The 57671-nt window shown below is 49.8% G+C and carries 44 protein-coding genes, 1 tRNA gene and 1 riboswitch (1 of these 46 running past the window's edge); of the genes, 4 read left to right on the top strand and 41 right to left on the bottom strand.

Annotated features, from left to right (window positions below; translation table 11 throughout):
* The 4 genes from ACMP1L_RS01030 to ACMP1L_RS01015 all read right to left on the bottom strand — a co-directional run.
* On the bottom strand, window positions 1-1726 hold the start of the coding sequence (locus ACMP1L_RS01030) for an MSCRAMM family protein (protein ID WP_418451741.1). Its footprint begins 8834 nt before the window's first position; only the first 1726 of its 10560 coding nucleotides appear in the window; its start codon is at window positions 1724-1726; its stop codon lies beyond the left edge, outside the window.
* A gap of 7 nt (window positions 1727-1733) precedes the next feature.
* On the bottom strand, window positions 1734-5279 hold the full coding sequence (locus ACMP1L_RS01025; RefSeq protein ID WP_418451740.1) for a M26 family metallopeptidase: 3546 nt from the start codon (window positions 5277-5279) through the stop codon (window positions 1734-1736).
* Between the two features lie 14 nt (window positions 5280-5293).
* Window positions 5294-6199 (bottom strand): DUF6273 domain-containing protein, encoded by a 906-nt coding sequence (locus ACMP1L_RS01020; protein WP_418451739.1) that lies wholly within the window; start codon window positions 6197-6199, stop codon window positions 5294-5296.
* A 336-nt stretch (window positions 6200-6535) separates the two neighbouring features.
* Window positions 6536-8089, bottom strand: a complete 1554-nt coding sequence (locus ACMP1L_RS01015; RefSeq protein WP_118731934.1) for an ABC-F family ATP-binding cassette domain-containing protein — start codon at window positions 8087-8089, stop codon at window positions 6536-6538.
* A 224-nt stretch (window positions 8090-8313) separates the two neighbouring features.
* Between ACMP1L_RS01015 and ACMP1L_RS01010 the strand changes: the two genes are divergently transcribed.
* Entirely contained in the window at window positions 8314-8547 is a 234-nt protein-coding gene (locus ACMP1L_RS01010; protein ID WP_418451737.1) for a FeoA domain-containing protein, read from the top strand.
* A gap of 78 nt (window positions 8548-8625) precedes the next feature.
* Window positions 8626-9207: a hydrolase gene (locus ACMP1L_RS01005; RefSeq protein WP_177291884.1), complete on the top strand. Its 582-nt coding sequence runs from the start codon at window positions 8626-8628 to the stop codon at window positions 9205-9207.
* Window positions 9208-9243: 36 nt separating this feature from the next.
* On the opposite strand, the gene ACMP1L_RS01000 is transcribed toward ACMP1L_RS01005, so the two are convergent.
* From ACMP1L_RS01000 to ACMP1L_RS00930, 15 genes are all read right to left on the bottom strand, one after another.
* Window positions 9244-9314 (bottom strand) — tRNA-Gly (locus ACMP1L_RS01000).
* Between the two features lie 97 nt (window positions 9315-9411).
* Window positions 9412-10815, bottom strand: a complete 1404-nt coding sequence (locus ACMP1L_RS00995) for a serine hydrolase domain-containing protein (RefSeq protein ID WP_418451735.1) — start codon at window positions 10813-10815, stop codon at window positions 9412-9414.
* On the bottom strand, window positions 10812-11897 hold the full coding sequence (locus ACMP1L_RS00990) for a mandelate racemase/muconate lactonizing enzyme family protein (RefSeq protein ID WP_418451734.1): 1086 nt from the start codon (window positions 11895-11897) through the stop codon (window positions 10812-10814). The genes ACMP1L_RS00995 and ACMP1L_RS00990 overlap by 4 nt, the downstream gene beginning before the upstream one ends.
* A 21-nt stretch (window positions 11898-11918) precedes the next feature.
* Window positions 11919-12941, bottom strand: coding sequence for an ABC transporter ATP-binding protein (locus ACMP1L_RS00985; RefSeq protein ID WP_118731939.1), 1023 nt, complete (start codon window positions 12939-12941; stop codon window positions 11919-11921).
* Window positions 12941-13927, bottom strand: a complete 987-nt coding sequence (locus ACMP1L_RS00980; RefSeq protein ID WP_118731940.1) for an ABC transporter ATP-binding protein — start codon at window positions 13925-13927, stop codon at window positions 12941-12943. Before ACMP1L_RS00980 ends, ACMP1L_RS00985 begins: the two co-directional genes overlap by 1 nt.
* A gap of 12 nt (window positions 13928-13939) precedes the next feature.
* The gene (locus ACMP1L_RS00975) at window positions 13940-14857 is read right to left on the bottom strand and encodes an ABC transporter permease (RefSeq protein WP_118731941.1); all 918 of its coding nucleotides are present in this window, start codon (window positions 14855-14857) and stop codon (window positions 13940-13942) included.
* 3 nt (window positions 14858-14860) lie between these two features.
* Entirely contained in the window at window positions 14861-15793 is a 933-nt protein-coding gene (locus ACMP1L_RS00970) for an ABC transporter permease (protein WP_118531229.1), read from the bottom strand.
* A gap of 88 nt (window positions 15794-15881) precedes the next feature.
* Complete coding sequence (locus ACMP1L_RS00965) at window positions 15882-17501, bottom strand: ABC transporter substrate-binding protein (RefSeq protein ID WP_418451733.1); 1620 nt, start codon at window positions 17499-17501, stop codon at window positions 15882-15884.
* A gap of 442 nt (window positions 17502-17943) precedes the next feature.
* A complete protein-coding gene (locus ACMP1L_RS00960) occupies window positions 17944-18066 on the bottom strand; it encodes a hypothetical protein (RefSeq protein ID WP_279220306.1) in 123 nt (40 codons plus the stop codon).
* 118 nt (window positions 18067-18184) lie between these two features.
* Complete coding sequence (locus ACMP1L_RS00955; RefSeq protein ID WP_418451731.1) at window positions 18185-19360, bottom strand: PP-loop family protein; 1176 nt, start codon at window positions 19358-19360, stop codon at window positions 18185-18187.
* A gap of 196 nt (window positions 19361-19556) precedes the next feature.
* Window positions 19557-20372, bottom strand: coding sequence for a VOC family protein (locus ACMP1L_RS00950; RefSeq protein WP_418451730.1), 816 nt, complete (start codon window positions 20370-20372; stop codon window positions 19557-19559).
* A complete protein-coding gene (locus ACMP1L_RS00945) occupies window positions 20369-20998 on the bottom strand; it encodes a cytidylate kinase-like family protein (RefSeq protein ID WP_418451729.1) in 630 nt (209 codons plus the stop codon). Before ACMP1L_RS00945 ends, ACMP1L_RS00950 begins: the two co-directional genes overlap by 4 nt.
* A 46-nt stretch (window positions 20999-21044) precedes the next feature.
* Complete coding sequence (locus ACMP1L_RS00940; RefSeq protein ID WP_418451728.1) at window positions 21045-23105, bottom strand: hypothetical protein; 2061 nt, start codon at window positions 23103-23105, stop codon at window positions 21045-21047.
* 21 nt (window positions 23106-23126) lie between these two features.
* On the bottom strand, window positions 23127-25385 hold the full coding sequence (locus ACMP1L_RS00935) for an efflux RND transporter permease subunit (protein WP_177304621.1): 2259 nt from the start codon (window positions 25383-25385) through the stop codon (window positions 23127-23129).
* A 39-nt stretch (window positions 25386-25424) separates the two neighbouring features.
* A complete protein-coding gene (locus ACMP1L_RS00930; protein ID WP_118731949.1) occupies window positions 25425-26282 on the bottom strand; it encodes a hypothetical protein in 858 nt (285 codons plus the stop codon).
* 182 nt (window positions 26283-26464) lie between these two features.
* Between ACMP1L_RS00930 and ACMP1L_RS00925 the strand changes: the two genes are divergently transcribed.
* The gene (locus tag ACMP1L_RS00925) at window positions 26465-27058 is read left to right on the top strand and encodes a TetR family transcriptional regulator (RefSeq protein ID WP_118731950.1); all 594 of its coding nucleotides are present in this window, start codon (window positions 26465-26467) and stop codon (window positions 27056-27058) included.
* A 72-nt stretch (window positions 27059-27130) separates the two neighbouring features.
* Here the strand turns inward: ACMP1L_RS00925 and glpK are convergent, their stop codons facing one another.
* Entirely contained in the window at window positions 27131-28627 is a 1497-nt protein-coding gene (gene glpK / locus ACMP1L_RS00920; protein ID WP_118731951.1) for a glycerol kinase GlpK, read from the bottom strand.
* Window positions 28628-28838: 211 nt separating this feature from the next.
* Between glpK and ACMP1L_RS00915 the strand changes: the two genes are divergently transcribed.
* Window positions 28839-29066, top strand: coding sequence for a hypothetical protein (locus tag ACMP1L_RS00915; protein WP_418451726.1), 228 nt, complete (start codon window positions 28839-28841; stop codon window positions 29064-29066).
* A gap of 63 nt (window positions 29067-29129) precedes the next feature.
* Here ACMP1L_RS00915 and ACMP1L_RS00910 read toward each other — a convergent pair whose 3' ends face one another.
* From ACMP1L_RS00910 to ACMP1L_RS00810, 21 genes are all read right to left on the bottom strand, one after another.
* Window positions 29130-29561 (bottom strand): hypothetical protein, encoded by a 432-nt coding sequence (locus ACMP1L_RS00910; RefSeq protein ID WP_418451725.1) that lies wholly within the window; start codon window positions 29559-29561, stop codon window positions 29130-29132.
* A gap of 348 nt (window positions 29562-29909) precedes the next feature.
* Window positions 29910-30374 carry an Hsp20/alpha crystallin family protein gene (locus ACMP1L_RS00905; RefSeq protein WP_118725561.1) on the bottom strand — a complete coding sequence of 155 codons (465 nt, stop codon included), beginning with the start codon at window positions 30372-30374 and terminating at the stop codon, window positions 29910-29912.
* A gap of 126 nt (window positions 30375-30500) precedes the next feature.
* Window positions 30501-30965 (bottom strand): Hsp20/alpha crystallin family protein, encoded by a 465-nt coding sequence (locus ACMP1L_RS00900; RefSeq protein WP_118725562.1) that lies wholly within the window; start codon window positions 30963-30965, stop codon window positions 30501-30503.
* 287 nt (window positions 30966-31252) lie between these two features.
* A complete protein-coding gene (locus tag ACMP1L_RS00895) occupies window positions 31253-33304 on the bottom strand; it encodes an ABC transporter permease subunit (protein WP_418451723.1) in 2052 nt (683 codons plus the stop codon).
* Window positions 33267-35171: a dipeptide ABC transporter ATP-binding protein gene (locus ACMP1L_RS00890; RefSeq protein WP_418451722.1), complete on the bottom strand. Its 1905-nt coding sequence runs from the start codon at window positions 35169-35171 to the stop codon at window positions 33267-33269. The genes ACMP1L_RS00895 and ACMP1L_RS00890 overlap by 38 nt, the downstream gene beginning before the upstream one ends.
* A 7-nt stretch (window positions 35172-35178) precedes the next feature.
* Window positions 35179-36810, bottom strand: coding sequence for an ABC transporter substrate-binding protein (locus ACMP1L_RS00885; protein ID WP_418451721.1), 1632 nt, complete (start codon window positions 36808-36810; stop codon window positions 35179-35181).
* A gap of 41 nt (window positions 36811-36851) precedes the next feature.
* On the bottom strand, window positions 36852-38183 hold the full coding sequence (gene larC, locus ACMP1L_RS00880; RefSeq protein ID WP_418451720.1) for a nickel pincer cofactor biosynthesis protein LarC: 1332 nt from the start codon (window positions 38181-38183) through the stop codon (window positions 36852-36854).
* 60 nt (window positions 38184-38243) lie between these two features.
* Window positions 38244-39011, bottom strand: a complete 768-nt coding sequence (gene larB / locus ACMP1L_RS00875) for a nickel pincer cofactor biosynthesis protein LarB (RefSeq protein ID WP_373244085.1) — start codon at window positions 39009-39011, stop codon at window positions 38244-38246.
* Window positions 39008-39757, bottom strand: a complete 750-nt coding sequence (larE, locus tag ACMP1L_RS00870) for an ATP-dependent sacrificial sulfur transferase LarE (protein ID WP_418451719.1) — start codon at window positions 39755-39757, stop codon at window positions 39008-39010. Before larE ends, larB begins: the two co-directional genes overlap by 4 nt.
* A gap of 342 nt (window positions 39758-40099) precedes the next feature.
* A complete protein-coding gene (locus tag ACMP1L_RS00865) occupies window positions 40100-40507 on the bottom strand; it encodes a DUF3842 family protein (RefSeq protein ID WP_418451718.1) in 408 nt (135 codons plus the stop codon).
* A 4-nt stretch (window positions 40508-40511) separates the two neighbouring features.
* Complete coding sequence (gene pap, locus ACMP1L_RS00860) at window positions 40512-41990, bottom strand: polyphosphate:AMP phosphotransferase (protein ID WP_418451717.1); 1479 nt, start codon at window positions 41988-41990, stop codon at window positions 40512-40514.
* 246 nt (window positions 41991-42236) lie between these two features.
* A complete protein-coding gene (locus tag ACMP1L_RS00855) occupies window positions 42237-42845 on the bottom strand; it encodes a hypothetical protein (RefSeq protein WP_418451716.1) in 609 nt (202 codons plus the stop codon).
* A 49-nt stretch (window positions 42846-42894) separates the two neighbouring features.
* Window positions 42895-43449, bottom strand: coding sequence for a hypothetical protein (locus ACMP1L_RS00850; protein WP_418451715.1), 555 nt, complete (start codon window positions 43447-43449; stop codon window positions 42895-42897).
* A gap of 27 nt (window positions 43450-43476) precedes the next feature.
* Entirely contained in the window at window positions 43477-44121 is a 645-nt protein-coding gene (locus ACMP1L_RS00845) for a hypothetical protein (RefSeq protein WP_418451714.1), read from the bottom strand.
* Window positions 44122-44570: 449 nt separating this feature from the next.
* Window positions 44571-47519, bottom strand: a complete 2949-nt coding sequence (locus ACMP1L_RS00840) for a response regulator (protein WP_418451713.1) — start codon at window positions 47517-47519, stop codon at window positions 44571-44573.
* A gap of 5 nt (window positions 47520-47524) precedes the next feature.
* Window positions 47525-49375 carry an extracellular solute-binding protein gene (locus ACMP1L_RS00835; RefSeq protein WP_418451711.1) on the bottom strand — a complete coding sequence of 617 codons (1851 nt, stop codon included), beginning with the start codon at window positions 49373-49375 and terminating at the stop codon, window positions 47525-47527.
* The gene (locus ACMP1L_RS00830; RefSeq protein WP_418451710.1) at window positions 49353-51557 is read right to left on the bottom strand and encodes an ATP-binding response regulator; all 2205 of its coding nucleotides are present in this window, start codon (window positions 51555-51557) and stop codon (window positions 49353-49355) included. The genes ACMP1L_RS00835 and ACMP1L_RS00830 overlap by 23 nt, the downstream gene beginning before the upstream one ends.
* Complete coding sequence (locus ACMP1L_RS00825; protein WP_418451708.1) at window positions 51541-52356, bottom strand: substrate-binding periplasmic protein; 816 nt, start codon at window positions 52354-52356, stop codon at window positions 51541-51543. The genes ACMP1L_RS00830 and ACMP1L_RS00825 overlap by 17 nt, the downstream gene beginning before the upstream one ends.
* 303 nt (window positions 52357-52659) lie before the next feature.
* The gene (locus ACMP1L_RS00820; protein ID WP_243025520.1) at window positions 52660-52878 is read right to left on the bottom strand and encodes a hypothetical protein; all 219 of its coding nucleotides are present in this window, start codon (window positions 52876-52878) and stop codon (window positions 52660-52662) included.
* Between the two features lie 92 nt (window positions 52879-52970).
* Window positions 52971-53046: riboswitch (cyclic di-GMP riboswitch) on the bottom strand.
* 224 nt (window positions 53047-53270) lie between these two features.
* Entirely contained in the window at window positions 53271-54266 is a 996-nt protein-coding gene (locus ACMP1L_RS00815; RefSeq protein WP_418451706.1) for an ATP-binding protein, read from the bottom strand.
* Between the two features lie 261 nt (window positions 54267-54527).
* Window positions 54528-57671, bottom strand: a 3144-nt coding sequence (locus ACMP1L_RS00810; RefSeq protein WP_475544498.1) for a hybrid sensor histidine kinase/response regulator, incomplete at its 5' end; no start/stop codon positions are given.

The following is a 57671-nucleotide window of genomic DNA, read 5'->3' as shown; positions in this document are numbered from 1 at the left end:
TAAAATGATCATACGTTTCCTGTGTATCCTCACCACATCCAGAATCGCGAAACGCCCGGTCTGCTTCAGCAGAAACCGTGGTGCCCGCCGAAGGCGTCTCTCCTTCTTCTCCGCCGGAAGATGCGATGCTCCTGATTTCCCCTGGATCTGTTTCCGGCATGTACCAGTGAAAATGAACACCGGAAAACTCTCCCGAAGCCCAGGTTTCACAGGAAGCGCAAGTGTTCAGCCAAAGTGCTGCCAGACGGCGGTTTTCTTCTTTTGCCGCATCAATTTCCGCCTGATTCTCAATCTCTCCGGTTTCCTCATCCTCTTCCTCCTCCGGTACCGGAACAAAAACCGGTGCCGGGTGCCCGTCACAGAACGTCTTATCATAATGATATCCATGTTCTATTGTTTTCTCTGCTTCTCCATTCGTATCCGTCACCATAGCTGATACAAACTGGAAATCATCCCATAGCACCGGATTATCCCGGTGATAACTCTGATAAGGTGCTCCACCGGCATAAATATAAGCAGCTCCATCCCGGTCCGTATGAATCTCATCCTTGTCATCAAATCTTTCATATAAGGAAAATACAGCACTCTCCAGAGGCGCGCCAGTTTCATGGTCCTGCTTTTTCAGGCGGACGTTATAGGAAGAAGTCCAATCCTCTTCATGGCGGTAAATTTCAAATGCCATGCTGCCATCTTCCCCGGCTGGCGTACTTCCTCCAACGCCTGCATAATAGCAAAGCTGCGGTGCCTGTACCTCCACAAAGACCAGCCTCTGATGAGCCGCCAGCGGTGCCGCGCCATTGTACATCTGGCGGTGAGTCCCCGCGCAGCGGCTGCACCTCCAAATCTGCAGGCACTGCTCATACACCTCTTCCGGAGAAGCAAAGGTTCCGCCCCCGGTCCCATACCTGGTGCCCCGCACATCAAACATCAGATATAAAAGTCCGCCAGCTCCGGTGCTGGTCAGACGGATATCCGTATCCGTCTTCTGGCAAATCCAGCCGCCCGGAATCTGCTCACTGAATGACCCTTCTTCACCGGTAGCGGAAAATTTCAGCGGAACACTACGAATAAATTCTGAGTCCGCGCCGGAAGGATCAAATGACAGGATATATTCCCCCGGCCGCTCCACGCTCTGGGAAGGAGCCAGGAGTGCCGGACTGCCGGTATTGGTATGCCCCTGTAGCACAGCAGGCACATCTCCTCCCAATGCAGCATTTCCGCTTCCAAGCAGCCCAGCCATCTGCAGATACGTCTCCTCCCGGGCAAGCACTGCTTTCAGCCAGGGATATTTTCCGCGTACTGCCGACGAATGAATCAGCAATTTCAGATCCGCTTCTGTAACAAAGCCGGTAATCGCCGGAACGCCTTGCGCGGCAGCTCCCGCATTGATATTCCGGATTACTGCATTGATCTGCGGCACATTACCAAAACTGGCCTGCAGCGTCAGCATCCCCCAGAATATCAGCGCTGTTTCCTCCCGGCTTAATGTCTCCGAAGGAAGAATATACTCATACTCGTCTCCATCGATCAACGCCCGGTTTGCTCCGGCTCCGTCAATACAGTAATGATGGAAACCAGCCCCGTAGGCCGTGATGGTATCTCCTTTCTGGGCCGCTTCCGCCTTCCACGGCAGCATCGTTATGGCTGGAAGCAGTTTTCCACTGATCATAATGACCGCCAGAATCCACGCCGCAGTCTGTCTCACGGTTTTTCTCTTTTGATTCATTCTTTTTTCATACTCCTGTTTCCTGTCTCTGCACGATGCCATTCACAATCCATGCGCCATGTTCATTGGTCTGCTTTCCATCCGGCAAAACTGCATTGCAGCGAAGCGCGCCGCGTGTTCCATTCGATTCCTCCTCAAAATACAGGCACTGTCCATCGATCCAGTTCCATCCCGTCAGCATGCGCCCCTGAGTTCCGTCCGGGGACGGATTCAGGTAATAGCGGTTGCCGTCGGTATCCTGATACCATCCTGTTACCAGGAAACCATTTTCATCAAACCGGAACCAGTCATACGCACTCTGCCCGTCTGCTGTGCTGGCATACGGATTATGCACTGCTGCCCATTCCTTCGCGTAAGTGCGCTCTTTGTCCGCAAACATCCACTGTCCGGCCGCATTCTGCATCCAGGTTCCTGTCACAACATAGGACGGCATTGACGGACCGGCGGCTCTGGTTACCCCGCCGGAAGTAATCCCTGTGGAAGAACCGCCTCCACCGCCCCCGGAGCCTTTGGATGAGCCGCCTCCGCCCCCAGACCCGCCTGTGCTGACTCTCGGCACAGTCTCATCTACCGTAACAAATACGATCTTCACGCGGCACACGGCCTGAATATGACCATGTGTCTGGTCTTCACTGACCGCAGTCACAAGTTCTTCCAGAATGCCAGTTCCACTTACCTTTTCCAGCGGTTTTTCCTTTTTCAGAGTACGGTCCCGGTTGATCAGATTCTGGATCCAGGCCGGATTGGTCTGTCCCTGCGGATCCCACACCGGGGTAAGCCTGCAGTTTTGCCGGTTCGCCCCGGACGGTTCTAAAAGAAGGTTCTTTCCGCTCTCCGTATCCTTCCAGCTTACCTGCTCATAAAACGGATGCTCCGGCTCCAGACCGGCTGTCAGCACCACCGGCTCTGAAACCGTGATTGATTCTGTCGGCTGATAACAGCTTCCGGTCAGCCGTCTGGTGACTGTGAACTGTACCTCATCCTGATTTAAGCTCAGAGTTTCCACACGTACGGTTGTCAGATCTACAATCTGAAACTCTACAGTCACACGGCAGTTTGCGTAAAGTGCCTGGTGATTCACCGTTGTTTCCGGATTGGTCACCGCGGAAACCACTCCATATCGTGTATACACCGTATCGCGGATTGGCTCCCGGTACTGGTTTTGCGCCTGTGCCTTCACTTCACGGTTTACAATGTTCGTAATAAAAGCAGAATTCATATTGGGCATGACCAGTCCGTCTTTCATGGTATAACCGGCCTCAGAACGATTTTCCAGAAGATCGGTATCATCGACCAGCCAGCGCACTGTCCGGTCCGCCGTCTGCCCGTTTCCGTTATGCTCCGAATGGATCAGGACCGGCTGCACTTCTACGCTGTGATCCTGTTTTCCGTCCACATAGCGGGCGATCAGGATTCCTTCCGCATTTTTTACCTCTGTCACGATCTGTGGGCTTTTGCGGTCTCCGCTGCGAGTCTGCACAACCGAAATCCGCGTTTCGGCCGGATCTGCCGTCAGCCTTGTCGTCACCTTTTCATATTCCGCGCGAAGCTCTGTATCACACTCCGGCATGATAAACGAATAAGCACCTCCGCTCACATACTGCATCGGCCGTTCCTGTTCGTCCTCATCCAGATAAGTTGGCGGTTTTACGCCTCCTGTCTCATTGAGATCCACCACCATCTGGTAACGGTCCTCTGCCGTATTCTTCGGTGCGGTAGCCACTGTCACCACACCCCCTGCCCTGATCGCAGACGGGTGATCTTTATCAATATCCCGGTAGTATGAGCTGCCTGTAGATGAGATCGCAGACAGCACTGCCACATCGGTATCGTAGGTACCGTTTGCATTTCTGGCATCAATTCGCGGAATATAGACCAGATAGCCTCTGGTCGGCTCCCCCATAAAGCCCGGTGCAAAATGATCCATGGTAAACGGCAGATCCTTTTTATAGCCTTCCATGGTAAATTCACGCCCCAGCTTCTGAGTAACAATATAGCGGATGCCATCTTCCAGTTCTTCATAGAAGAATCGGTCCCCACAGTCATATTCAATCTGTCCCGCCACTGTTTTATACTTGCGTTCCAGATCGGACCAGTAACCGATGTGCGCATCCTCCGCAAACCGGTTATCCCCGTCAATGGTACTGCCAAACACCTGCTTTGCCTTCGCCAGCGTATTGGTAAACAGATAAGAAACTCGGCTGTCACGCTCTGTTCCGTAAGTAAACCGTGCGCTGCTGTCACGAGTTCCCACAAAGGTTCCCTCCCGGGATGCACTGCCGTTGTTGGTTCTGGAAACAGCTCCTGCCATGCGGGCCAGTATCAGATTCCCGCTCTCATATTTTCCGACAATACCTCCCACGGCACAGCTTCCGTTTCCACCGATCGTACCGTTCACGTAGGAATTATAAATACCGCTTAAAGTCATGACTCCTGCGATCCCGCCTACATATCCTTTCCCCTGGATCCGGTCCGACACCCCGTTCTGGGTGATCACTGCATTATCGATCAGGTAAGCCTTCTTTGCACATCCTGCAATACCTCCCACAGCACCATCCTTCTCTGCGCCATTCATGGAAATCCCCTCTGCCCGGCAATTCTCCACAATGACCGATCCATCCGACTCCTGAAGCTGCGTTCCCGCCAAAGTACCTTTTCCGCTTCCGCAGAGCATTGCCGCAATACCTCCCGCATTATGTCCGGAATACACATAACCGGATACTCTCACATTCCGGATCACAGCGCCGTTCTTCACAGCTCCTGCCAGAATTCCGACTTGATCCATCCCCCGCACCTGGTCACACTGAATTTCCAGATTTTCTACGCTGCCTCCATCGATCACGCCAAACAGACCCAGATTTGTTTTTCCGTCAAGCTCTCCGGCAATTTTCAATCCGGTTATGGTATTTCCGCATCCGTCAAAATACCCGCGAAATGGCGTTGGAACCTCTCCGCTCATTTCCGCGCGGCTGCGATACCAGCCGATCGGATTCCAGTCCCCGCGGTTGATGGCAATTCCTCCAAGATCCAGGCTTTGCGTCAGTTCGAAATAACAGCCCTTATAATCATTCCCGGCCGCAACGGACTCGGCCAGCCCCATCAGATGAGAAAGCGTCTCAAGCTGATAGGGAGACTCTCTTGTTCCTTCTCCCGGAAAATTCACATTGCCGTTCCAGTCCTCCCACAGATCTCCAGTTACCGGAATCTGTGCCGCCAACAGCAAAAGATTGGATGGCGTTGCAGGCTCTGACCACTGTACCGCATCGGATGGCGTTGCAGGCTCTGACCACAGGATCGCGTCAGAGGCCGTTGCCAGATTCTCTTCCGGCTCTTCCTCATCCCACACTTCCTCCAATATTTCGGAAGAATCTACACTCCCATTACTCTCGGTTACTCTTGCATGACCGGCTCTTCCTTCCGGAATCCATCCGCCGGCATTTTCCGCCATGGCAATCCCGGCCGGAAAAACTCCCGGTGAAAGCACGGTAAGCAATACTGCCATCGCAGACGCTGTCTGACGTTTCCTGTAAAATTTCTTTTTGCTGGTTCTCATACATCCCCCTTATCCTACATCTGCGGCAGCACAAAAGCCGGCCGCACCCCTGTTGTTCCTGTTACACGCAATTCCTCATCCGCTTCTGGTTTCTGATCTGCTGTTGTCCGCACATCTCTTCCTGCCTCCTGCATGTCATTCCGCACACCGCTTTCTGCCGTCTGCACATCAGTCCGTACCTTTTCCGGCCGGATATTGCCCTGCACCAGATCCACAATATAGACCTGAGTACCCTCTGCGCTTTTGCATGGTGTGCGGAGCCAGTAGCCTTTACAGAATTCACTGATCTGCGTCTCCGGATTCCGCTTTCTGACCGGGCCAAACCGCCACAGCCAGTTCCGGTAGCGATATGCCTCGTCCACTGAAAGAATGAACAGCTGATCCACCAGCTTCTGGCTGCCCAGATATCTGGCAGTCAGCTCATCTCCGGAAAACTGCTCCCACAATTCTCTTCCCGTCTGCCCCTGATAAGCTCGTTCCACGCCGATATTCACCATTTCCGCATCTGAAAATTGTTCTGCAGAGCCGGAAAGCCATGCACGTATCGCGGAATATTTATAATCCGCGGTTTCTCCAAAGCGTACGATCGGTCCCGAAGCATACACATAACCATGAGAAGCGTCCTCCGGCGTCTCAAACTGATAATGGGAACCGGTGTTGGCCGGTATTACCTCATCACACAAAAATAAGGCTCCCTTTCTGTGGTAATCCATATGGTCTGCATAATTCTGATCAATGCAGCGGAAACGGTATGCTGTTCCCCCGATATTCCGTATAACAGTATCCCCGATATTCCAGTGCCGGATCTGAGTCTCCGTCCCGGTCCCGGCTCCATAAACCGTCAGTCCCGGTCCCGCTGTCAGAATCGTCCATGCGCAGACGATCAGAAGCAGACCTTTGCGTCCTCGTTCTGAATGCATCGCATTCCCCCTCTCCCTTTTTGCGATCCTGTTTTTTGTATTCTGATCCTATGTGAAAATGCGCGAACTGCGCCTGAGCTGCACGTAACAGACAGCCTGATGATAAAACTGCCCTGTTTCAAGCTGAAGCGGCAAAACATTGCCATAAAGCCCAACAGGAACATAGAAACATAAATATAAAAGTGAAAATAAATGAAATGTGAAAATAAAACTAAGATAACAGAAAAACAGAATCTCAGATAAATCGTTACTGTGCCATCATCATAGCACAGTAACGATACCAGTACAAGAAAAGTTCATCGACAAAAGCTGACACCAGACGACATAAGCCGGCTCTTAACCGCGCAGGCAGAATTCGCTGCAGTCTACCACGCGAGTGGCAAAGCCCTCGTAAAATTCCGGCTCATGGCAGATCAGAAGGATGCTGCCTTTGTATGCCTTCAGGGCACGGGCCAGCTCCTCCTTGGCGTCCACATCCAGATGGTTAGTCGGCTCATCCAGAAGAAGAACATTGGTCTCGCGGTTGATCAGTTTACATAATCTTACCTTTGCCTGCTCACCGCCGGACAAGACACGTACCTGGCTCTCGATGTGTTTGGTCGTCAGGCCGCATTTTGCCAGGGCAGAACGTACCTGATACTGGGTGTAGGACGGAAATTCCTTCCAGATTTCCTCAATGCAGGTGGTGGTATTTCCCGGTGCCATCTCCTGCTCAAAATAGCCAAGATACAGATAATCACCTAACTCCACGCTGCCGGAAAGTGCCGGGATCAGGCCCAGGATACTCTTTAACAGGGTAGTCTTTCCGATTCCGTTGGAGCCCTTTAAGACGACCTTCTCACCGCGTTCCATGCTGATGTCAAACGGGCGGGTCAGCGGCTCGTCGTAGCCGATCACCAGGTCCTTCGCCTCAAAGATCATTTTGCCGGCAGCACGGGCTTCCATAAAATTAAACTCCGGCTTCGGCTTCTCCTTCGCCAGCTCAATGACCTCCATCTTATCCAGCTTTTTCTGGCGGGACATGGCCATATTTCGGGTGGAAACTCTTGCCTTATTGCGGGCCACAAAATCCTCAAGCTCTGCGATCTCCTGCTGCTGACGCTTATAAGCGGCCTCAAGCTGTGCTTTCTTCACTGCGTAAACTTCCTGGAAATGATCGTAATCGCCCACATAACGGTCCAGCTTCTGGTTCTCCATGTGGTAGATCAGGTTGATGACGCTGTTTAAGAAGGGAATATCATGGGAGATCAGAATAAAGGCATTCTCATACTCCTGCAGATAACGCTTCAGCCATTCAATATGCTGCTCATCCAGATAATTGGTCGGCTCATCCAAAAGCAGGATGTCCGGCTTTTCCAGAAGCAGCTTTCCCAGAAGCACCTTGGTACGCTGGCCACCGGAAAGTTCGGAAACATCCTTATCCATGCCAATCTCCTGCAGGCCCAGCGCGCGGCCTACCTCTTCTACCTTGCTGTCAATGATATAAAAGTCATGGGCCATCAGAAGGTCCTGAATCGTGCCAAGCTCCTCCATCATGGCATTCATCTCGTCCTCGGATGCCTCGCCCATCTTATCGCAGATGGCATTCATCTGCTCTTCCATCTCAAACAGATACGCAAACGCGCTCTTTAACACATCGCGGATGGTCATGCCCTTTTCCAGTACGGTGTGCTGGTCCAGATAACCGGCGCGCACATGCTTTGCCCACTCAACCTTGCCCTCATCCGGCTGCAGTTTTCCGGTGATAATGCTCATGAAGGTAGATTTACCCTCGCCGTTGGCGCCCACCAGACCGATATGCTCACCCTTTAACAGACGGAACGAAACGTCCTGGAAAATAGCTCGGTCACCAAATCCGTGACTTAAATGCTCTACATTTAAAATACTCATGAAAACTCCTCTCAAAACCTCTCAGACACAAACAATCTCTGCAAAATGTTGAAATCTGCGGCTATACCGCATTTTGCGAATGCTACTATTTTACCTAACAAATTCTGCGGTGGCAAGCTCTTTTCCCGGAATTTGCGCATATCTTATGGTAATTACACACCGGTTCATGTGAACCAGGCGCTCTGCCTGTCACATGGCCCCGGCAAACATGACCAGGTGATTCCATGGTACTTCCGCTCAGCCACATTCCCCCTGCCTCCGATGCCCGCATCATCTGGATCGCCAGTGAACCGGCACGCCGGGAGAAGCTTGCCCGGCAGGGCTTTATTCCCGATGAAGCCGTACACTGCGTGTGCCGTTCCCTCCGAAGGCGGCTCTTTTTATTCCGGGTGCGCGGCCGTCTGATTTTACTGCCGCGAAAGCTTGCAGGCGAAATTTTTGCCGAAATCCAACACTGATCGTTCAAAAACAAATGCTTAACAATTTTTATCAGACGCAGTATAATGGAAAAAATTTCCAGCAGGAGGAGACATGAAATGATAAGTCAGATCACTAGAGATGAAGCATTGAACTTACTGAAAACCTACAACAAGGAGCCATTCCACATTCTGCACGGTCTCACCGTAGAAGGCGTCATGCGCTGGTACGCGAGGGAGCTTGGTTATGGAGATGAGGAGGATTTCTGGGGAATCTGCGGACTGCTCCACGATATTGATTTTGAGCTTTACCCGGAGCAGCACTGCACAAAAGCGCCGGAGCTGTTAAAGGCCGGCGGTGTCGGCGATGACATGATCCATGCCATCTGCTCCCATGGCTATGGCATCTGCTGCGATGTAGAGCCGGTCCATGAGATGGAGAAGGTGCTGTTCGCCGCAGATGAGCTGACCGGTCTGATCGGAGCCGCAGCCCGCATGCGCCCATCCAAAAGCACCAGGGATATGGAGGTTTCCAGCTTAAAGAAAAAATTCAAGGATAAAAAATTTGCTGCAGGCTGCTCCCGCGACATCATCCGCACCGGTGCCGAACGCCTGGGATGGGAGCTGGATGAGCTCTTTGCAAAGACCATCGAGGCAATGCGCTCCTGCGAGGACGCCGTGAATGCGGAGATGGAGGCCTGAAAATACAAAAACCGCGTAGCTACGCGGTTTTAAGGAAGCAGGCGACGGGAATCGAACCCGCCTCCTCAGCTTGGGAAGCTGATGTTCTACCAATGAACTACGCCTGCGTTTTCTATGGAAACACTGTTTATTATAAATCGTATTTTTCAAAAAGTAAAGAGATTCCTGTTTTTTGAAAAAAGCAGGAATCTCTTTTCAAAATGATTATGCTTCCTTCGGGAAGATCCGGCTGCCATAGCGCGCCGCAAATACATGACCATCTTCGTCACGGATCGCAGTCAGGTAAATGTCGGAATAGGTTTTCCGTACCATACCCTGCCACGGATATACGGCCTGAAGTGCGGTCGGATTTCCGTTTACCTTCATGCTCAGGGTTCCGTTTTCTACAGTCAGCGTAAATGCATCACCCTCACCGGATACATAGCTTCCGGCTAACTCTTCCAGTTCTTCGGCGCTCCAGCTGCGTTCTGCGTGGATCTGCCGTTCTTCCTCGACCTCAAGACCGCAGTAGGCATTCAGGGCTGCGTCTGCGATGGCTGCCACGGAAACATCCATGGTATTGCACAGCACCACAATACCAACCTCTTCCTGCGGACAGAAGGAGAAGTTGGAGGATACGCCCGGAAGGCTTCCGCCGTGCTCATAAACAGCACGATCACCTACCTGCTTCGTCTCCAGACCGTAGCCATAGTATATGCCCGGCTTCATGAACTGTCTCGGCTTTTCCATTTCCTGAACAGCATAGCGCTCTACGATGCGGTTTCCGTTTCCTGCCACACCTTCATTCAGATACATAACAGCATACTTCAGCATATCACCCAGAGTGGACTTCATACCGCCGCCGCCGTGCAGGACGAATGCATCATTCTGGTAGTCGCGGTCAGCTCTCCAGGTTCCGTTCTCCAGAGAATACAGGATTGCCGCATTCTCGTCCTGGCTATTGCGGATAAAGCTGATGTTGCTGCGGTCCATACCGATCGGCTTCAGGATCTTCTTATCCAGATACTCTGCAAAGGAGCCATAACCGGAATGACGGCGCACAATATCAGAAAGCAGACCAAAACCGTCGTTGCAGTAGCTCATGCGCTGTCCCGGACGTCCGGTGAAACGGGTCTGGGAATCCAGGCGGCCTGCCACACGGCGGATGCCTTCCTCTGCAAAGTCTTCCCGGTAAATGAGCTCTGCATCCAGGGAATCCTCAATCCTCATCTCCTGCGCGGTCTTATCCACTACAATACGCGGAAGCGGGAAATAGCCGCCGCTGTGGCACATCAAATGCCACAGCTTAACCGGCTCAGACTGATTCTTGTTGGTGAACTCCGGAATGTATCTGGAAACCGGATCATCTACCTTTAAAAGGCCGTCCTGCTGCATCTGCATGATGGACAGTGCCGTAAAGGATTTGGTCACAGATGCCATACCGAAGATGGTGTCTCTGGTGATCGGGAGCTTGTTCTCCGCGTCACGGTAACCGAAGTAATTTTCGTACTGGATCTCTCCGGCTGCATTGACGATGCCGACCGCGATACCGCGGGCCTGGCCATCCTTCATTACGCGGGCAACCAGCTCTTCCAGCTTTGCCTTGCCCTCCTGTGTCATACGGTTCATGCCAGCATCTCCTTTTTCAGACGTTTGATGCCAAGGCCCGGATCAGAAGAAAGGATCAGGTGTCTGGTATCTTTTACGGTAAAGCCGCCCTCGTACGGAAGCTCTTTTAAGGAGAAGGTTGCGTCCAGATCCGCACGTGTAATGTTCTTTAATGCCGCACCCAGGGAAGCAGCCGCGGTTACACCGATACCGCTCTCCTCTGCCATACAGCCCAGCATGACCTCCACACCTGCTGCCTCTGCGATCGCGGTGATCTTCTTTGCCTCATACAGGCCGCCGCACTTCATCAGCTTGATGTTGATGAGATCTACAGCACGCTGGGATACTAACCGCAGGGCATCCTTGGAGTCCCAGCAACTTTCATCTGCCATGATCGGCACAGAGCTGTGGGCGGTCACGAATTTCAGTCCCTCAAAATCAAATCGCGGAACCGGCTGCTCTACCAGCTCGATATCGTACTCGTTCAGGCGGTTGATGAGTTCAACAGCCTCCTTGGCTTTCCAGCCCTGGTTTGCGTCCAGACGGATCTTCACCTGGTCACCGACTGCCTCACGGATCGCGCGGACTCTTGCCAGATCGGAAGCAAAGTCTACGCCGACCTTGGTCTTGATCACGTTAAAGCCTGCCTGTACATGTGCCTTTGCATGCTCTGCCATGACTGCCGGATCGTCGATGCCAACGGTCATATCTGTCTCGATCTCGCCGGAAAGTCCGCCCAGAACCTTATACAGCGGAAGATTGGTGCTCTTGCCGATGATGTCATGGCATGCCAGGTCGATGGCTGCCTTTGCAGTACCTGCATACGCTACGGTACGGTTCATCACGGTATAGATTGCCTCCATGTCACGCGGGTCCATGCCGATAAGCTTCTCCTTCAGACGCTCTACGGTAGCGATGGTTCCATCGAGGTTTTCACCGGTGATCAGCGGTCCCGGAGAGCCCTCACCATAACCGGTGATGCCGGCATCGGTCTCAATCTCAACCAGGCAGCTGACTGCGTGAGTGATGAGACCCAGCGCAATGCGGAACGGACGCACCAGCGGCACCTGCATTCTGTAGGTCTTAATGTTGGTAATTTTCATGATACTTCTATACCTCCCCAATTATTTTTCTTCTGTAGTTTCGTTCTGCGCGCAGGCTCCATTGCAGAAATGACAGGCGCACAGATGACCTCCTCCAATATCTCTAAGCTCCGGCTTCTGCGTGGAACAGATTTCCTGAGCCATGAAGCAGCGGGTGTGGAAGATACATCCGGACGGCGGGTTTGCCGGGCTCGGCAGATCGCCCTGGAGAATGATCTTCTTCCTCTTGGAATGGCGCTCCGGTACCGGAATTGCGGACAGCAGCGCCTGGGTGTACGGATGGGACGGGTTCGCAAACAGCTCTTTCTTGTCCGCCAGCTCTACCACATGTCCCAGATACATAACCATGACACGGTCTGAAATATGCTTGATAACGCTTAAGTTGTGGGAAATGAAGATATATGCCATTCCCATGGATTCCTGCAGCTGGCGCAGCAGATTCAGTACCTGAGACTGGATGGAAACATCCAGTGCGGATACCGGCTCATCGCAGACTACCAGAGACGGGTTAAGCACGATCGCGCGGGCAATACCGATTCTCTGACGCTGTCCGCCGGAGAACTCGTGAGGATAGCGGTTGTAGTATTTGGTGTTCAGTCCTACGACCTCCATCACCTTTAACACCTGTGCCCGGGTCTCCTCCTGGGTCTTATAGCGTTTCTGAATATTTAACGGCTCGGCAATGATCTCGCCGATGGTCATTCTCGGATTTAAGGATGCGTACGGATCCTGGAAAATGATCTGCATATCTGCGCGCATTTTCCGCAGCTCCTGGCCGCTTGCCTTGGTGAAATCCTTTCCCTTGTAGAAGATCTCGCCGGAGGTCGGCTCGATCAGACGAAGCACAGAGCGGCCCATGGTAGATTTACCGCAGCCGGACTCACCAACCACACCCAGGGTTTCTTTCGGATTCAGGGTAAAGGATACATCGTCCACCGCCTTGATCCATGACTTATCTTTCTGGAAGAAGGAAGATTTTCCCGCGAACAGTTTCCGCAGGTTCCGGACCTCCAGAAGCGGGGTCTTTTCATTTACTTCACTCATCAGATGTTCTCCTCCCACTCCTTCGTATATTTAAAGCAGCGCACTTTGCGGCCCTCGGCTTCGACTAACTCCGGCATCTTCTGACGGCAGATCTCGCGGGCCTGCGGACATCTCGGGCAGAACGCGCAGCCTGCCGGCATATCATCAAAGCTTGGCACCATGCCCTTGATAACGCTCAGCTCTTTGGTGTCGTCATCATCCAGCTTCGGAATGCACTTCATCAGTCCGTCCGTATACGGATGCATCGGCTTGTCAAAGATCTGGTCGCAGCTTGCGTGCTCAACGACCTTGCCTGCGTACATAACCATAACATCATCCGCAACCTCTGCGATGACACCCAGGTCGTGGGTAATCATCATAACGGAGGTTCCGGTCTTTTCTTTTAACTCATTGATGAGGTCCAGGATCTGCGCCTGAATGGTTACGTCCAGCGCAGTAGTCGGCTCATCACAGATCAGCATAGCCGGATTACAGCAGAGTGCCATGGCAATCATGACACGCTGACGCATACCGCCGGAAAGCTGATGCGGGTACTCGTCGAAGCGGCGCTCCGCAAGCGGGATCTTAACCAGCTTTAACATCTCGATGGCGCGGGCTTTTGCTTCCTGCTTGGTCATTTTCTCATGAAGGAGCAGGGCCTCGATCAGCTGCTGTCCGATGGTATAAACCGGATTCAAGGATGTCATCGGCTCCTGGAAGATCATGGCAATCTTCTTGCCGCGGATGTTGCGCATCTGAGCCTCCGTCATCTTTAAGAGGTCTTCCCCCTCAAACAGGATCTCACCGCCCTCGATCTTACCAGGACGCTCTACCAGACCCATGATCGATAAGGAAGTGATACTTTTTCCGCAGCCGGACTCACCTACAATGCCGAGGGTCTTACCCTTTTCCACATTGAAGGAAACATCGTTAACCGCTTTCACAAGTCCGGCCTCAGTATGAAAGTAGGTTTTTAAATTTTTTACCTGTAAAATATTCTCTGCCATCTCTCATACCTCCTAACTTCTCAGCTTCGGATCCAGTGCATCTCGTAAACCGTCACCGAAGATATTGAATGCGATAACTGTGATCATGATCGCCACACCAGGCATGATGCTGTATACCGGGCGGTAGCTGATAAAGGTCTGTGCCGCACTGATCATATTGCCCCATGACGGAGTCGGCGGCTGGATACCGATGCCCAAAAAGCTTAAGGATGCCTCGTACATGATTGCGTTCGGGATACCAAGGGTAACCAGGACGATAATGGTGGACAGGCAGTTCGGAACCAGTTCCTTCATGATGATCCAGTAGGTAGATGCTCCGCAGGCGCGGGCTGCCTCTACGTATTCTTTTTCTTTTAACTGCATGACAGAACCGCGGATCATACGCGCGGTGCGGACCCAGGTCAGAAGGCCCAGGGCGATAAACAGGTTCAGGACACCCTTACCCATGAAGGTCATGATCGCCATGGCGAAGATCAGATCCGGGAATGCCTGGAAGATCTCCATGACACGGGAGATCAGGCTGTCGATCCAGCCGCCGTAGTAACCGGCCAGGGAACCTAAGGTTACGCCTACGATAGAAGCGATGATCTGTGCCACGATACCGATACTGATGGATACTCTGGAACCGTAGATGATACGGGATAAGATGTCACGGCCGAATTCATCGGTTCCGAACGGATGTGCCTTGCACGGTCCGCCAAGCACAGCGCTGTAATCCTGATAGGTCGGATCATACGGTGCGAGGAGCGGAGCGAAGATTGCCATCAGTGCCAGCAGGATCAGTACACATGCGCAGAACATTGCCATTTTGTTCTTCTTTAAACGGCGCAGGCTATCTCCGTAGAAGCTGGAATACTGCATGCCGTTTTCCATAACATCCTGCTCAAACTGTTTCTGTTTATTAAAAAATCCAAGTAATTTCTTAGCCATCTCTTATGCTGCTCCTTTCCCGTAGCGGATTCGCGGATCCAGAAATGCATAGGAAACATCAACGATCAGGTTTACGACAACGAATACAAATGCGATGTACATAACGGTGCCCTCCAGAAGCGGGAGATCACGGTTGGACATGGCATCTACTGCCAGCTTACCGATTCCCGGAATGGAGAATACCTTTTCGATCAGCATGGATCCTGTCAGCATGTAACCAAAATCAGTACCTACGAGAGTTACGATCGGGATCATGGCATTTTTCAGGGCGTGCTTCAAGATAACGGCCCAGCGCATGGCACCCTTTGCCTTCGCGGTACGGATGTAATCCTGTCCCAGTACTTCCAGCATACTGGTTCTGGTGATTCGCGCAATATTTCCTGCGTAACGCGCACCCAGCGCAAGACTCGGAAGTATGTAAGATGCCGGCGTATCGAATCCTGAGATCGGCAGAACGTTCAGCTTTAAGCCGAAAAGGATCTGCAGAATGATCGCTACCCAGAATGCCGGTGCAGATACACCGACGATAGAGAGTACCATAACAACGGTATCGATGCCTTTTCCTCTCTTGACTGCTGCAAAGATTCCGCACGGAATACCAATAACAGAAGCGAAGATAAAGGACATGCATGCCAGCTTTACGGTTACCTTAAAGCAGCGGAACAGCGCATCGGTAACAACCTCCTTGGTGAAATAGGAGGTACCGAAATCCAGATGGATGGCGCCTTTTATAAAATTCAGATACTGTACATAGTATGGCAGATCCAAACCGAGCTCCTTACGCACTTTGGCGATAGTCTCCGGATCTGCACGTTTCTCTAACATCAGGGCAACCGGGTCACCCGGTACTACCTGAAGCAGAACAAACGTGATCAAGCTGATGCCCAGAAGAACAAAGATCGTCTGGAGCAGACGTTTTCCTGTGTATGAAAGCATTTTATTTTCTCCTACATGCGAACAGAGGAACTGCCAAAATGCGCAGCCCCCCTGTTTCTCTAAACATTTTTAATTGTTGCCGCAATAATTACTGAATATCAGCATTCTTCCAGAACATACGGAAGGTCGCATCCATCTCAAATCCGGTGATACGCGGATTTAACAGATAGAACTTGGTCTCATTGTAGAGAGGAGTGGTTGCCCAGTCTTCTCTGGTCATGATGTGCTCTGCTTTTTTGTAGATTTCCTGACGCTCTGCCTCATCGGTGGTTGCGATACCCTCATCCATGAGTTTATCGAACTCGGCATTGTGCCAGAAGCTGGAGTTGGTGTCGGTCTTGGTCATCGGGTACAGCATGCTCTCCGGATCAGAGTAATCTACATACCAGTTGGAGATACCGCAGTCAACGCCGCCGTTCTTCTTCATATCGGACCATGCCGCAGAGTCAACCTGCTCAACCTCTACGTTGATGCCTGCTGCCTTTGCCTGCTGCTGGAATGCGGTTGCGATTGCTACGTTGCCCTGATATTTGGTGTTTACGGTTACGCGAAGGTCAATGCCATTCGGATATCCTGCCTCAGCAAGAAGGGATTTTGCCTTCTCCGGATCATACTCAAACTCCGGAAGGCTGTCATCATGACCGATGATACCAGCCGGGATATAGGAATTCGGAACGGTTGCGGTACCGTGAAGGATGCTCTCGCAGATGGCCTTACGGTCGATGGAAAGAGCAATTGCCTCTCTTACCTTCGGATCAGAATAGGTCTTGCTGTTTACGTTCAGGCTGTAGCAGCCAGTCGGCTGGAAGCCATGCATCTGATCTTTCAGATCCGGATTGCTAGAGTATACCGGGTAGATGGACGGGTCAACATCTACATAGTCTACATTGCCCTTCTGATACTCAAGAACCTGAGTGTTAACATCCTCGATGAACTTGTAGTCCAGACCGGACAGCGCTACTGCGCCGCCATGGTAATCATCGAAACGGGAAAGGGTTGCGCCAACACCGGTCTGATAGCTGTCAAGCTTGAATGCGCCGGTACCGATCAGGGTGGTCATACCCCAGTTGTTGCCAGCTGCCTCACATGCCTCCTGCGGATAGATTGCGCAGTATGCGGTAGACAGAACGGAAAGGAACGGTGCGTACGGTTTCTTTAACTGAATGGTGAAGTGGGTATCGTCCTGAACCTCGATACCGGACAGCTCATCTGCTGTACCTGCGCTCATCTCGTCGTAACCAACCACATTCTCAAGCAGGGTTGCCATCTTTGCCATTTTGATCAGACGCTCGTAAGAATACTTAACATCGGAAGCCTTCAGAGTCGTTCCATCATGGAATTTTACATCCGGAAGCAGCTCGAAGCTGTAGGTCATGTTGTCATCGGAAATGGTCGGCATAGCTGCCAGAAGAGTCGGAGCCAGTCCATCGGATGTGGTAGTCAGCAGGGACTCGGTAATGTTATCGGTAATTTTCATTACGATGCTGTAGGTAAACTGCTGCGGATCCAGTGCTACCTGCGGATCTACTGCTGCGACACGTATAACCTTGTCGCCGCTCTCAGTGGTTGCTGCTGCGGATGTGCTGCCGCCAGCTGCTGCAGAAGTCTCTGCTGCGGATGTGCTTGTAGAATTTCCGGAACCGCCGCATGCAGTGAGGGACGCTGCAAGCACACAGCTCAGGACAATTCCTGCCAGTGTCTTTTTCATGTTTGTTTCCTTCCTTCCTCGTTTTCGCTTTATGCTTCTTTTGTGATACCGAATTCTATGATGAGTTTCAGATTTCCCAGCCGAAACCGCTGTCCGGACACCGTGACAAAAAAGGGACGTATACCGAGACCAATCTTTCTCCGATAATACGTCCCTGATTTTTTGCAATATCCGGTTTGACAATTTTTTGTATCATCTGCCACATTAATTCAGTAAAATCTTAAAGCTATGGTCATTATAACGATGTGTTTATGTAAATGCAAGAGGGAATTTTAATTTCCAATCATTTCTTATATGTTTTCCGTGTGATACGGTCGTTTTCTCTTTTTGTCCGTATGTCACGGTCATTCTTCCATCGTTGATAGACAGTTTGTCAGGATCACTTTGGGTCATGGCAGAAAAAAAGAATCCGAAATAGTCCGGATTCTTTTCTCTGTACAGCTTATTCTTCGTCATCTTCCTCTGCCACAATGGCACCGATGGTGCCTAACATACTGGTTACCACTGCTACAACAACAAACAATACCAGCAGCAGAATACAGCCAAGAAAAATCATGATATCCATTTGCAAACGCCTCCCGTTCTTTATTTTACCTTCCTGCACAATGCTTTTGTAATAACCTGCCCACACTCATAATTATCCCAAGTATAACACAGGTCATACCGCAAGTAAAGAGGACCGTTTAATCGTCTGCAGCGTCTGAGCAGCACGGTTTTGCAGTCTCCGTTTCCCGGTCATAGGTATCCAGAAAATGATGGCGCACGCCGCCCTGCTTGTACGCTACCACGGTATCCAGATTGACATTCTCCACGCTTTTAAAGATATTGCTCTCCACGAACGGATTCTTCTCTTTTAAGGTTCGGATCAGCTCCTTGACTTCCACGCGTTTGGACTGGTTTTCCTCATTATTGCAGGTGGTGCAGGTGTCGGTGAACTTGCAGGCACACTGGATAAAATGCAGGTTGTTATAATCTCTCCACGCCTTGATATCATCCTCGCGTACCAGATACAGCGGGCGGATGAGCTCCATGCCCTCGAAGTTGGTACTGTGGAGCTTCGGCATCATGGTCTGAACCTGGGCGCCGTAGAGCATGCCCATGAGGATGGTCTCGATCACATCATCATAATGATGGCCCAGGGCGATTTTGTTACAGCCCAGCTGCTTCGCGAAGGTGTAAAGATGTCCGCGGCGCATGCGGGCACAGAGATAGCACGGGGATTTCTCGATAGTGTATACCGCATCGAAAATGTCGGACTCAAAAATCTGAATCGGAATTTTTAACTTCCGGGCATTCTCCTCGATGACCTGGCGATTCTCCGGACTGTAGCCCGGATCCATAACCAGGAACTTCACCTCAAACGGGAATTTGTTGTGCTTCTTTAACTCCTGAAACAGCTTGGCCATCAGCATGGAATCTTTGCCGCCGGAGATGCAGACCGCAATGCGGTCGCCTTCCTTCACCAGTTCGTACTGATTGATGGCTTTCGCGAATTTGCTGAAAATGTTCTTGTGGAATTTCTTGCGCAGGCTTTTTTCCACGGAATCGCAGATCTCGTCTGCCTCCTGCTTTTTGATCTCGGCCATGAGCCAGGCAATGTAGCCGCCCTTTAAGCTGACTGCGTCATAGCCCTGCTCGCAGAGATTCTCTGCCACATCGCGGCTCACGCGGCCGCGGCTGCAGCAGATGATGATTTTTTTGCCTTTCTCTTCCGGCGGATTTTCTTCCAGTTCTTCCGCGGAACTGGCGATAGCTCCCTTGATGGCACCATGATTGATCTCATCCGTGCTTCGGATATCATAAAGCACATAGGTGTCCGTGGAAAGGGCGTCAAATTCTTCTATGGTTAATTCATTCATATGATTCACTCCTGTAGCGTGTCAAATCCTGTCCATGCCGCATCTTCCCGCGTTCCATGGACAAAATATTTTCCGTTTCCTGCTTCTGCATCGAAAAAACAGACGGCCACATCTACAGCCGTCTGTTTTCTTCGCTGCGCACATCCATCATACAGGAAACGCACGCAAAACTCAATATCCTATTTGCAATCTGGTTTTACTCTGTCCCGGCATTGACCACATCCGATCTGTTTTCCTCGTTTTCCGCTGCGGCCACTGTCCATATCTCTGAGGTCACCCACTCACTCTTGTTGTGGCTACTCTGGCGCACGGTACGGACACGGAAGCAGTACTCCCCCGGCTCTGTCATCTGGGATGAAAAATCATAATGGTTTTTGTATACCGAACGCATGATGCCGGTATCAATGCCGTTTCTGACCAGCTGGATCTGGTAATAGCGTGCGGATTCCTCCGCATTCCAGGATGCGGTTCCCGGATGTGCGCTGTCCCAGCCAAAACCGGCCGGGGAAGCGACATCATTCTGCGCAAGGGAAATGGCGGAACGATTATCAAGCTTTGACTTCTTATCATAGATCAGCTTTACCCGCAGTGTCAGCATCGCGTTTTTTTCCGAGCGTTTTGCGCTGATAAACTGAACCTTGTCGTAGCGGTTCTTTGACGAAGCTGCCAGGTTTAAGCGGAACGCATCGGAAGAAGCACCGGCAAAATACCACCGGTCCTCATCTGCCACCACCAGAGTCACCTCGATCTCCGGCGGATTGCTGTCGCTGAAATCATCCGGATCTTCATTTACCACCTCTGTATCACTGATATAGTAACGATCCGTATTCTCACCCTCCGAGGTAACGGAAAGCGCATTTCCATCCACACCGATGCCAAGATCAGAATCAAATACCAGGCTGATCTTTCCTACCTTGCTCTTATCGGAGGCCGCATAGATCGTCGCTGCTGTTCCAATGGAAAGCAGCACCGCAGCCACACTCACCAGAAAGCGTCTCATGGTCTGTTTCATCGCGCTTGTGCATCTCCTTCCTGTTTCCGTTCATAAAGACTGCAGATCAGATCCACACAGGTATCCAGGCCAAGCTCCGCACTGTTTAAGGTGACATCATAGCTGGCACCGGCACCCCAGCGTTTCCCGGTATAACATTCATAGTAATTCCGGCGGCTCTTGTCAGTCTTTTTGATCAGCGTAATGGCCTCATCCCGGGTGATCCTGCGTCTTTCCATAAGACACGCGATCCGGGCATTCATATCTGCATAGATAAATACGGAAGTCACGCCCGGCTGCTCCCGCAGCACATAATCGGCACAGCGGCCAATGATCACACAAGACTCCTTCTCTGCCAGCCGCCGGATAACCTCCGACTGCAGATTAAATACCATGTCATTGATGGCAATGCCTCTTCCGGTCTTATCATTCTGCATCTGACGCGGCACAGAGTAGAGAAATGGATTCGGCCGCTTCTCCTCCGCTTCCGCAAGAATATCCTGATCCAGTTCTCCGTAATCGCAGGCCATCTCGATCAGCTGCCTGTCATAGCATTGAATTCCAAGGCGTTTTGCCACCTCCATGCCAATCTCACTGCCGCCGCTTCCGATCTGACGACCTATGGTTATGATTCGGTTTCCTTTCATATGCTTCTAAACCCCCTGTCCAATTTTCCCTTTATCCACAGTTTTTCTATCTGTTCCGGAAGATTTCCACAAATGCTTTCCACATCTTCACGATCACGATCCAGATCCGGCGCAGCGGGCTCTGGCTTGCTGCCTCAGTCTCCGCATCCAGAACCTCGTCATCATCATCCAGGCTAATCTCTGCGGTGCGCAGAATGATCTGTACGGATTCCGGCTCCTGATTCTCATCGGATGTGAAGGATACCTTCTCCGCCTTCGGATCCATGTTCAGGAAACGGGTATCTCCATCTAAGTCATCCCATTCCTTATCGATGGCCTCCTTCATGGTCACGCCTGCATGGCGGATGGAAGCGGTGCTGTCCAGCACGCTTAAGCTCTTATCCAGAAGCTCCAGGGTACCGCGGATACTGTCGCGGGTAGCCGCATCCAGGTTATCACTGCTGTTTTTTAAGGTATTCTGTACGATCGCCGCCGTACTGATACTGGTATTCATGGCTTCGGTGGTACGGTTTAACAGCTCCTCCGTATCATCCAGAGAAGCCTGCAGATCCGGGTAGTAGCTGTCCATCGAATCATACAGGGCTGCGGTGTCCTCCGTCAGCATCTCCAGGCTGTCCGTCAGCTCAGAGGTGTATTTGGCTGCATCTGCCACATCATCCAAAAGGCCGGAAAGCTCAGAAGCCAGTTTACTGCTGGCTGCGGACAATTTCTCCAGTGCTGCTTTCTTCGCCATCAGAGTCTGCAAAAGCTCCAGCTGATTCAGGGTGATGCCGCCTGCCGCACCAGATACACTGCCGGTGCTTCCGGCATTGCTCGGGGAGGCAGAGCGGTCATCGTAAAGATCGACCTCCCAGTCCTCGTCCATATAATAATCATCATCCACATTCTGAAGGCTGACACCCATGGTTCCAAGAGCCGTTACATAAGCCTGCTCGCTGGCCTGCAGCGTTGCGTCCAGTGCAATGATCTGCTGCATCAGCTGATTCAGCGGAGAAACCTGGCCGGACATATCTTCCGACCCACTCTTGATTCCCTTCAGTGCACTGTGCAGCTTATTTAACGGATCCTGCATCTCGCGCACCGTGTTTACGATATCGCCCAGGCTGTCATGCGCTACATCTGCCGCCTCCTTGGCGGTCTCGATATGCGGGATCATCGCTTCCAGCTGATCCGAGACAGCGCTTAAGGTCTCAAGCGCACGGTCATTGCCTGCCAGAATACTGTCTTTTGAACCACTCCAGGTCTGTCTTGCGCCCTCCGCAGAGTTCATGCCGTTCTGTAAAGAATGGATGCCGTCCCGCATGGCCTCAACAGACAAAGCCATCTGCTGCATGCTGTCGTGCATCTGATCGCCGCTCTCTTTCCAGGTATCCTTTGCTTCCTTTAAGTCGGTCACGTGCTCTAGATCACTGCCGGTTAACGGAGTCATGGCCATGAACACGCCGCTGGTCTCAAAGCTGTCCGTTCCGATGCGGACGGTGAAGTCTCCATCCTCGCCCGGAAGCGCCGTAAACACAACGGCGCTGTTGCCGCCGACGGTCTGTTTCTGAGCACCGTCTGCTTCCAGGCTGTAACAGTCATTGGTATCCACCATAACTGCTACAGCCAGAACAAAGTTGTTCTTATAATATTCATTCACATCCGCACTGTCGTTAAACTTCGCGTCGATATGGATCTCAATGAGTCCGGAAGCACCCGCCAGCTCGTCTGCATTTTTCGGCACGCCATTCAGCTTATAGGAAACATCAAAGTTCCATGGGAGTGCCACCTTCTTCGCATCCAGCTCGCCTTTATAATAGAAGCGCCCCTTGTAATCCGGCGACACATTCCAGGTTACCTTGTTTCCCTCAATGACCGGCTCCGTATAATCGGACATGTTGGTCACCGCTGTGTAATTGCCATAATCGGTGAACGTGGTCTGGCCATTCAGATCACAGCCCTTCACCACATTGACCCGGTCTACGTTTCCATAGTAATCCAGGTTTACATACATATTTTCATCTACAGCCACAGATGCCTGGCCGGCAAGCACCGGCAGAACCGTGCCGGTACATGCCATGACTGCCGCCAGCCCCATGACACCAAGTCTCTGATATCTTTTCTTCATGACATTCTCCTCCTGCTGCCCTTATTTCTCTTTCCTGTGTTCTTCCAGCTTCGTCCGGATCTGCTCTGCCCGCTCATGGAACTGCTGCCTTCTGGTCACATAGCGCTCGCGGATTCTTCTTCTGGAGCCTTTCCATTTTTTCTCAATGACCAGTCCGTCAGTCAGCACCAGAAGTGCCGGAAGCAGAGTCAGTACCAGGACCAGACTCAGGAAGCCTCCTCGTCCGATCAGATGTCCCAGATCTCCAATGGCCGCCGTCGTAGAAATCAGATATACAATATATCCTGCCAGGGTGATGATGCCGCCGGATGTAAAAACAGAGGAACAGGACCGGGTCACCGCCTCAATGCAGGCCTCCTTCTTCGGAAGTGTTGCACGCTTCGCGATATAATTGTTGGTAAGCAGGATCGAGTAGTCTACCGTCGCACCCATCTGGATACTGCTGACAATAATGTAGCCCATGTAGATCATATCCACGCCCTGCACATACGGAACTGCCATGTTGATGAAGATAGCAACTTCAATCGGGATCATAACCACGATTGGGATCAAAACGGACTTAAAGCTGAAAGCTACAACCAGGAATACACCCAGCAGCGTCAGCAGATTTACCCGCGCGTTATCGTCCGTAATTGTTTCTTTGATATCCTGGGTAGACGGAGTCTCTCCGACCACGTACGAGTGCTCCGGATAATATTTCTTCATGAGATCCCGGATCTGATCCGTATATTCGAAGGATTTGTCACTCTCGCCCTTGGTCCTTATGTATAAAAGCATCCGTGCCGTGTCCTTCGTGTGAAGCTGGCTGACGGTAGAATCCGGCAGGAAATCCTCCGGGATGCCCTCCGGCAGTGTGTTGGCCATCGAGGTTACACTCTTTACATATGGAAGAGCTTCCAATTCATCGGACAGCCGCTTTTCTGCCACCGGGTCCGTGTTCGGATAGATCAGAAGCATCATGTTGCTTCGGCCGAACTTTGCGGTGATCTCCTGGTCATCCGCGTATACCTGAGTTCCCGGAGCACCGCCCACAGCGCTGTTTCCGTACTGGAAATTGTTCATCTGCTGAGCCACATAAGCAGGCGGGGTAATGAGAAGCACCGCCGCCAGAACAAAATACCGGATATGGTACACACCCTTTCCCAATCTGGTAAAGTCCGGGAAAAAGGAACGGTGCTTGGTCTTATCGTTCCATCTGGTAAATTTCAGGATCATGGCCGGCATGAACAGCACCACCGTCAGAAGACTGAAGATGATACCCTTTGCCAGAACCAGTCCCATATCAAAGCCAATGTTGAATTTCATGGTAACTAACGCCAGGAAGCCGACTACGGTAGTCAGGCTACTGGCAAAAATGGAGTTGATGGCTTCCTCAACTGCCTTGACGATGGCTTCCTCCTCCGAAAGTCCGGTATCACGCCAGTTCATATAGGCATCCAGCAGGAAAATGGAATAGTCCATGGAGGTTGCCAGCTGTAAAATGATGGCTACATTATCGGTCAGAAAGGAAATCGTACCGATGAATATATTGGTTCCCTTATTCAAAAGTACCGCCACACCCATGACCAGCAAAAACAGGATCGGCTCTGTCCATGCGGTGGTCGCCAGACAAAGTACCACAAAAATCATGATGACCGCGACCACCAGGATCTTGTTCATCTCCTCATGGGTAGTCTGGATCAGGGATTTGTTCTGCACTGCCATACCGACATAGCAGCCCTTGTCTCCGGTGATGGCTTTCATCTCATCGATAGCTGCCTCGGTCTTCGGGGAATCTGATTCCTCATCAAAAGTGATATCCATAACCGCACAGCGGTCTTTGTAGTAGTCTTTGATATCATCCATATTGATGAAATCTTCTCCTGCGTAAACATTAACCGTGGTGTCGCACCAGAGGACCTGATCCACACCATCAATGGCCTGGATCTTATCTTTATATTGCTTCGCCTCGTACAGGCTTACATCCTTTAGCATCAGCCGGGCTGTTCCAGGATATCCAAACTCCTTCTTCATCACATCCAGTCCCATGCTGGACTGGGCTGTGGAAGGCACATACTTGGTCAGGTCGTAGTTTACATTTACAAACAGCATGGCAATTGCACAGAAAATACAGCCTGCAACGAACACCGACTCGATCCAGGCACGCTTTTCAATAATAAAACGTGCCAGGCGAATGGTAAAGCCGGTATCCTCCGCGCCTTTTTTCTGCTTCTCTTCCGCTCCCCTTTTGTGGGGCAGATGCGCTTTTAATTTATCTTTCAGGGATTTTTTGTCTTCCATAACTGATCTCTGCTCCTCTTTCCCTTTTTCTTTTCACTTCTACCGCATCAGGATCACCATAAAATAGTGTTCTCCGTCTTTCTCCGCATGGGCCATGCCGATACGCCGGTAATAATCCAGGGAATCTTTCCGTTTTCCGCTGGAATCATATTTGTCCTGGGTCTTGCCGATGAGCTTGTCAAAGGCATCGTCCGCATCCTCTCGGCCCCGCAGGTAAAGCTCCCGGCAGCTGGAATTTTTCCGGTAGGAAATTTTTTCCAGGTAATCCTTTAAGGTTCCCTCACCGGGAATCGCGTCACCGCTGTAACCATTTGCCAGCGCTGCTTCCAGACGGTGAGCTGCTGCCTGATTCAATTTTTCATCCATGATAAATCCGGCATAGCGGTCGTACTGCCGCTTTTCATCATTACCGTACTCCTCTTCCCGGTCCGGATACTCGTCAAAATACAGATCCTTTTTCTCGTCATTTAACTGGTCAAATAAAAACTGCGTTTCTTCATCGTAACAGAACACCGGATACGCACCGCCGCCGGTATTCGGTACCCATTGGGCCGTTTTTAAAGAGCTGTTCCAGTTAAATTTATAAAGGGCATTGTCAAACTGCAGATCCTGCCGGTTCCTGCTGCCGTCCGGCAGGAGATAATACCAGTCGTCGCCCTCCTTTACCCAGTTTGCCCGGGCCGTTTCTGTTTCTTCTGAATCGATTACTTTTGTCGTTCCATATACAGACGCCGGCTTTGTCTCTGCCACAGCACCGCTTCCTGCCTCAATGGTGGACGCAGCCGCCAGCGCCGCCACCGGCTGATGCAGCAGCACCAACCCAACCGCAAAAAGTGCGACACGCAAAGGGTTCGTTAAGAACTGTTTGTTTTTGTGCAATTTATCTCGATAATCCATAAAAACCTCCAGAATTCCTCTTCATTTTATTGCATTATTATCTATGTATATGTTAAAATACACAAGTATCAGTTTTGTTTGGAATGTTCATAATGAGACACTTGTTTTAGATTTGTCCAGTTTTATACATTGTGAACCTGTGCTGTTTTTCATGCGCAAATTCATCGATCACGGAGGTTATTATGGCACAGTCTACATCCCGGAAAACCAGTATTACCGCCCGCCGCACCTACGCGCTTTTGAAGGGTGCTCTCTTTTCCCAGCTTGCAGCCCTGCCTTTTGAGCAGCTCACACTGACCGACATCTGCAATACCGCGCTGATTTCCCGTTCTACGTTTTACCGCTATTTTGAGGATAAATATGACCTGCTCCATTACTGCCTTGGCTCTATGCTAGATGAGCTTGGCCTGAATGAAGATGTCATGTATTTCACCAACCGCACTTCCGTGCGGGACTTCCTGCTGATCCTGCTGCATCTTATCGGCGAGAACCGGATTTTGTACCAGAAAATCTACCATGCCAATCAGGACGGTGACCTGATGCGCATCATCCGCACCGGCCTCATCCGCATTATGAATGATAAAATTCAGGCTGCTGAACAAAAGGGCTATCGCTTGAAGCTTCCTGCCCCTATATTCACCAGCCTGATGACAGATTTTTATTTTAATATTGTACAGTGCTATCTCGATCAGGAAGAACCCTGTGACCCGGACAGCTTTGTCGACAATGTATGCCTGTTTATTGAACGTGACTTTTTTGCACCGCCGGAGTCCTGAGCCTTATGCCCAGCGCTCCGGTGTTTTTTATCACCAGACTGCACTTCCTGCAGCCTGATCCGATTGTGGCACTCAGCGTTCCCGCGCCCAGCCGTATGCGTAGCGAACCGCCTTCTCCCACCCGCGGACCATGGTCCTGCGGGTCTTTTCATCCAGTTCCGGCGTAAAGATCCGGTCTGTCTCCTGATTTTCCTTGACTTCTTCCTGATTCTTCCAGTATCCCACTGCAAGTCCCGCCAGATAGGCCGCGCCCATGGCGGTTGTCTCTACACAAGAGGGCCGCTTCACCGGTGCCTGGATAAAGTCTGCCTGGGTCTGCATCAGGAAATTGTTGGCACTGGCTCCGCCATCAACCTTCAGGGAAGTCAGGTCAATACCGGAATCCGCTTTCATGGCCACCAGTACGTCATGTACCTGGTAGGCAATAGACTCCAGTGTAGCCCGGATGATGTGGTATTTGTTCACACCCCGGGTAATACCCACAATAGTTCCTCTGGCGTACTGATCCCAATGCGGAGCACCAAGACCGGTGAAGGCCGGAACCACATAGCAGCCGTTGGTATCCTTCACTTTTTTTGCCATATACTCGGAATCCTCTGCCGAATCGATCAGCCGCAGCTCATCCCGCAGCCACTGGACCGCCGCTCCGGCCACGAAGATGGAACCCTCCAGCGCATAATCCACCTTTCCGTCCAGTCCCCAGGCAATGGTGGTGACCAGCCCGTTTCGGGAGAATACCGGCTTTTCTCCGGTGTTCATAAGCAGGAAACAGCCTGTTCCATAGGTATTCTTCGCTTCCCCCGCCTCAAAACAGGTCTGACCGAACAGCGCCGCCTGCTGGTCTCCCGCTGCCCCGGCAATAGGAATGGCTCCGCCCAGATAAGAAGGCTCTGTCTCCCCGTATACGCAGCTTGACGGCTTCGGCTCCGGCAGCATGCATTTCGGAATATCCAGGATCTTTAAGATTTCATCATCCCACTGCAGAGTATTGATATTGAACAGCATCGTGCGGGAAGCATTGGAGTAATCGGTTACATGTACCGCGCCCTTGGTCAGCTTCCAGATCAACCAGGTTTCCACTGTGCCAAACAAAAGCTCACCCTTCTCCGCCCGCTCCCTTGCTCCCGGCACATGGTCTAACAGCCATTTGATCTTGGTAGCGGAAAAATACGCGTCAATGACAAGTCCTGTTTTCTTCCGGAAGCTGTCCATATAGCCCTGTTCCTTCAGAGAATCGCAGTAGGCTGCGGTACGGCGGCACTGCCAGACAATGGCGTGGGCAATGGGTTCACCAGTCTCCTTATCCCATACAATGGTGGTTTCTCTCTGATTGGTGATACCGATCGCCGCAATGTCTGCTGCTTCTGCGCCGATGCGGCTCATGGCCTCCACGGCCACCCCCAGCATGCTGGCCCAGATCTCATCCGCGTCATGCTCCACCCAGCCAGGTTGTGGAAAATACTGGTGAAATTCCCGCTGCGCCATGCTGCAGATCTCGCCCTTTTTATTGAAAAGAATGCAGCGGTTGCTGGTTGTCCCCGCGTCCAGTGCCATAATATAATCTGCCATGATTGGTTCCCCCTTTATATAAGATTTTGTCTGATCATTACTCTATTATCCTAAAAACTCAACGATAAAGCTGTTTTCCCAGTTTATTTTCTTTCTTGCATCATACCATTTTTTTCCGCACTCGTACAGTTGATTTGTTGCAAAATATTTCTTTTTTTCTCATTTTATCAGAATTTTATTGTTTTTATGAACATTTTGTGAATTTAACGCTTTGTTCTTTATACTGGGCACATCAAACAAAGATCAGGACGGACAGAATGAAAACAATGACGGAAATGGCGCGCCAGATGGCAAAGAAGCGCCGGACGGCAAGGGCGGACCGGATGACAACGGCGGTGAAGGCAGCGCAAACGTCACCATCAAAAAGAGTGATGGAACGGTAATAAAAAAAGGAAGCAGCTGCTATACCATTACGGTAGATTCCTACAGTGCTTCCTGAAGCATATAATGTTGTTTGGCAGGTCTGCGCATTCACTGTACAGACCTGCCAAATACTTCCCTCTTAATCTACTTTTTCAACAGAAAGGATTTTTCCGGTGAAGGCATCCACGGTATTTACCGTACCGGTATAGGTTACCATCACGGTATCACCATCCTTCACACTGTCTAACCCCTGTGGCTTCTCATTCTGATCAAAGCTGAAGCCGTAATCCTGACCATCAAATGTGATGGTAAACATGAAATCCTTGATGTCACTGATCGTGCCTGTCATGCTTGCTTCTTCCTGATCTGCGGCAGAATCTGCCTTAGATTCCTCTGAATCCTTTGCTTCATCTGTGTTCAGACTCTCAGCAGAGGCTGTGCTTTCTGCCTTTGTGGTCTCCTGCTGTGTTGTTTCTGCCACTGTAGCCGTTGTCTCACTTGCTGTAGCAGACGGGGTATTTTTTGAAGAACAAGCTGCTGCAAATACCATGACCATTGCGGTGCTCATCATAATCAATGCTCTTTTTTTCATTTTAACCAACCTTTCTTTTTTGAGCAGACGGAATCTGTTTTTCCTCGATCTGAAAGCATTTCCGGCTGCTGATGCATATGCGATCTGTAACTGTGTCTATCTCCACAGCCACTCCTATTGAACAATAAAATTGTGTCCAAATTGTCATCGTTTTATGAAGAAAGGAAACTTTTTTCTTAAGATTTCAAATGCAGATATGGGACAGCAACCGGACGCTGGCTTTTACAAGCACGCAAAAAGTCCACGGACCAGCACATTTACTGGCCCGTGGACTTTTTATTCACTTTCTCTCATGCGGTTCTGCTGCCATCTCAGCCTGCTTACGCATCAGCCTTCAATGGTAACATATTTCTTGGTTTCTACCGCCGGTTTTGCTTCCTTCTTCGGAACAAACAGCTTCAGCATACCATGCTTGAACTCAGCCTTGATGTCCTGCTCGGTCACATCTTCACCAACGTAGAAAGAACGCTGGCACGCACCGGCATAACGTTCACGGCGGATATACTTACCGGTTTCTTTCTCCTGCTCATCCTTATCAAGTCCCTTAGCGGCACTGATGGTTAAATAGCCATCCTTCAGTTCTGCGGTGACTTCCTCTTTCGTGAATCCCGGAAGATCGATCTCCAGCTCATAGCCGCCTTCCAGCTCTTTGATATCGGTTTTCATAACGTTCTTGGCGTTGTGACCATATAGTTTCTTCTCAACGTTGTTCTCTGCGCTGTTATCGAAGAACGGAAAACCTCTCATAAATTCATCAAACATATCCTCACCAAAAATACTCGGCATTAACATAAGTCATCTCTCCTTTATCTATCTAAAATTTACTTATTATCAAATTCAGTCTTCTATATTATGGCTGCGGTTTCTTCCCCGGCCAGGCAGCCTTACTGTTTTCCGGGGAAGTTTCAGTCATTTGTATTAGCCTTCAATGGCTACGTATTTTTTATTTTCTACCTTCGGCTGTGCTTCCTTCTTCGGAACGAACAGTTTCAGGATACCGTGCTTGAACTCTGCCTTAATGTCCTGCTCGGTGATATCTTCACCTACATAGAAGGAACGCTGGCACGCACCCGCGTAACGTTCACGGCGGATATACTTACCGGTTTCTTTCTCCTGCTCGTCCTTATCAAGTCCCTTGGATGCGCTGATGGTTAAGTAACCATCTTTCAGCTCTGCGGTAATCTCGTCTTTTGTGAATCCCGGAAGATCCATCTCCAGCTCGTAGCCGTCTTCCTGTTCCTTGATATCGGTCTTCATCATATTCTTTGCATGACGTCCGTAAAGTTTCTTCTCTATTTTATTACCTGCATTCTCATCGAAGAATGGAAAATCTCTCATAAAGTCATCAAACATATCCTCACCAAAAATACTCGGCATTAACATAAGTCATCTCTCCTTTTCTATCTATGCTTAACCTTGTTTCTTTGGAACCAGGATCTTTCAGAGACCTCCGGGAACCTCTTTCTTTGTTCCCTCTGTATCCCCTTCCTTTGTTCTACATGTACTATAGCACGCATTATTAGCACTGTCAAGAGGTGAGTGCTAATTTTTTGTGAACTTTTTGTGAACTATCAATGTTTACTGATTCCATGTGATAAAAACACAAAGAAAGCGTGAACCCTCTGTTTTCACAAAGAGTTTCACGCTTTCTCAGTTCTTTTTCCAGCTTATTACAGATTGCTTTCCTTCCGGTTCGCCGCTTTCCGCAAAGCCTCTCCGATATCGGTAATGCAAAGCAGGGTCACCACCAGAAATGATCCCGGAATCACAATGATCCACCAGGCGCCACCGGACATTGCCTTTTCTGCCAAGCTCAGCATGCTTCCCCAGGAGATCATCTCAAGCGGCAGGCCGATTCCCATGTAGCTTAACGTAGATTCCGCTGTAATAGCGCTGCGGATATTCATCACTGCCATAAACAAAATCGAGGCAATGAAATTCGGTGTCAGATGACGCCTTAAGATATAGAAAAAACCGCCGCCCATAGCCCGGGCCGCAATGACATATTCACTGTTTCGGATCTGCCGCACCTCCGTGCGCACCACCCTGGCCATTCCTGCCCAGCTTGTCACTCCGATCACTACCGACAAGCTGAGGATCCCGGCTTTTCCAAAAGCCGCCTGAAGCAAAATTACCAGAAGGAGGTTCGGCACGCTTAAGAAAATTTCAGACAAACGCATCAGCAGTTCATCCAGCCAGGCCGGAGCGCAGCCACTGACTGCCCCGTAAAAAATAGCAATCGCTGCCGCAATCAGGGATGCCAGCACGCCAATGGTCAGAGAAATCCTGCCACCAGACCAGATCATGGAAAAAATGTCCCGCCCCATCGTATCCGTACCGAACAAAAACTCTTTCCCAGGGTGAACATTGCAGTTTAAAAGATCCATATATGCAGGATCTTTCGTCATGATCCAGTCCGCGCAGATGCAGCCCAGAATGATCGCTGCAAGAACCAGGACAGGAAACAACGGCTTGTTCTGATACCAGGAAATGTTCTTCTGCGCCGGAGCTGGCCCGGATGGCCGGATGCCGACAACGCGGAATCGGGGATCTGAAACCGGCTGTACATGTTCGGCCGTTATTTCTGTGCCGACACTAAAATCCGACTTTATAGCTTCGTCTGCTGACGCTGTTTTTTGCAGCACATCCGGCCTGTTCTCCTGCATGCTCCGCTGCTCCGCATGCTCTGTCTCCGGCTGCACGTTCGCATCACAGACCTCTGTACTTTCCTCAGCCTCCGTTTTTTTCTCCTGCTCTTTCCGCTCGCCGCAGGTCACCCGCAGCCGCGGATCCAGCCATTCGTTGATCTTTTCAGCTGCCATGCTGCACAGGATTACCAGGATTCCGGACAGGATACACAAGAGCATCAGCAGATTATAATCCTTATATCGGGCGCTCTCATAGGTCAGTGTACCAAGACCCGGATAAGAAAAAACCGTCTCCACCACATAGGTCCCACCCAGAATGTGAGGCACTGCAATGGCCATGATACTTAAGTAAGAGGGCAGAGCCCCCCGCAGGCAATGATTCAGCAAAATCCTGCCTTTTCGCAGGCCCTTGGCCCGTGCCAGAAGTACATAATCTCCACGGATTTCTTCCAGCATGCGGTTTCGCATCAGAAATGCGTAGTACCACAAATGGCTCAGAACCACCACAGAAAGCGGCAATACCAGATGCCGCAGCCGGTCTGTAATATCTGCCGCTTTTCCTGCGGTATAAGCTCCAGAGCTTGGCAGCCAGTGAAGTCCTGCTGAAAAGATCAGGATCAGCACCAGCGACATCCAGAACTCCGGAATACAGCTGGTGATGGTCCCGATACGGCAGAAGAAGCGGTCCAGCAGACCGCCCTCCCGCCAGGCACAGAGGATTCCCAGAAACAGTGAGCCGAAAAAGATCAGAAGAAATCCTATTCCGCCAAGCAGAAGCGTATTTCCTACACGGTTTCCGATCACCGTCACCACATCCTGCTTATACTTATAGGAAATGCCAAAATCTGCATGGGCTGCCTCCTTCAGCCAGCGCACATACTGAACCATAATTCCATCGTCCAGTCCCAGCTTTTCCTCCGCCCAGACGCGCTCCTGCGGACTCATCCGCTCTACGCGGTCACCGTAATAGGATACAAGCGGATCACCCGGGGCCATCCTGGATACAAAGAAAACGGTAGTGGAAAGGACAAAAATGCTAAACAGCAAAATCAGGATTGTTTTTTTCGTATTCATGTCCGCCCCTCCTCTCCCGTTCCAGCGCCGGGTCCGGTTTCGGAATCGCAGCCAGAAGTTTTTTCGTATACTCATGCTTCGGAGCCGCAAACAGCTCCTCCGTCGGTGCTGTCTCCACCAGTTTTCCCTGGTACATTACGCCAATCCGGTCGCACAAAAAACGTACCACTGAAAGATCGTGTGCAATAAACAGAAACGTAAAGCCATGCTCCTGCTGCAGATGCCGGAACAGATTGATGATCTGCGCCTGGATCGACACATCCAGCGACGCCACCGGCTCATCTGCCACAACAAACTCCGGCTCCATGGAAAGTGCCCGTGCAATGGCCACTCTCTGCCGCTGTCCGCCGGAAAGCTCTGCCGGATACTTGTCCAGATACCCTGCATCCAGTCCCGCAAAATGCATCTGAAACTCCGCTTCTGCCCGAAGTGAACCGCGGGGCGGCACCCGTTTCTGAATTTTCATAGGCTCTGCCACAATGTCGCAGATCTTCATACGGGGATCCAGGCTGGAAGCCGAATCCTGGAAAATGATCTGGCGTTCCGACTGCAGCATGCGCTTATGTCTTCGGAAGGACAAACGATCGTTAGTCTCGATTCCCCGATAGCAGATACTGCCGTGGGACGGCCTGGTCAGGTTCATGACACAACGGGCAATCGTGGATTTTCCGGAGCCGGACTCCCCTACGAGTCCAAATATCTCACCCTTTCGGATCTGGAAGGAGACATCATCCAGGGCTTTGGCTGTTCTTCCGCCGGGAAGCGTGTAAACCTGGCTTAAATGCCTCACATCCAGAAGAATTTCCGCATTTTCCGGAAGCATGCAGCGCGGATGCACGGAAACGGAAGTGGTTTCCTCCGGTGAATGTCTCACACTCTGCTGCGCCCGCGCATCCAGCATCCAGGAGGCAGCGAAATGCGTATCCGATACCCGGAACATAGGCGGCTCTTCTTCATAATCAATTGCCAGGGCCTGTTCATTGCGACAGGCAAAGGCATCACCTTTTGGCGGATCAATCAAAGTAGGGGGCATTCCCGGAATGGTATAAAGCGCATCCTTTCCGATGGACGCGGCCGGAAGTGCCCGCATCAGGCCCTTTGTGTATGGATGACGCGGATCGTAAAAAATCTCATCGGCTGTTCCAATCTCCACGATCTTTCCGGCATACATGACCGCCACACGATCTGCCACATGGGCTACCGCGCCCAGATCATGGGTAACAAATACGATGGATGTACCCAATTTTTTCTGAATATCACGAAACAGATCCAGGATCTGCGCCTGCACAGTCACATCCAACGCTGTGGTAGGCTCATCCGCAAAGATAATTTCCGGGTTTCCGGCCAGCGCCACCGCCAGCACGGCACGCTGCCGCATGCCGCCGGAAAACTGATGCGGATACTGACGACTTCGCTCTGCCGGATAGTCAATGCCTACCAGCTCCATAAGCTCCTCCACCCGGTGATAAACCTGTTCCCGGGACAGCCTCTGTTTCTGATCAGCCTTCTGCTGCTTCACAGCCTCCGCGATCTGGTCTCCAATGGTCATAGCCGGATCCAGCGCCGTCATGGGATCCTGAAACACCATGGAAAAACGGCTGCCCCGCAGAGTGCACATTTTTCGTTCCGGATAGCCCGTGATATCTTCCCCATCCAGCAGGATCTGTCCAGCTTTCTGCTTTGCGGATGCCGGAAGCAGCTTCATAATACTGCGGCACAACGCGCTTTTTCCGCAGCCGGATTCTCCCACCAGAGCAAGGATTTCTCCTTTTTTCAGTGAAAAGCTCACATTCCGCACCGCCTGTACTTCTCCCTGACGGGTAAAAAAGCTGACCGACAGGTGCTTTACCTCCAATACATCCGACATCGTTACACTACTCCATTGTCCAGTCTTTCACATTCCAGAAAATACCAACTCCATGATGTCCCATAATAGTATCTTGACTGATTCCATGGATCGATGACTTTGCCACATAGTTGGCATCCACATAGCAGATAAAGGCATATACCGGATCTTCTGCCAGGGCTTCCTGGAACTTATTGTAATTCTCCCGGCGCACCTCCGGGTCGTCGGACTGACGCGCCGCAGTCAGATATTTATCCACCAGCGGATCAGAATATCCGGAATAATTGGCGCCTTTATCCGTGCCAAACACCTTATAGGTATGGTCGTCTGCGTCAAACGGACTTCCCCATCCGATCAGATATGCCTGCTGTCCGGCCCAGTCCACTTTTACCGGAATATCCACGGTAACGTTTATGCCGATCTCCCGCAGCTGCTGGGCGGCTGCCTGCGCCATATCAATACGGACCTGATCTCCGGCACCGACGCTGATCACAAAGCCAATTTCTTCTCCATTGCGCTCATAAAATCCGTCTTTGCCCATCACACAGCCGGCTGCTTCCAGAATTTTCTTCGCTTTTGCCGGGTCATAATCGTAATGCTCTACATTTTCATTGTTGTATTTGTTGCGCTGCAGCGGTCCGTAAGCTGGCATGCCCTGTCCCAGGATCACTGCGTCAATGATAGCCTGACGGTCAATGCCATAACAAATTGCAGGAATCAGATCCTTATTCTGTTTCCAGTAATCATTCTGGAAATTGAACATGATTCCGCGATAATCCGAGGTTTTCATATCGTAACAGGTAAATCCATCCTTGCCCGCAAAGGTTTTCGCGTCCTTCGGAGTCAGAAGCGCCAAGTCCAGTTCCCCGGTCTGCATCTGGATGGCCTTGGCATTATCATCCGGCACAATCTTAAAAATAATGGTGTCAATGTTCGGCTCACCCTGGAAGTAATCCACATTCTTCTCCAAAGTGATGGTCTGGCCTTCTTCCCAGTCTGCCAGCTTGTAAGGACCTGTTCCTACCGGATGACGGAAGAAATCAGACTCCTGCATATCCTCTCCCTCCAGCAGATGTTTCGGCAGAACTGCCATAGTCATGTAGTCCAGAAATGCCACATTCGGTGCGTCCAGCTGGAAGGAAATGGTGTAGGGATCCTCCACGGTGATTTGCTCCACATCCTCATAGTTCGGGGCATTCTCAGAACCATTTTCCGGATCCATGATCGCTTCGATCGTAAACTTTACATCATCTGCGGTAAATTCCTCGCCGTCATGCCACTTTACGCCCTGCTGCAGATGGAACGTATAAGTGCAGGAAGCTTCATCAAAGGTCCAGTCCTTTGCCAGGGCCGGAACCACCTGATTTTCTCCGTCATGCGCAGTCAATCCATTGAAAATCAGGATATTGATCTCTCCATGCTCATCCATAGCCGGGTTAATGCGGGTATAATCTCCGCTGCCGTAAACCAGCGTAGTGCCATTCTCCCCGGCTTCCGTACCGGACTGATTTCCGGTTTCCTTCTGTCCTGCAGTACTGTCCTGCTCCTGGCTGCTCTGTACAGTTGTTTCGTCTGTTTTCGCAGAACCGCAGGCCGTCAGAATGGCCACCGCGCCGCCCGCCAGTAAAACTGCTGCCTTTATCCGTTTGCTGTCTCGCATATTTCTCTGCTCCTTTTTCTGTGTTATATTCTGCACGGACCTTATTGGTGCGCAATACCTTTGCGCACCTCTGCCAGAGACAGGCCCTGCTCTCTGGCGATCCGCGCCAGATCCTCATACTCATATTTCTCTCTGGTCACTCCGTAACCGGATGAAAGCTTTTTCTGCACATCTCCATAAGGAGTCTGAACCGTCTCAAAGCTGCGCTTTAAGGTATAACGGCTGCAGCGGTGCTCTCTCACGCCAATGGTGGTTGTGTTCCGGAAAATCACCCGTACCAGTGTTTCCTTCGCATCCTCATGACAAAGAACGCACAGGATCGTGCCCGGTCTTGATTTCTTCATGCCCGCCGCAACGGTGTAAACCTCCAGCGCACCGACTTCCAGAATCGTTTCCATGGCAAACCCAAGCTCCTCTGCCGTCATATCATCCACGTTGCACTCTAACTGCAGTACACTGTCTCCGGCATCCTCCGTCTCACCCAGCATTGCACGGATGCAGTTTGCCTGCTCAAAGTCCTTCTTGCCCATACCATAACCGATCGCCTCGGTCCGCATCACCGGCATATCACCAAAACGGGTAGCAAAATGCTTTAACAGCGCTGCGCCGGTCGGGGTGCAGAGCTCGCCCTTCACTGCGCCGCCGTACATCGGCACACCATTTAAAATATAAGCAGTGGCCGGAGCCGGAACCGGCAGAATGCCGTGAGCACAGTGCACATGACCGCTTCCCACATGAACCGGGGAGACGATCACCTGATCCGGAGCAATCTTGTTCATCAGCAGGCAGACTGCCGTGATATCCGCAATGGCATCCATGGTTCCCACCTCGTGGAAATGAATCTCCGTAACCGGAACACCGTGGGCATGGCTCTCCGCCTCCGCAATCAGGCCGTAAACTGCCATCACATCCTGCTTCACCTGATCCGGAATGTTCAGATGACCACAGACGATATGCTCAATGTCATGGAGACTGCTGTGATGATGATGCGTGTGACCATCATCACCGTGCTCGTGGGTGTGTTCATGGGCGTGCTCGTGGGTGTGCTCGTGATCTTCATGCTCATGGAGATGATCATGATGCTCATGGCACGCGCTTTCATGATCGTGCTCCTGTTCATGTGAGTGATCGTGATGCTCATGATGGTGATGGAACATCTCCTCGGACTCTTCCTCCCCATGTACCTTCACGGTCATATGAGTTCCGCCGATTCCACACTTGCTCACGGCTTCTTTGCTGAACTGCACACCGGGAATCCCCAGGCCGTTTAATTCTGCCACAGCTGCCTCCGGATCCGGCATCAGTTCCAGTAAAGCCGCAGTCAGCATATCGCCCGCAGCGCCCATTCCACATTCCAGATATAATGTCTTCATATTACAATCCCCTCTCCGTAACCGTTCTTCTGTACTTTTTAGTCACGCTTTCTCAGTTTTTCACTTCTTGCTTTCTGCGCCTGTCATATGATTGATCATGCTTGCCAGATATCCGGCTCCGAATCCATTATCAATATTCACCACCGAAACTCCGCTGGCACAGGAGTTCAGCATGGATAACAGTGCTGACACGCCTCCAAAGGACGCCCCATATCCGATGCTTGTCGGCACCGCGATGACCGGGCAGTCTGCCAGGCCTCCAATGACACTGGCCAGCGCGCCCTCCATTCCGGCAATGGCAATAATGACGGACGCACTCATGATCTCATCCATGTGGGCCAGCAGCCGGTGAAGTCCGGCCACTCCCACATCATACAGGCGCACCACCTCATTGCCGTGGGCTTCGGCTGTCAGGGCCGCTTCCTCCGCTACCGGAATATCCGAGGTTCCCGCTGTTGCTACCACAATTTTCCCCAGACCGTCTGCTGCCGGGAACTGACCGATGGTGCCAATCCTCGCGTCTTTCCGATAGTCCATCTGTGGATATGTTTTCCGGATTTCAGCTGCCTTTTCCTCAGACAGCCGGGTGAGCAGGATCGTCTTTACCTCATGCTCCAGCATTGCGCCAATGATCCCCACCATCTGCTCCGGTGTCTTTCCGGCTCCGTAAATGACCTCGGCCGCTCCCTGACGGATCCCACGATGCAGATCCACCTTCGCGTAACCAATATCCTCAAAGGGCTCTTTCTTAATCGCGAGCAGTGCGTCATCCACGCTAAGCTCGCCGCTCTTCACTGCTTCCAGTGTTTTTCTGATCTCGCTGTTCATCCGCGCACCTCCAGATCCAGAAGCACAGCCGGATAGTGCTTCTTTAACTCGTTCAGAATCTCTGCCCGCTTTTCCATGAGAAGCGGAAGCTGGTTTTCCGGCAATTGCAGGCGGGCTGCACCGTTCGGCATCATCCGCACACGGAAATCATGGAAGCCAAGGGAGAACAGAAAATCCTCTGCTGCTTCCGTCCTCTGAAGCTTTTCTGCCGTAATCTCGCATCCGGTCGGAATGCGGGTGGCCAGACATGCATATGACGGCTTGTCCCAGGTAAAAAGCCCGCCTTCTTTGGAAAGTCTGCGGATCTCGGATTTTACAAGACCGCATTCTCTCAGCGGAGATTTTACCTGCAGCTCCTGCAATGCCTTCATGCCCGGACGGTCTCCTGCATCATCGGAGGCATTGGTTCCGTCAAGCAGTACCGTATAGCCATCCTCCGCAGCCGCCTTCATGATCATGTTGAAGATAACTTTCTTGCAGTAATAGCAGCGGTTAGACGGGTTGGAAACCACAACCGGGTCAGACAGTACATCTGCCCGGAGCACCCGCACCGGTGCCTTTAACTGCTCCGCCAGGTGCATGGCATCATCCATCTCAAACTGCGGCTGAAACAGTGCTTTTACATAATAGGCTTTCACATCCGCACCGTATTTCATGGCTGCGTAAAGCAAATAAGAAGAATCCACACCGCCGGAAAAGGCCAGCGCGACCTTCGGGTTTTCTTTGAAAAATTCCTGTAAGTTCATAAATTAAGTCCTCTCCTTCTCAAAGTACTGATTCCGCCTGCGGCAAACAGCATGCCGCCAGGACAAATAAGAATGTGCATCCCTGCGGAGCAATGCAATTTCCTATGAAACAAAAAAGGCATGCGGCCCTTCTTGAAAGAGCCGTATGCCTTCCTGTGCATACATCATTCTAAATTAAAATACGGACACATCACCTGCAAAATTCAGATATCTATATTATATCCAAGATTTCTTCTTACTGCTTTTACCAATCAGAAGCTTCAGCCTCTGCATGGCAGCTTCGTGCTGCCCGATTTACGAGAGAAATTATAGCACAATCTTTTTTTCATGGCAAGTACCTGATCAGTCAATCAGTTTTCCCACTTCCGTCACTACGCCATCAACCAGCTTCGTCATACTCAGATCCGCCACACCCACAATGTAGTTATCGCAGTGGTTCACCGGAACCAGAATGCGCTTGGCCGGGCTCCGGCCCACGGCTGTTGCCATAGCCGCCGTGATCTCGCCAAGAAGCGCATCCGCAATGACGATTCCCACCGGCCCGATGATAACATCGGCTTTGCGGCTGCAGACTATGACCGGATTTTCTCCGGTTGCCGCCACATCTGCCCCGGCTTTTAACATGGCCGATGTGGCCAGACTGTTGGTCCCCACTGCGGTAATATACTGCTCCGGGTAACGTTTCTTTAAAGCGCTGACGATCTGCTTTCCAATACCGCCGCCCTGCGCATCGATTACAAGTATATTCATAATGTTATTCTTCCTTTTTCAATGCCTTTTCCAATTCCTCTACCACAATCCTCAGAGCCTTGATCCGGGCATATTTCTTGTCTACAGACTCCAGGATATGCCACGGCGCGTAGGTGGTGCTGGTTTTGGCAAGCATCTCATTCACAGCCTGCTCATACCGATCCCACTTGTCGCGGTTGCGCCAGTCCTCCTCTGTGATCTTCCACTGCTTCGCCGGGGTATTCTGCCGCTCAGTGAAACGTTCCAGCTGGGTATCCTTATCAATCTGTACCCAGAATTTGATGATGACTGCACCCCAGTCGTGAAGTTCTTTCTCGAACTCATTGATCTCATGGTAAGCGCGTTTCCAGTCGTTCTCGCTGCAAAAGCCCTCCAGCCGCTCTACCATCACACGGCCATACCAGCTCCGGTCAAAGATGGCAATATGGCCTGTCTTGGGAAGCCTGGTCCAGAAGCGCCACAGATAATGCCGTGCCTTTTCATGGGGCTCCGGGCTTGCGATGGGATGCACCTCGTATCCGCGGGGATCCAGAGCACTAGTGATGCGCTTGATATTTCCGCCCTTACCAGCTGCGTCCCAGCCCTCATAGGCAATGATCACCGGAACCTTCTTACGGTACAGGCGGTTATGCAGCTCGCCCAGTCTCTGACGCAGCTGCTTCAGCTCTTTTTTATAATCCTCTTCCGAAATCGTCTTGTCCAATGGAATCTCAGAAAGCAGCGGCATCCGCTCAAGCGGGAACACATTCTGTAAAAGCGGCACTGCCATCTGACTGTTGCTGAGCGCAATGTCGATTCCCTGCGTCAGGATCTCCATAATCTGAAGCTCTCTCCACTTTCTGGACTTTGCGTCAATGATATACCAGGGTGCTGACGGCTGATTGGTCTGTTTTAAATAATCAGAGAAAACATCCCGGCACCTGTCATAATGCTCATGCTGCCACAGATCATAGCTGCCGACCCGCCATGCCGTATCCTTTTCCCCGGCCAGATGACGGATCCGCCGTTCCTGTTCCTTCCTGGAAATATTCAAAAACAGCTTTACTACCAGGTACCCATTGTCAGTCAGCTGGCGCTCGAACCGCTGTACACTCTCGATCCGCTTTGCGTACTCCTTCTCAGAAAACTCTCCCTGCAAATATCCACCCGTCAGCTCTCCCATCCAGCCGGAATCCAGGAATACAAACTTTCCCGCTTCCGGGATCTTCGCAAAATGCCGGTACAGAAACGGCTTTCTGGCATCTTCCTCCGTTTTCTTTTCCATATCAAAAACCTTGAAGAAGCGCGGATCAATATTCTGGATGATGCTCCCGATGCCGGAACCCTTGCCGGAGGTTCCCCAGCCTTCCACCAATACCAGGACCGGAACCTTTTTCTCCTTCATCTGCAGCTGCTGCACCGCCAGTTTCTCTCTGGCTGCCTCAAGTCTTGTTTTCAGTTCCTCCTCTTCCGGCATCTCGGCCGGCATCCATTCTCTCAGCATAGAAATCTCCTTTTTCTGTCTTTCCAGCCATCAGGTATCTCTTACGTCTAGGATAGCACGAAACGCCCGTTCCTACAAGGATGATCCGGTCTGGCAGACTGCTTCTGTTACTGTTCACGCGTTGCGCAAACAGCAACGGATTTTGCCGATGCTTCGCATTCCAAATCGGCAAAATCTGCTGCCACGGCTGTATCATACGGCATTTTCAGTTCAGAAAATGCCTACCCGTGTACAGTAACCTGCTTCTTAGCTTCTGGCAGCTGTACCTGCCTTGATCGTATAGGTAATCTTAAACAGATTGGCAGCTCCGTTCGCCCAGTCTGCCTCGAAGGTGCCAACCTTGCCGCCGGAGAAGGTAATGCCAAGCCTGTTGTTGGAGCCGGTTTCGATTACCCAGTCACTTTCATCAAACACTTGCGGTCGTGCTCCAGTTTTTCCTTGCAACTGAACCAAATTACTGCCATTTTCAGGCTGCATCTGAAGTCTGATCTTTTTACCACTCACATCATCTTCATTCGTAACAAATTCGTACCCCTCCGCAATATCACTGACCTTAATCTCGCTCACGTGGATCGGTACCACGCTGTTGTTCGTGATCCCGTAGCCCTCCGGCGTGATAAATTCTCCGGTGCTGAGCACGGCAAACGTAATACTGAGCGGAACCGTTGCGGAAAGCTGTGATACATCTTTGGTATACACCACCTTTACCTGCGTGGAGGCTGTTCCTGCTTCAAATGCATTGCTGCTCGCCGTGTCGACGGCCTGTCCCTGCTGTGCCTCCCCTGCAGCAAATGCAGTCATGCTCATGCTTGCCGTCAGGGCCAGTGCCGGAATCACCATTTTCATCTTCTTCATACTCTTTCTCCTTTGATTTGTTTTTATAGACAGTTTACGGGTTACCCTCTTAAGAACCGGCCACGATCGTAATTTTAGCTGCTGCCTGACCGGCCTGCGATAAGTTTTCCATATTATAAGCCGTAAACAGGGCCGTAGCGGAATACGTTCCTGCCGACAGCGTGCGATTCAGTTTTATATACTCGATATACTGTCCCGGCGCGATACCGGCAGACTCATAAATCGGCTCCCTCTCCCCATCCAGCGTGATCGCTACCTTCATATGATGATGATTTGCGGCTATGTTTTCAATCCGCGCCATGGCATCAGCTCCATTCTCATCAACCGTCACAACCGACGCAATGGAAATATTAAACATGCCTTCCTCGACCACCTTATTCAGTTCCTCCTGGATTTCTTTCTCAGAGCGCCCCGGCAAGGTTCCGGTCCGGGCAGACGGATCAAAGAACTCATGAACCGGTTCCGCCCTGCAGCTGTGCAAAAGCCAGATCAGGACGAGAAGAAGCAGCACTGCCAGAATGCCACAGATCCACTTCCTTCGATTTCCGCTTTCCTTATTATTTTTCTTATTAAGCCCTTTGTCCTCTGATTTGAATTGCTTCATACACATTCCTTTCTAATCATATATTTATCATGATGTTTCCAGACTCCTGACCGTATAGGTTACGATCGCAACCACAGCCTCTTCCCCGGCATCGAGTGTCCCCGCCAGACAGTTTCCGCCAAGCTCCAGCTCCCAGCTCAGCTCCAGTTCTTCTCCCGGCTCCAGAAGCAGCTGCTCCGCCTCGAGATTCCATGTCATACCGACTTCACCGGCTGCTGTCTGTTCCTGTCCAAAGACACAGGATATGTCATTCCTCAGCGTCAGCCGCAGACAGGGCTTTCTGCCCTCCCATTCCGTAAAAATATCGTCCGCATCCTTACTGCCCTCTGTCTGCCAGGCAAACGTGACTGAGGTCAGTAAAACCGTGCTCTCTCCGTGATTTTCCAGACTTCCGCTGACTGCTGTGCAGCTCCCGTCCGGCTCAATCACAAACAGCATCTGCGTTGGCACCACCACGGAGATCTGTGGCGCACAGAGTGCGGGCTGATATTCTGCGTTGCTCACCGAAGCTATGGGAGACAAATCATCCAGAAGAGGTTCTTCCGCCAGATCCCGTTCCGATTCCTCTGAAGCTTCCTCCTGCGGTTTTGTGAGCTTTTCCGCATCTGACACCGTAGCCGTTTTAATCATTATTCTGTCTGCAGATGCATTTCCTGCCGTAGCAATTTCCACCCCCGTCCTCCTGTCCGTTTCCAGGGAAGCCGAGGCAAACGCCATAACGGCAGACATTTGCAAAATACACGCCAGCACAGGCACCAACAGGAAAATCCACGCCGTTTTCCGGATGCCGGCATACACAATGTGCAATCCATTCCCCCCTTTTTGCTGCAGTTACCTTCCATCATTCATTTTATCAATTGGGAAATACTGAACCAGGCATGATGCTCAGCACACAGCCTGTCCGTTTGAAATAAAAGACCCGCCAGGATATTGCGGTTACATGAGATTACAGGATTGTTAAGAATATAAATCCCGATAAACTTACGTTTATTATACTTGCCTCAATAAAGAATGACAAGCTTCCAGCCTGCAAAAATCTGCCTAAAATCCATAAGATCATGACAGAACAGGATGAAAAAACAGGAAAAGCGCAAGCTCTTCAACGGCTTGCGCTTTCCATCTTACTTCAGATTATTTTGTAATGTACCGATCAGTTCCTCAAGAACAATTGGCTTGGATAAAAATCCATCCATGCCGCATTTCAGTGCCTTCTTTCTGTCTTCATCAAACGCATTGGCAGTCATGGCAAGGATCGTAATTCCCGCCAGTGCCGGATCAGCGAGTGCACGGATCTGTTTTGTTGCCTCATATCCGTTCATGACAGGCATCTGAACATCCATAAGCACCAGATCATAGTCGCCCGGCGCTGCATGCCTTACCTTCTCCACGGCCTCTGCTCCGTTTTCTGCCGTATCAATCCGGAATCCATATTGCTTCAGAAGCTCCACAGCAATTTCACGGTTCAGTTCATTGTCTTCCACAAGCAGGATGCATCGGCCCCTGAAATCAGAGCCTGCAGCTGGAAGAACCGGATTCTCTGTTTCCTCCTGCTTCTGACCGATCGCTGTCATCAGAGTTTCTCTGATATCTGACATAAACAGCGGTTTCGCGCAAAATGCAGTTACCCCTGCAGCCCTGGCTTCTACTTCGATATCCGACCAGTCATAGGCAGTCAGGATAATGATCGGCGTATCATCACCCAGACTGCGGATCTGGCGGGTGACTTCAATGCCATTCATATCCGGCAGGCGCCAGTCAATGATATAGGCATGGAATGCATCGCCCAGTTCCATGGACTGGCGTGCACGGAGAACCGCCTCTTTGCCGGAAAGTGTCCATTCTGAACGCATTCCAACCTTGGCAAGCATCTTTGTCACACTGTCACAGGTATTAAAATCATCGTCTATCACCAAAGCCTTAAGACCTTCCAGCTCTGCGATCCGCTCGGTGCGGTGCTGCTCCGGCTGAATCCGCAATGCCAGACGGACAATCACCTCGGTACCCTTTCCCTGCTCCGTCTGAACCTCAATGGTTCCGCCCATCATATTCACAATATTCTTGGTGATAGCCATACCAAGTCCTGTGCCCTGGATCCTGCTGACCGTGGAGGTGCGTTCCCGCTCAAACGGCGAAAACAGCTTCTGGGCAAATTCCTGGCTCATGCCGATTCCGTTATCCTTGACCCGGATCTCATACAGCGCACTGTCCTTCTGTGTCCCCGGGAACTGCTTGAGCCGGACAGAAACGGTTCCACCCGCCGGAGTAAACTTGATCGCATTGGACAAAAGATTCAAGAGCACCTGGTTCAGCCGCGTTTTATCACAATAGACGTCCTCGTTCGCAACATCCACCGCATCCATATAAAGGTCCAGCTGCTTTGCATAGATCTGGCCGCTGATGATCGTCTTCAGATCATGAAGGACATCTGACAGACTGACCTCCGTTTCTTCCAGATGGATCTTTCCACTCTCAATACGGCTCATATCCAGTACATCATTGATCAGCGAGAGCAGATGGTTGCTGGATGAAAGGATCTTGCCCAGATAATCCCGGACTCTTTCCTGATTATCTATGTTGCTTACAGCCAGTGTCGTAAAACCAATGATCGCATTCATCGGTGTCCGGATATCGTGAGACATGTTGGAAAGGAACGTGCTCTTTGCCCGGTTGGCGGTCTCAGCAGCACGGACTGCCTCAGCAAGAGCCTGATTCATTTTCTTGTCAGAGGTACGGTCCGACATAACCAGGATATATTTCTTCGTTCCGTTTACATCACTGTCCATTGCGACAATATGAAACCAGCGCTGCTCCCCTGTTTTTTGATGCACATATTCAAAATCCCATTCCCTCTGTTCCTGTGTCAGGATATCCTTCAGATAATTCTTCTTCGGATCTTCCGGATTCCTGGAATGTAGCTCTCCCAAAACACAGATATCCTTCTGGATCTGCTCTACGGTAATACCCAGCAGTCTTTCCACATTCGGGCTTACATAATCGGCCTTATACGTGTTTGCATCCAGCATCAGAAACACGTCATCCACATTCATCGACAGCTTTTGAAACAGCTCATCCCGGTACAGGATCTCCGTATCCTTTCGCTTCAGGCTTCTCCTGTTTTTCTGAAGGATCAGTCCGATCAGAAGGGCAGCGATACCGCACACGACTGCCCCCACAAGGAGCATCGTACTAAGCTGCAGATTGTTCATGCTGGCATTGACGATATCGGCCCGGACCAGCCCCAGAAATATCCAGTCCTGAAGCTTCGATTTTTCATAAACCAGATAGTAATCCATTCCATCCAGATTTACAAGCATCGCATCGGTACGTCCCACTTTCCATTGCTCCACAAGGTCAAGGATCTCTTGTTCGGATATATCAGAATGCTCTCTCAGAAGGCCAAAGAAATTATAAACTGCTCCCCATGATTCCAGAGAATGATCGATCACAACACGGCCATCCGGATGAACCACATAACTCTTTGCGTATCCGTGAAAGGCAGAAATATCCAGTACACTTACGATATCCGAGTTTTCATATGCAATGGCAATGGCATCATATTCAAAGCCCTGATAGCTTCCATGCGCCTGCGGGCTGGCAAAAATAAGCAGCTGGGATTTTCCGGGAACTACTGCATTTGTTATGATATCCTTTCCCTGCCGGATCTCATCCTCCAGATTTTCCTGCACGCCAAGATACCCGGTTTCCCCTGTTACCATCTTATAGTTGCCGTCAGCCGAAAGAAAATAGAAATACAAAAAGCCTGCCTCATTCTGCGCTTTCTCCACATAATCACGAATTTTGCTTTCACTTGAGGTGGTCTGCAGATACTCACTCCACATATGAAGATAAGTCAGGTTCTTATTTGTCAGCTCACTTAGCACATTATTCGACTGATGGAAAACCTCAGTCAAATGAGAAACACTTTCCTCATAAACCGTTTTCGATACAAACTCAAAATACCGGGAAACAGTCAGAACGATCCCAAGTAAAACGGCAAGAAATACCGCTATCCCGAGTCGTTTTCTCATAAAAAATTTCACTCTGTTCGTATTGCGATTCTCAATATCCATTCTTCTCACCTCAGAGTCATGTAATCTTCAGGCTCTGCAAGAATCGCATTACCATCCAGAATATAGCCTGTCCAGGTATCTTTCACCGTACTGTTCGCTCTGTCAAATACTATCGTTTCATCTGCAGGATAAGCCTCCATATGCTGTGGTATGGCCAGACAGGTTACCGTAAACGTATCATCATCCCGAACTGCTTTTCCATTCTTTGTAACTTTCTCCAGTGTATAACCATCCGCCGTTTCCCTGATCTTCACAGAAATACCGCTGACCACAGGCAGAGAACCGCGGTTAAAGGGAAGGAGTCCGCCCGGCCAGCCTTCCACAAAGCTTCTGACCGTTTCTTTCAATTTGGCCCCGCTCAGCTCGCAGTTGTAAGCCGAAAGTCCGTTTGGCATGATCATGCCGCGTGCCATTTTTTCCGTATATCCTGCCTTCCGCACATTCCCCGTAAAGCTGTTTGCTGTCGCGATCAGCACATCCGTACCATAAATGCCGCGCAGAGTGTTTGCCATAACAGAATATGCCGCATTGCCCCCACTGGCATGAAAACGGTCGGAATATGCCTTCTGTGAATCCAGCACAACCGGTTCAGAAGCAGTATTCTCCTCGAGAAGCTGGGTATGGAAGGACTGATAAGCCTGTCCGGCATCGTATTCTCCGGAGATCATCTTAGAAACCACATCTCTGGAAACAGAGAAAAAGTCATTTGACGCAATCCGGATATACATATGGTTCTCTTCAATCACAGATTTCACATCCTTCAGATATTCCGTCAGCTGGTTATCCACATCCTGACTGTAGCTTAGCAGATCCTGGCCCTCATAAATGATCCGGTTCTGCGCATCCGCCGAAAGCATCACATTCAGTACCTTCATTGCTTTCTGCCGGCGCGTTTCATCCTGCGTCAGGTCACGGTTTAATGCCACCTGGAAATAGGGCGTAGTCATCAGCCACTTTTCGCCGTTCTGCTCAAAGAATGGCAGAAATATTGTATCAATGCCCTGATCCTGAAAAATTTTTACACCGGCAGAGCTGCCGAAATACATGGCCAGCTTACCGCTTTTGTACAGCTCAGTCACAGCATCATAATTCAGATTCAGATCCTCCCGGCTCAGCCCTGTATCCCGGATAAATTGCTCCATCCGCTCAAAGGCCTTCGGCCAGACGGTACTGTCCAGACCTTCTTTCCTGCTGTTACCCGGATCACTGTAGGCGGTACGCCATCTGCGTCCGGTTGCAGTCGAAAGCTCTGCCGCAGACAGGCCCTGCAAGGTTTCCATACAGGTATAATCATAATAATAGTCTGCGGTAAACCCTCGGATCCCCACCTTGTCAAATGCCTGACAGGCAGAAACAAAGCTTTCGTAATCGGTTGGCAGCGGAATCTTATATTTTTCAAACAGATCTCTGTTCACCACGAAGCCATGTACATCTGCGCACACCGGAAGCCAGTTTACACTGCCATCCTGATTCATAAAGCTGTGGATGTATGTATTATAGACAGCACCGGCCTCATTGGTGGTGGAAAGATCCATCAGACTGTCCTTTAGCGGACTGGCGTCATGCAGAGAAAACCGGCAGCAGGTTATAATATCCGGCAATCCACCGTTTTCATTCAGAAATCTGTAGAAATCCAGATCGTTATTGCCCACTACAAATTCAATATTGATGTCCGGAAGCTGCTCCTGAATGTATGGTGCATATGTTTCATACAGCTTTGTGGACCACAAATACACGGTGATCGTTTCCGCATCTTCTTTTTCCGCGCTCTTCCCACGGCAGCCTGACAAAAGTGACAGGACTGCAGCCATCACCCAAAATACAGCTAAAACTCTATTCCACTTTTTCTTTTTCATTACAGCTCCCCTTAAAATCATTTCCAACTAATTTACAGATCACCTTTACCAGCAATTTTACATCAATCGGTTTGGCAATGTGTTCATCCATTCCTGCTTTCTTTGCTCTGAGCCTGTCCTCCGTAAACGCGTTTGCCGTCATTGCGATGATCGGAACCACCTTTGCGTCCTCTCTGTCCAGAGAACGGATCCTTTCTGCCGCTTCATAACCATTCATGACCGGCATCATGATATCCATCAAAATGACATCAAATTCGTGCGGCCTGCTGTTTTCAAATATCTCAGCCGCCTGCTGGCCATTCCATGCTTTACACACACAGGCCCCTTCATTCTGAAGCATAAATTCCGCAATTTCCATGTTCAACGCATTGTCTTCTGCCAGAAGGATCTTCAGACCTTTGATGGATCTTTCTGTTGCAGCCTTCTGTTCTTCACGCTTTTCAGTATCCGGATCTGTTTGAAACGGGATACGGAACACAAAGGTCGTACCTTCTCCCAGCTCACTTTCAAACGTAATCGTTCCGCCCATTTTTTCGATCAGCTTTTTTGTGATGGACATTCCAAGTCCGGTTCCGGAAAATTTTGTCCGGCTTCCGGCATGCTCCTGCGCAAACGGTTCAAAAAGACGTTTCTGAAACGCTTCTGTCATACCAATCCCTGTATCCCGGCAGACAAATTCCATGGTCACCATTCCTGTCTGTTCTGATGCGATTTCCATGCAGCTGATATAGATACATCCGTTTTCTCTGTTATATTTCACCGCATTTGTCAGGATATTCATCAGGATCCTCTTCACATATCCCGGACTTCCGATGAGATTCCAGTGTATCACTTCTTTTTTCTCCCACACGATCCGGATATTCCGTTTTGCGGCTATCTGTTCGATCACAACCAGGAGTTCGTCAAAAATACTGGCCAGCTGAAATGGGATTTCTTCCAGAACCACTTCATCCGATTCCAGCTTGCTCATATCCAGGACTTCGTTTACCAGTTCCAGCAACAGATTTGATGCCTCTTTGATCTTTGTACGGCATTCCCTCTGCTTGTCCATATCGTCTGCATAATGATCTGCCACATCGAGCATGCCGCAGATTCCGTTGATCGGTGTCCGGATATCATGGCTCATCCTCTGGAGAAACTCGGTTTTTGCCTCATTGGCTGCATCTGCCCTTTTTGCTGCCCTCAAAAGCTCTGCTTTATATTTTTCTTCCTTTTCCTGCTCCTTTTTGCGGTGTGCCTGATTGGTTCTATATATCCAGAACCAGAAGACACTGAATATCAGAAAATAAAAGAAAACAACCGCTGTTACACTGAGCGGCAGGTCATGGAAGACCTCCGCATCCGGAAGATACGCATAAATGTAATAATCCCGCTGCTTCAGCATGATCCCGTAACATCCGGTTCCCTCATGCTTCAGATGAAATATGTGCCGGCTGTCTGTATTCTTTTTCATTGCCTGCACAATCTCGTTGCCGGCGGTATCCTGCCCAAGCAGACTCTCATCGTTGCTGGCAATGACGCTTCCCTTGTCTGCCACAATGATTGTACCGTCCTTCCGGGTACTATAGCCATTTAAAAGGCTCTGTATCGTCAGCGTATAGTTTCTGACAAATTCCGGAGATGTATAATAATAGATTGCAACGATGCCCGGTGCATCTTTTCTGGCACAGGCTGCAATATCGATACGTGACCCGTCTGCTCTGGTTATCCGCTCCGAATAGCTTCGTTCTTCATATCCGGCAAAATCCATGATAATGTCTTTTTGCAGATAATCCGTGATCTCATCGGTCAGAGACTCATTCGCGCTGTATTCACAGACTGTTCTTCCCTCTGTATCCAGGATAAGGATCCCGTCCACCCAGAGCGTCTGCAGATTCTCTTTCAAAAATTCCCGGCTCAGCTGCCCGCCGTTTTCTGTTTCCATATCGATATTGGTACTCATTTGTCTGGCACTTTCAATCGCACGGAGAAGGCTTTTGGATTCCGAAGATTCATTATAATGGGTGTAGGTTGAGCACTGCACCTTGACGTAGTTTACAATCTCCACCATCCGTCTCTCTGCCTCTGCCTTTTCCATATGAAAAAAATAAAACAGGGCTGCTGCGGCCACACAGATCCCAAGCAGAGCACCGACTATCTGGATCCGTTTTTCTTTTTTCTTTCTCTTAATATCCAAGATCATCCACCTCCAGATACTTTTCCGGATCATCCAGATATTTTCTGATGATTTTCAGGGATGTGCCATCCTGACGCATCTCTTCCAGTGTCTGGTTCATCTGCTCACAGATTCCTCTGTCATCAGCTTTTGCAAAAGCAACTCCTATCCCCACAACCATCAAAGGTTCTTCCAGGACACGAAAATCTGTATCATAATCCTTCTTATACTGAACGATGGATTCCTCATGTGCAGCCACTGCATCTACATATCCTTTCCCCAGAAATGTATAGATCAGCTCTCTGTGTCCGAGACTGATCAGATTTCCCAGTTTCGGGATCCTCTCATCTGTCCGATTCAAAAAAATGTTTTCCGGCTTGGTTGTAGACTGAACTGCAAGATTCTTTCCTTCCAGGTCACTCAGTTTATAAATGTCACTGCTCGCATTTACAGCAACCACCTGACGGCTTGCTATGTACGGTCCGGCCCAGCGGTAATCGTCAAGACGTCCCTCCATGGAAAAGCAGCCCATAATACAGTCAATCTCCCCGCTCTCCACCAGTTCCTTTTTCTGTTCCCAGTTGATCTGGACAACCTTCACCTGATACCCCATTCTTTGGAAGGCTTCGGTCGCCAGCTCTACATCGATTCCTGTCGGAATACCATCTTCATTCAGATAGTTGTATGGCGGATAGCTGTCGCTGCCGAGCGTGATGACAGGCCTTTTTGTTTCCTGCTTACTGGCAGCTGCATTTCTGCACCCTGCCAGAATGCCCGCCGAAATACCTGCAAGCAAAATGCCTGCAATCACTGTTTTTCCCTTCATTTTTATATCCATCCCTGCTGTTTGTTATGTTTGCCTGTTATTCTTTCTGTACTGTTGATTTTTAAGCTATTTCAGTGGCCTGCGTTTCGGTACCCCCCCCCACGAAATTTTATGCTTCTTATCGTCTTTTCCAGTCGTTCCTTCCACGGAAGAAAGAATTTCCATAACTTTTAATGCATCTTCAAGCTTTTGTGGGTTCTCCTCTAATTTTTTGCTCAATCCATGGTAACGTGTCACATTCAAAATATATACACTCTGGGGATTTCTTTTATTCGTAGTAAACATTCCCAGATCTTTCCATTTCTAAATATATTCCATGCAATCCATCATGCCCGGTGTATCACTCACATTGGCCTTTCCCACCAGATAATCCTTTTGCCACTGCTTACCCTGAAAAGTTCCCAAAAATCCCGTGTCCGCAATATTGCACATATATTGAAATCCATAACCCGGATATGCAATCTGCGCCAGGCACAGCAGTCCCGCAACAGCAGATAGACCCAGTATTTTTCTTAATTCCATAAATTCACTTATCCTCTCATCTCCTGTCAGCAATTCCGATTGTTTCAAATTGAAAAAGAATATGCACTGCCAGACAGACAATGCACATCATTTCATGCAGCTGGCTGCCATTTTACAAGCCCTGTAGCTTTGCGTCTCAGACTTTCATCTGATTTGCCCATCATCCTATTTCCGTTAAGCTTATGTAAAAAACTCAATTTTATTATACGTCTGCATCATACGGTGCACAAGAAAAATATGACCGCATTCCTGCTTAAAAATGACAAAAAAGCTGTCTCTGGTGCCTTTTCAATACTCTTCTCGGCTTCTTCCCTCGTTGCAAACAGCCTGCTTCTTCTAAGGAATAAAAAAACAGACCATATAACAACTTTATATGCTCTGTCTTTTTATTCCTACAAATCTTCGTGCAGTTTTACATCGCTATTATCTGCCATGCATTGTTTTAAGGCAACAATCATTTTTTCCGCATCCAGCGGCTTTGCAAGATGAACATTCATTCCAGCCAGCCGGCTGTTGATAATGTCTTCTGCAAAGGCATTTGCGGACATTGCAATGATCGGAACCCTCCTGGCATCCCTTCTTTTCATTTCCCTGATTGTCCTTGCCGCATCCAGACCATTCATCCTCGGCATCATAATATCCATATAAATTACCCCAAAATAATCCGGTGCAGATTTCTCGAAGATTTCAACTGCTTCCTGCCCGTCTACTGCACATGTAACTTCCATACCGCTGTCTTCCAGTATACATCTGGAAATTTCCATGTTCAACTCATTATCTTCCACAACCAATGCCCGCATGCCTTCTACCGAATAATCATCAAGGCTTACTGGCTTATCTGATAAATTACTGTTTTTATCCTGTGTGCCAATTTTGAACGGAATTTTTACAATAACTGTTGTCCCGACACCTGCTTTGCTCTTCAGTTCAATACTTCCATCCATTTTGTCCACGAGTTGCTTCGTAATTGCAAGCCCCAGTCCGGTGCCTTCATACCTGGATCTGCTTGTCTCGCTTTCCTGAGCGAACATATCAAAAGCATGTGCAATAAAATCTTCACTCATACCCACACCCTGGTCTTTACAGTAGAAAGTGAAATTTGCTCTGTCATCATCCAGAGTTTCTTCCTTAACCCCGACCGTGAACACACTACCCGCCTGACTGAATTTTATGGCATTGTCCATAATATTCGACAGAATCCTTCCAAGATATACCGGGTTTCCAACCAGAGTGCTGTGACTGTATATACCATTTTTCCAGTCAATCTCATACCGGATGCCTTTCTTGGCAGCCCGCTCATCATAAATCTGGTTCAGTTCCCGCAGTACCTCTGTCAGATCAAAGGTTAGCTGCTGGTCCTTCAAATCTCCGCTCTGTAGTTTATTCATATCCAATAGACAGCCGTAAAATCTGCACATATCTTATCCAAAAGCCGTCTTTCCGCCATCTGTTCTTCCAGCGTACTTTTCAGTTTTCTATTCCTCATATGTACCATTACAGTCAGGACAAGAAGCAGAACGATCAGCACGGTTATAAAAACCAAAACAGTCACAGACTGCGGTTGCTTCGGAAATATATATTTAGTTTCTGTCATAACAAAACCCTCTCTATGTTTCCTAGCTGCTTTTCCCATGCATCCAGGAAGGCAATTACAGCCAGTTTTCCAGAACATCATTCAGCTTATTCATATCCAGCGGTTTCGCGATATGTCCATTCATGCCTGTATTTTTGGCCAGCTGTACATCTTCTGCAAAAGCATTGGCAGTCATGGCAACAATAGGCAGTTTTCCCTTTTCACCCGGAAGGCTCCTGATTGCTGCAGTTGCCTCATAACCATTCATGACAGGCATTTGGATATCCATAAAAACAAGATCATACAATCCTTCCGGAGAAGCTTCCACTTTTTCAACTGCGATTTCCCCATTTTCTGCTGTTTCCACTTCTGCCCCTGTCATCTGCAAAATTTCAACAGCAATTTCTCTGTTCAACTCATTATCCTCAACCAGCAGAATCCTTTTTCCTGTGTAGTCTGATTCTGACAACTTCTCCAGATAATTTCTTGCTGTTTTTTCTTTTCTGCCTGAAGTAAACTGCCGTAGTGTTGCCGTCAGCCGGGAACGGAACAGCGGTTTTGCAATAAAAGCATCTACACCTGCAGCCTTTGCTTCTTCTTCAATTTCGCTGAATTCATAGGATGTCAATACAATGATGGTGATCTCTTTTCCTATCCGTTTCCGGATCTGTCTGGCAGTCTCTATACCATCCATATCCGGCATCTTCCAGTCTAAAATAACAGCAAAGTAATCATCTTTCAACTCATGCCGTGCATAACAGCGCTCAACCGCTTCCCTGCCAGAGAGAACCCATTCACCCATAATACCGATTTCCTTCAGTGTGGCAACTGTACTTTCACAGCATGTCTTATCATCATCCACTACCAGAACCGGCAAATTCATCAGATTTCTGTCCTGTTCTTTTTCTTTTTCCTGAAGCTCCAGATAAATTGTTACCGTAATTCTGGTTCCCTTATGTAAGGTACTGTCCACTTTAATATTACCATTCATCAGGTTCACAATATTTCTGCTGATTGCCATTCCAAGACCGGTTCCCTGAACTCTGGTTGTCCGGTGGTCATCCGCGCGGCTGAAAGGATCAAACATGATTTTCTGGAATTCCGGTGACATACCGATTCCATTATCCTCAATCGTAAATTCATAGCATCCAAGTTCTGAAAATCCATTGGGTTTTTCCTCTATCGAAAAAGTAATATTTCCACCATCCGGTGTATACTTGATCGCATTACTCATCAGATTCACAAATACCTGCTGAATCCTCAAGCTGTCACCGCAGACAGCCTCATGTTCAATATGATTGATGTGTATATCAAAATTATGTTTATGTTCATCAAGCACCGGTTTCGTAAGTGTAATAAGATTATCTACCAGCTCTGACAGATTGAAATCTTCCTGTGCCAGTGTCATTTTTCCACTTTCAATACGTGCCATATCCAATACTTCATTAATCAGCCCAAGCAGATGGCGGCTTGATTCTGTGATCTTGCCGAGGCATTCAATGACTCTGTCCTGGCTCTCAACATTTGCTCCTGCGATTGCCGTCAGACCCACAATCGCATTCATTGGTGTCCGGATATCATGGGACATATTGGAAAGGAATTCTGTTTTCGCACGATTTGCATTTTCTGCGGACCGGTAAGCCTCTTTCAGTGCCTGACGAGATTCAATCTCTGCTTTCTTCTCCTGTGTCACATCCATGGATGCCAGCAGTACCTTTTCCAGCTTTCCATTCTTCCATTCCAAGGGAATATAAGAAGCGATTTTATAAGTCTTTTCATCCAGGCTGCAATACTCAAACTTATAAATATCATTTTCACTTTTCAGTTTTTTCCGAATATTATCCGGGGCTATCAGGATATCTATAGCTTCCAATGGTTCCAGTGTCTTATATTTTTCAAGAACCTGCATCTGAAAATCATGATAAAATCCCAGCGGTTTATATATCATCTGTCCATTCAGATTGTAGAATTCATATCTGTCATTTTCCAGATCACAGACAACAAAGCGGTCAACCAGACGCACAATACTCTGAATCAGCTGCTCCATGGAAGCATTATCCGCTGCCATCTGCAGATGCCGTGCGCTCTCTACCTTTGTCTCTGTGATATCACGCAGAAAGATCATGGCATATTCTGAATCCTCTATTTCGCCACGTATGACCACATTGCGGACCCATCGTTCTTCTCCATTCAGAGTGATACGGCACTCTAAAGCCAATTCGGTTTCCAGACCCTTCAGCCTTTCTGCAATATAACCACGGTCGTAAAAAGAGGATACCGCCTTCTTATCTGTCTCCACAACATAGGAATCCACAAAATGCTGAATCAATTCATCCCACGTATAACTCTGTTCAAAGACGGTCATCAGGGACGGTTCAACCTTAAAGGTATCAAAAGTATTCGCTTCCAGATTCACATAATACTCGCACAGATCTGCTTTCGTAAAAGCCCGGTGGAAAGCAGCAGATTTTTGTGCCTGCATGATTTCTTTTTTCTCCGCATTAATGTTAATAAAAATCCCGGCAATTCTGCTGGCAGAACCATCCAGACGGCGTATTACTTCTGCCGATGCCCGAAACCACTGGTATTGATTATCCTTCATTCTCATACGATACTCTACCTGGTATTTTATCTGATTCGTCTTATCCTTAATTGCCGCCTGAAGCTGCACCATCACTCTTTCTTTATCCTGTGGATGCAGAAGATCTGACCAGGATTCCAGTTTATTCGGAAAGTCCAGAGTGTCATGATAGCCAAGCATTTTTCGGAATTCATGACTCCAGTTTGCATTCACAATCTCACTGTTTTCGTCACAGTCAAAATACCAGAAGCCGGAATAGATAGCCTCATTGAGCAGTGTCAAATTTACATGATCCCAGTTAACCTGTACGGACATAACCCAGATCTGTCTGCCCGCCTCATCTATCGCATCCTCTTTACAAAGCCGTACATTATTCACTGTACCGTCTGCTGTAAGGATCTGTGCTTCCCATGTTCCGTGAAGCCGCAAAAAACGGTCTCGCTCCAGTGTATCTTCCTCGTCATAAAAGAAATTTCTCAATGAGCCTTTTGTCTGTTCCATGAAAGTATCGAATGTATATCCTGTACTATGCAACAGCAGATTATTCACAGACAAAATAGACAGGTTTTGGTCATAAGATCCTGTCATTATACCTACCCCGCCATTATTTTCCAGTGTTTTCTGTACGGCCTGTGACAT

Source organism: Ventrimonas sp. (assembly GCF_048380235.1).
Taxonomy (GTDB): domain Bacteria; phylum Bacillota; class Clostridia; order Lachnospirales; family Lachnospiraceae; genus Brotaphodocola.
This window is presented reverse-complemented; position numbering and strand designations above follow the sequence as displayed.

What these genes read in the sequence shown, in the direction of transcription:
- ACMP1L_RS01025 (WP_418451740.1), bottom strand. Translation starts at nt 5,279, where the DNA reads ATGAGAACCAGCAAAAAGAAATTTTACAGGAAACGTCAGACAGCGTCT.
- ACMP1L_RS01020 (WP_418451739.1), bottom strand. Translation starts at nt 6,199, where the DNA reads ATGCATTCAGAACGAGGACGCAAAGGTCTGCTTCTGATCGTCTGCGCA.
- ACMP1L_RS01015 (WP_118731934.1), bottom strand. Translation starts at nt 8,089, where the DNA reads ATGAGTATTTTAAATGTAGAGCATTTAAGTCACGGATTTGGTGACCGA.
- ACMP1L_RS01010 (WP_418451737.1), top strand. Translation starts at nt 8,314, where the DNA reads ATGGTACTTCCGCTCAGCCACATTCCCCCTGCCTCCGATGCCCGCATC.
- ACMP1L_RS01005 (WP_177291884.1), top strand. Translation starts at nt 8,626, where the DNA reads ATGATAAGTCAGATCACTAGAGATGAAGCATTGAACTTACTGAAAACC.
- ACMP1L_RS00995 (WP_418451735.1), bottom strand. Translation starts at nt 10,815, where the DNA reads ATGAACCGTATGACACAGGAGGGCAAGGCAAAGCTGGAAGAGCTGGTT.
- ACMP1L_RS00990 (WP_418451734.1), bottom strand. Translation starts at nt 11,897, where the DNA reads ATGAAAATTACCAACATTAAGACCTACAGAATGCAGGTGCCGCTGGTG.
- ACMP1L_RS00985 (WP_118731939.1), bottom strand. Translation starts at nt 12,941, where the DNA reads ATGAGTGAAGTAAATGAAAAGACCCCGCTTCTGGAGGTCCGGAACCTG.
- ACMP1L_RS00980 (WP_118731940.1), bottom strand. Translation starts at nt 13,927, where the DNA reads ATGGCAGAGAATATTTTACAGGTAAAAAATTTAAAAACCTACTTTCAT.
- ACMP1L_RS00975 (WP_118731941.1), bottom strand. Translation starts at nt 14,857, where the DNA reads ATGGCTAAGAAATTACTTGGATTTTTTAATAAACAGAAACAGTTTGAG.
- ACMP1L_RS00970 (WP_118531229.1), bottom strand. Translation starts at nt 15,793, where the DNA reads ATGCTTTCATACACAGGAAAACGTCTGCTCCAGACGATCTTTGTTCTT.
- ACMP1L_RS00965 (WP_418451733.1), bottom strand. Translation starts at nt 17,501, where the DNA reads ATGAAAAAGACACTGGCAGGAATTGTCCTGAGCTGTGTGCTTGCAGCG.
- ACMP1L_RS00960 (WP_279220306.1), bottom strand. Translation starts at nt 18,066, where the DNA reads ATGGATATCATGATTTTTCTTGGCTGTATTCTGCTGCTGGTATTGTTT.
- ACMP1L_RS00955 (WP_418451731.1), bottom strand. Translation starts at nt 19,360, where the DNA reads ATGAATGAATTAACCATAGAAGAATTTGACGCCCTTTCCACGGACACC.
- ACMP1L_RS00950 (WP_418451730.1), bottom strand. Translation starts at nt 20,372, where the DNA reads ATGAAACAGACCATGAGACGCTTTCTGGTGAGTGTGGCTGCGGTGCTG.
- ACMP1L_RS00945 (WP_418451729.1), bottom strand. Translation starts at nt 20,998, where the DNA reads ATGAAAGGAAACCGAATCATAACCATAGGTCGTCAGATCGGAAGCGGC.
- ACMP1L_RS00940 (WP_418451728.1), bottom strand. Translation starts at nt 23,105, where the DNA reads ATGAAGAAAAGATATCAGAGACTTGGTGTCATGGGGCTGGCGGCAGTC.
- ACMP1L_RS00935 (WP_177304621.1), bottom strand. Translation starts at nt 25,385, where the DNA reads ATGGAAGACAAAAAATCCCTGAAAGATAAATTAAAAGCGCATCTGCCC.
- ACMP1L_RS00930 (WP_118731949.1), bottom strand. Translation starts at nt 26,282, where the DNA reads ATGGATTATCGAGATAAATTGCACAAAAACAAACAGTTCTTAACGAAC.
- ACMP1L_RS00925 (WP_118731950.1), top strand. Translation starts at nt 26,465, where the DNA reads ATGGCACAGTCTACATCCCGGAAAACCAGTATTACCGCCCGCCGCACC.
- glpK (WP_118731951.1), bottom strand. Translation starts at nt 28,627, where the DNA reads ATGGCAGATTATATTATGGCACTGGACGCGGGGACAACCAGCAACCGC.
- ACMP1L_RS00910 (WP_418451725.1), bottom strand. Translation starts at nt 29,561, where the DNA reads ATGATGAGCACCGCAATGGTCATGGTATTTGCAGCAGCTTGTTCTTCA.
- ACMP1L_RS00905 (WP_118725561.1), bottom strand. Translation starts at nt 30,374, where the DNA reads ATGTTAATGCCGAGTATTTTTGGTGAGGATATGTTTGATGAATTTATG.
- ACMP1L_RS00900 (WP_118725562.1), bottom strand. Translation starts at nt 30,965, where the DNA reads ATGTTAATGCCGAGTATTTTTGGTGAGGATATGTTTGATGACTTTATG.
- ACMP1L_RS00895 (WP_418451723.1), bottom strand. Translation starts at nt 33,304, where the DNA reads ATGAATACGAAAAAAACAATCCTGATTTTGCTGTTTAGCATTTTTGTC.
- ACMP1L_RS00890 (WP_418451722.1), bottom strand. Translation starts at nt 35,171, where the DNA reads ATGTCGGATGTATTGGAGGTAAAGCACCTGTCGGTCAGCTTTTTTACC.
- ACMP1L_RS00885 (WP_418451721.1), bottom strand. Translation starts at nt 36,810, where the DNA reads ATGCGAGACAGCAAACGGATAAAGGCAGCAGTTTTACTGGCGGGCGGC.
- larC (WP_418451720.1), bottom strand. Translation starts at nt 38,183, where the DNA reads ATGAAGACATTATATCTGGAATGTGGAATGGGCGCTGCGGGCGATATG.
- larB (WP_373244085.1), bottom strand. Translation starts at nt 39,011, where the DNA reads ATGAACAGCGAGATCAGAAAAACACTGGAAGCAGTGAAGAGCGGCGAG.
- larE (WP_418451719.1), bottom strand. Translation starts at nt 39,757, where the DNA reads ATGAACTTACAGGAATTTTTCAAAGAAAACCCGAAGGTCGCGCTGGCC.
- ACMP1L_RS00865 (WP_418451718.1), bottom strand. Translation starts at nt 40,507, where the DNA reads ATGAATATACTTGTAATCGATGCGCAGGGCGGCGGTATTGGAAAGCAG.
- pap (WP_418451717.1), bottom strand. Translation starts at nt 41,990, where the DNA reads ATGCTGAGAGAATGGATGCCGGCCGAGATGCCGGAAGAGGAGGAACTG.
- ACMP1L_RS00855 (WP_418451716.1), bottom strand. Translation starts at nt 42,845, where the DNA reads ATGAAGAAGATGAAAATGGTGATTCCGGCACTGGCCCTGACGGCAAGC.
- ACMP1L_RS00850 (WP_418451715.1), bottom strand. Translation starts at nt 43,449, where the DNA reads ATGAAGCAATTCAAATCAGAGGACAAAGGGCTTAATAAGAAAAATAAT.
- ACMP1L_RS00840 (WP_418451713.1), bottom strand. Translation starts at nt 47,519, where the DNA reads ATGGATATTGAGAATCGCAATACGAACAGAGTGAAATTTTTTATGAGA.
- ACMP1L_RS00835 (WP_418451711.1), bottom strand. Translation starts at nt 49,375, where the DNA reads ATGAAAAAGAAAAAGTGGAATAGAGTTTTAGCTGTATTTTGGGTGATG.
- ACMP1L_RS00830 (WP_418451710.1), bottom strand. Translation starts at nt 51,557, where the DNA reads ATGATCTTGGATATTAAGAGAAAGAAAAAAGAAAAACGGATCCAGATA.
- ACMP1L_RS00825 (WP_418451708.1), bottom strand. Translation starts at nt 52,356, where the DNA reads ATGAAGGGAAAAACAGTGATTGCAGGCATTTTGCTTGCAGGTATTTCG.
- ACMP1L_RS00820 (WP_243025520.1), bottom strand. Translation starts at nt 52,878, where the DNA reads ATGGAATTAAGAAAAATACTGGGTCTATCTGCTGTTGCGGGACTGCTG.
- ACMP1L_RS00815 (WP_418451706.1), bottom strand. Translation starts at nt 54,266, where the DNA reads ATGAATAAACTACAGAGCGGAGATTTGAAGGACCAGCAGCTAACCTTT.